This window comes from Paenibacillus sp. CCS19 (genome assembly GCF_033239625.1).
Classification (GTDB): domain Bacteria; phylum Bacillota; class Bacilli; order Paenibacillales; family Paenibacillaceae; genus Paenibacillus_T.
This window is the reverse complement of record NZ_BTCK01000035.1, coordinates 1-56,250: the sequence shown is the minus strand read 5'-3', so window position 1 is coordinate 56,250 and position 56,250 is coordinate 1. Positions and strand designations below refer to the sequence as shown.

At 52.0% G+C, this 56,250-nt stretch carries 60 protein-coding genes and 3 pseudogenes (1 of these 63 only partly in view); 16 read left to right on the top strand and 47 right to left on the bottom strand.

The genetic code is table 11. From position 1 onward, the window contains the following. Nucleotides 1–83, top strand: partial view of an MFS transporter gene (locus SBI19_RS21240; protein ID WP_317971521.1) — the 3' portion only. Its footprint begins 1,129 nt before the window's first position; only the last 83 of its 1,212 coding nucleotides appear in the window; its start codon lies beyond the left edge, outside the window; the stop codon is at nt 81–83. Between the two features lie 43 nt (nt 84–126). On the opposite strand, the gene SBI19_RS21235 is transcribed toward SBI19_RS21240, so the two are convergent. From SBI19_RS21235 to SBI19_RS21190, 10 genes are all read right to left on the bottom strand, one after another. Then, a complete protein-coding gene (locus SBI19_RS21235) occupies nt 127–618 on the bottom strand; it encodes a GyrI-like domain-containing protein (RefSeq protein WP_317971520.1) in 492 nt (163 codons plus the stop codon). A gap of 94 nt (nt 619–712) precedes the next feature. After that, the gene (locus SBI19_RS21230; RefSeq protein WP_317971519.1) at nt 713–1,636 is read right to left on the bottom strand and encodes a sensor histidine kinase; all 924 of its coding nucleotides are present in this window, start codon (nt 1,634–1,636) and stop codon (nt 713–715) included. A 23-nt stretch (nt 1,637–1,659) separates the two neighbouring features. Beyond that, nucleotides 1,660–2,400 carry an ABC transporter permease gene (locus tag SBI19_RS21225; RefSeq protein ID WP_317971518.1) on the bottom strand — a complete coding sequence of 247 codons (741 nt, stop codon included), beginning with the start codon at nt 2,398–2,400 and terminating at the stop codon, nt 1,660–1,662. Then, nucleotides 2,393–3,316 (bottom strand): ATP-binding cassette domain-containing protein, encoded by a 924-nt coding sequence (locus tag SBI19_RS21220; RefSeq protein WP_317971517.1) that lies wholly within the window; start codon nt 3,314–3,316, stop codon nt 2,393–2,395. Before SBI19_RS21220 ends, SBI19_RS21225 begins: the two co-directional genes overlap by 8 nt. 79 nt (nt 3,317–3,395) lie before the next feature. After that, nucleotides 3,396–4,091 (bottom strand): response regulator transcription factor, encoded by a 696-nt coding sequence (locus tag SBI19_RS21215; protein WP_317971528.1) that lies wholly within the window; start codon nt 4,089–4,091, stop codon nt 3,396–3,398. A 219-nt stretch (nt 4,092–4,310) separates the two neighbouring features. After that, on the bottom strand, nt 4,311–4,568 hold the full coding sequence (locus SBI19_RS21210; protein WP_317971516.1) for a hypothetical protein: 258 nt from the start codon (nt 4,566–4,568) through the stop codon (nt 4,311–4,313). A gap of 115 nt (nt 4,569–4,683) precedes the next feature. Then, complete coding sequence (locus SBI19_RS21205) at nt 4,684–5,250, bottom strand: GNAT family N-acetyltransferase (RefSeq protein ID WP_317971515.1); 567 nt, start codon at nt 5,248–5,250, stop codon at nt 4,684–4,686. Nucleotides 5,251–5,382: 132 nt separating this feature from the next. Further along, nucleotides 5,383–6,297: an NAD(P)/FAD-dependent oxidoreductase gene (locus tag SBI19_RS21200; RefSeq protein WP_317971514.1), complete on the bottom strand. Its 915-nt coding sequence runs from the start codon at nt 6,295–6,297 to the stop codon at nt 5,383–5,385. Between the two features lie 77 nt (nt 6,298–6,374). Continuing rightward, nucleotides 6,375–6,779, bottom strand: a complete 405-nt coding sequence (locus tag SBI19_RS21195; protein WP_317971513.1) for an RrF2 family transcriptional regulator — start codon at nt 6,777–6,779, stop codon at nt 6,375–6,377. 211 nt (nt 6,780–6,990) lie between these two features. Next, on the bottom strand, nt 6,991–7,473 hold the full coding sequence (locus SBI19_RS21190; RefSeq protein WP_317971512.1) for a GyrI-like domain-containing protein: 483 nt from the start codon (nt 7,471–7,473) through the stop codon (nt 6,991–6,993). Between the two features lie 104 nt (nt 7,474–7,577). Between SBI19_RS21190 and SBI19_RS21185 the strand changes: the two genes are divergently transcribed. Continuing rightward, complete coding sequence (locus SBI19_RS21185; protein ID WP_317971511.1) at nt 7,578–8,267, top strand: HTH domain-containing protein; 690 nt, start codon at nt 7,578–7,580, stop codon at nt 8,265–8,267. A gap of 4 nt (nt 8,268–8,271) precedes the next feature. Here the strand turns inward: SBI19_RS21185 and SBI19_RS21180 are convergent, their stop codons facing one another. From SBI19_RS21180 to SBI19_RS21155, 6 genes and pseudogenes are all read right to left on the bottom strand, one after another. Continuing rightward, nucleotides 8,272–9,033, bottom strand: a complete 762-nt coding sequence (locus SBI19_RS21180; RefSeq protein ID WP_317971510.1) for a glycosyltransferase family 2 protein — start codon at nt 9,031–9,033, stop codon at nt 8,272–8,274. Nucleotides 9,034–9,045: 12 nt separating this feature from the next. Next, entirely contained in the window at nt 9,046–9,627 is a 582-nt protein-coding gene (locus SBI19_RS21175) for a TetR/AcrR family transcriptional regulator (protein ID WP_317971509.1), read from the bottom strand. Nucleotides 9,628–9,799: 172 nt separating this feature from the next. Beyond that, complete coding sequence (locus SBI19_RS21170) at nt 9,800–10,699, bottom strand: AraC family transcriptional regulator (protein ID WP_317971508.1); 900 nt, start codon at nt 10,697–10,699, stop codon at nt 9,800–9,802. Nucleotides 10,700–10,860: 161 nt separating this feature from the next. After that, nucleotides 10,861–11,652: pseudogene (gene lgt, locus SBI19_RS21165) on the bottom strand (prolipoprotein diacylglyceryl transferase). A gap of 60 nt (nt 11,653–11,712) precedes the next feature. Next, nucleotides 11,713–12,513, bottom strand: coding sequence for a M56 family metallopeptidase (locus SBI19_RS21160; protein ID WP_317971507.1), 801 nt, complete (start codon nt 12,511–12,513; stop codon nt 11,713–11,715). Beyond that, nucleotides 12,510–12,941, bottom strand: coding sequence for a BlaI/MecI/CopY family transcriptional regulator (locus SBI19_RS21155; protein WP_317971506.1), 432 nt, complete (start codon nt 12,939–12,941; stop codon nt 12,510–12,512). Before SBI19_RS21155 ends, SBI19_RS21160 begins: the two co-directional genes overlap by 4 nt. A gap of 156 nt (nt 12,942–13,097) precedes the next feature. On the opposite strand from SBI19_RS21155, the gene SBI19_RS21150 reads away from it, so the two are divergent. Further along, the gene (locus SBI19_RS21150) at nt 13,098–13,688 is read left to right on the top strand and encodes a TetR/AcrR family transcriptional regulator (RefSeq protein WP_317971505.1); all 591 of its coding nucleotides are present in this window, start codon (nt 13,098–13,100) and stop codon (nt 13,686–13,688) included. Between the two features lie 102 nt (nt 13,689–13,790). Here SBI19_RS21150 and SBI19_RS21145 read toward each other — a convergent pair whose 3' ends face one another. After that, nucleotides 13,791–14,729, bottom strand: coding sequence for an aldo/keto reductase (locus SBI19_RS21145; RefSeq protein ID WP_317971504.1), 939 nt, complete (start codon nt 14,727–14,729; stop codon nt 13,791–13,793). Between the two features lie 19 nt (nt 14,730–14,748). Further along, the gene (locus SBI19_RS21140) at nt 14,749–15,747 is read right to left on the bottom strand and encodes a Gfo/Idh/MocA family protein (protein ID WP_317971503.1); all 999 of its coding nucleotides are present in this window, start codon (nt 15,745–15,747) and stop codon (nt 14,749–14,751) included. Between the two features lie 123 nt (nt 15,748–15,870). On the opposite strand from SBI19_RS21140, the gene SBI19_RS21135 reads away from it, so the two are divergent. After that, complete coding sequence (locus SBI19_RS21135; protein WP_317971502.1) at nt 15,871–16,710, top strand: AraC family transcriptional regulator; 840 nt, start codon at nt 15,871–15,873, stop codon at nt 16,708–16,710. A 56-nt stretch (nt 16,711–16,766) separates the two neighbouring features. Here the strand turns inward: SBI19_RS21135 and SBI19_RS21130 are convergent, their stop codons facing one another. After that, complete coding sequence (locus tag SBI19_RS21130; protein ID WP_317971501.1) at nt 16,767–17,411, bottom strand: DUF2306 domain-containing protein; 645 nt, start codon at nt 17,409–17,411, stop codon at nt 16,767–16,769. A gap of 268 nt (nt 17,412–17,679) precedes the next feature. On the opposite strand from SBI19_RS21130, the gene SBI19_RS21125 reads away from it, so the two are divergent. Continuing rightward, nucleotides 17,680–18,471, top strand: coding sequence for an AraC family transcriptional regulator (locus SBI19_RS21125; protein ID WP_317971500.1), 792 nt, complete (start codon nt 17,680–17,682; stop codon nt 18,469–18,471). A 66-nt stretch (nt 18,472–18,537) separates the two neighbouring features. Here the strand turns inward: SBI19_RS21125 and SBI19_RS21120 are convergent, their stop codons facing one another. From SBI19_RS21120 to SBI19_RS21090, 7 genes are all read right to left on the bottom strand, one after another. Next, nucleotides 18,538–20,070, bottom strand: a complete 1,533-nt coding sequence (locus SBI19_RS21120) for a carboxylesterase/lipase family protein (protein ID WP_317971499.1) — start codon at nt 20,068–20,070, stop codon at nt 18,538–18,540. A gap of 84 nt (nt 20,071–20,154) precedes the next feature. After that, on the bottom strand, nt 20,155–21,945 hold the full coding sequence (locus SBI19_RS21115; protein WP_317971498.1) for a type 2 periplasmic-binding domain-containing protein: 1,791 nt from the start codon (nt 21,943–21,945) through the stop codon (nt 20,155–20,157). Nucleotides 21,946–22,002: 57 nt separating this feature from the next. Continuing rightward, nucleotides 22,003–22,971, bottom strand: a complete 969-nt coding sequence (locus SBI19_RS21110; RefSeq protein ID WP_317971497.1) for a carbohydrate ABC transporter permease — start codon at nt 22,969–22,971, stop codon at nt 22,003–22,005. Continuing rightward, the gene (locus SBI19_RS21105) at nt 22,968–23,888 is read right to left on the bottom strand and encodes an ABC transporter permease subunit (protein WP_317971496.1); all 921 of its coding nucleotides are present in this window, start codon (nt 23,886–23,888) and stop codon (nt 22,968–22,970) included. Before SBI19_RS21105 ends, SBI19_RS21110 begins: the two co-directional genes overlap by 4 nt. 631 nt (nt 23,889–24,519) lie before the next feature. After that, complete coding sequence (locus SBI19_RS21100; RefSeq protein WP_317971495.1) at nt 24,520–24,921, bottom strand: VOC family protein; 402 nt, start codon at nt 24,919–24,921, stop codon at nt 24,520–24,522. Between the two features lie 70 nt (nt 24,922–24,991). Further along, nucleotides 24,992–25,681 carry a sigma-70 family RNA polymerase sigma factor gene (locus SBI19_RS21095; protein WP_317971527.1) on the bottom strand — a complete coding sequence of 230 codons (690 nt, stop codon included), beginning with the start codon at nt 25,679–25,681 and terminating at the stop codon, nt 24,992–24,994. Nucleotides 25,682–25,905: 224 nt separating this feature from the next. Beyond that, nucleotides 25,906–26,370 (bottom strand): VOC family protein, encoded by a 465-nt coding sequence (locus tag SBI19_RS21090; protein WP_317971494.1) that lies wholly within the window; start codon nt 26,368–26,370, stop codon nt 25,906–25,908. Between the two features lie 57 nt (nt 26,371–26,427). Here SBI19_RS21090 and SBI19_RS21085 point away from each other — a divergent pair, with 57 nt between their 5' ends. Continuing rightward, on the top strand, nt 26,428–27,261 hold the full coding sequence (locus SBI19_RS21085; protein ID WP_317971493.1) for a helix-turn-helix domain-containing protein: 834 nt from the start codon (nt 26,428–26,430) through the stop codon (nt 27,259–27,261). Here the strand turns inward: SBI19_RS21085 and SBI19_RS21080 are convergent. Next, nucleotides 27,258–27,836 carry a YdeI/OmpD-associated family protein gene (locus SBI19_RS21080; RefSeq protein WP_317971492.1) on the bottom strand — a complete coding sequence of 193 codons (579 nt, stop codon included), beginning with the start codon at nt 27,834–27,836 and terminating at the stop codon, nt 27,258–27,260. The genes SBI19_RS21085 and SBI19_RS21080 overlap by 4 nt on opposite strands. A gap of 304 nt (nt 27,837–28,140) precedes the next feature. Here SBI19_RS21080 and SBI19_RS21075 point away from each other — a divergent pair. Further along, nucleotides 28,141–28,536 (top strand): annotated as a pseudogene (locus SBI19_RS21075) (GrpB family protein); the annotation flags it as partial. Nucleotides 28,537–28,599: 63 nt separating this feature from the next. Here SBI19_RS21075 and SBI19_RS21070 read toward each other — a convergent pair. From SBI19_RS21070 to pnuC, 5 genes are all read right to left on the bottom strand, one after another. Further along, nucleotides 28,600–29,166: a hypothetical protein gene (locus tag SBI19_RS21070; RefSeq protein ID WP_317971491.1), complete on the bottom strand. Its 567-nt coding sequence runs from the start codon at nt 29,164–29,166 to the stop codon at nt 28,600–28,602. Between the two features lie 27 nt (nt 29,167–29,193). Then, nucleotides 29,194–30,954: an adenine deaminase gene (gene ade, locus SBI19_RS21065; RefSeq protein WP_317971490.1), complete on the bottom strand. Its 1,761-nt coding sequence runs from the start codon at nt 30,952–30,954 to the stop codon at nt 29,194–29,196. 431 nt (nt 30,955–31,385) lie between these two features. Then, nucleotides 31,386–32,282 (bottom strand): ADP-ribosylglycohydrolase family protein, encoded by an 897-nt coding sequence (locus SBI19_RS21060; RefSeq protein WP_317971489.1) that lies wholly within the window; start codon nt 32,280–32,282, stop codon nt 31,386–31,388. Nucleotides 32,283–32,317: 35 nt separating this feature from the next. Then, nucleotides 32,318–33,331 (bottom strand): AAA family ATPase, encoded by a 1,014-nt coding sequence (locus tag SBI19_RS21055; RefSeq protein WP_317971488.1) that lies wholly within the window; start codon nt 33,329–33,331, stop codon nt 32,318–32,320. Beyond that, nucleotides 33,321–34,013, bottom strand: coding sequence for a nicotinamide riboside transporter PnuC (gene pnuC / locus SBI19_RS21050; RefSeq protein ID WP_317971487.1), 693 nt, complete (start codon nt 34,011–34,013; stop codon nt 33,321–33,323). The genes SBI19_RS21055 and pnuC overlap by 11 nt, the downstream gene beginning before the upstream one ends. A gap of 603 nt (nt 34,014–34,616) precedes the next feature. On the opposite strand from pnuC, the pseudogene SBI19_RS21045 reads away from it, so the two are divergent. Both SBI19_RS21045 and SBI19_RS29525 read left to right on the top strand, forming a co-directional pair. Continuing rightward, nucleotides 34,617–35,513, top strand: a pseudogene (locus tag SBI19_RS21045) (endo-1,4-beta-xylanase); the annotation flags it as partial. Beyond that, a complete protein-coding gene (locus SBI19_RS29525; protein ID WP_348538018.1) occupies nt 35,499–36,002 on the top strand; it encodes a hypothetical protein in 504 nt (167 codons plus the stop codon). The pseudogene SBI19_RS21045 and the gene SBI19_RS29525, both read left to right, overlap by 15 nt. Nucleotides 36,003–36,134: 132 nt before the next feature. On the opposite strand, the gene SBI19_RS21040 is transcribed toward SBI19_RS29525, so the two are convergent. The 3 genes from SBI19_RS21040 to SBI19_RS21030 all read right to left on the bottom strand — a co-directional run bounded on the left by SBI19_RS21040 (nt 36,135) and on the right by SBI19_RS21030 (nt 38,578). Continuing rightward, on the bottom strand, nt 36,135–36,788 hold the full coding sequence (locus tag SBI19_RS21040; RefSeq protein ID WP_317971486.1) for a FusB/FusC family EF-G-binding protein: 654 nt from the start codon (nt 36,786–36,788) through the stop codon (nt 36,135–36,137). Nucleotides 36,789–37,086: 298 nt separating this feature from the next. Further along, nucleotides 37,087–37,635 carry a hypothetical protein gene (locus SBI19_RS21035; protein WP_317971485.1) on the bottom strand — a complete coding sequence of 183 codons (549 nt, stop codon included), beginning with the start codon at nt 37,633–37,635 and terminating at the stop codon, nt 37,087–37,089. Between the two features lie 127 nt (nt 37,636–37,762). Then, nucleotides 37,763–38,578, bottom strand: a complete 816-nt coding sequence (locus SBI19_RS21030) for a GNAT family N-acetyltransferase (RefSeq protein WP_317971484.1) — start codon at nt 38,576–38,578, stop codon at nt 37,763–37,765. 434 nt (nt 38,579–39,012) lie between these two features. Between SBI19_RS21030 and SBI19_RS21025 the strand changes: the two genes are divergently transcribed. Then, entirely contained in the window at nt 39,013–40,647 is a 1,635-nt protein-coding gene (locus SBI19_RS21025; RefSeq protein ID WP_317971483.1) for an RNA polymerase sigma factor, read from the top strand. A 42-nt stretch (nt 40,648–40,689) separates the two neighbouring features. Here SBI19_RS21025 and SBI19_RS21020 read toward each other — a convergent pair whose 3' ends face one another. Both SBI19_RS21020 and SBI19_RS21015 read right to left on the bottom strand, forming a co-directional pair. Continuing rightward, nucleotides 40,690–41,313, bottom strand: a complete 624-nt coding sequence (locus tag SBI19_RS21020; protein WP_317971482.1) for a nitroreductase family protein — start codon at nt 41,311–41,313, stop codon at nt 40,690–40,692. A gap of 64 nt (nt 41,314–41,377) precedes the next feature. Beyond that, nucleotides 41,378–42,589, bottom strand: coding sequence for an MFS transporter (locus tag SBI19_RS21015; protein WP_317971481.1), 1,212 nt, complete (start codon nt 42,587–42,589; stop codon nt 41,378–41,380). 163 nt (nt 42,590–42,752) lie between these two features. Between SBI19_RS21015 and SBI19_RS21010 the strand changes: the two genes are divergently transcribed. The 3 genes from SBI19_RS21010 (at nt 42,753) to SBI19_RS21000 (ending at nt 44,580) form a co-directional block, all read left to right on the top strand. Next, complete coding sequence (locus SBI19_RS21010) at nt 42,753–43,199, top strand: MarR family winged helix-turn-helix transcriptional regulator (protein ID WP_317971480.1); 447 nt, start codon at nt 42,753–42,755, stop codon at nt 43,197–43,199. A gap of 192 nt (nt 43,200–43,391) precedes the next feature. Then, nucleotides 43,392–43,868 (top strand): RNA polymerase sigma factor, encoded by a 477-nt coding sequence (locus tag SBI19_RS21005; RefSeq protein ID WP_317971479.1) that lies wholly within the window; start codon nt 43,392–43,394, stop codon nt 43,866–43,868. Further along, nucleotides 43,849–44,580, top strand: coding sequence for a hypothetical protein (locus SBI19_RS21000; RefSeq protein WP_317971478.1), 732 nt, complete (start codon nt 43,849–43,851; stop codon nt 44,578–44,580). The genes SBI19_RS21005 and SBI19_RS21000 overlap by 20 nt, the downstream gene beginning before the upstream one ends. Before the next feature lie 62 nt (nt 44,581–44,642). On the opposite strand, the gene SBI19_RS20995 is transcribed toward SBI19_RS21000, so the two are convergent. Further along, entirely contained in the window at nt 44,643–45,911 is a 1,269-nt protein-coding gene (locus SBI19_RS20995; protein ID WP_317971477.1) for a helix-turn-helix domain-containing protein, read from the bottom strand. A gap of 150 nt (nt 45,912–46,061) precedes the next feature. Here SBI19_RS20995 and SBI19_RS20990 point away from each other — a divergent pair, with 150 nt between their 5' ends. Together SBI19_RS20990 and SBI19_RS20985 are read left to right on the top strand one after the other, a co-directional pair. Next, nucleotides 46,062–46,817 carry an SDR family NAD(P)-dependent oxidoreductase gene (locus tag SBI19_RS20990; RefSeq protein WP_317971476.1) on the top strand — a complete coding sequence of 252 codons (756 nt, stop codon included), beginning with the start codon at nt 46,062–46,064 and terminating at the stop codon, nt 46,815–46,817. Nucleotides 46,818–46,866: 49 nt separating this feature from the next. Continuing rightward, a complete protein-coding gene (locus SBI19_RS20985; protein WP_317971475.1) occupies nt 46,867–47,616 on the top strand; it encodes an SDR family NAD(P)-dependent oxidoreductase in 750 nt (249 codons plus the stop codon). 91 nt (nt 47,617–47,707) lie between these two features. On the opposite strand, the gene SBI19_RS20980 is transcribed toward SBI19_RS20985, so the two are convergent. The 3 genes from SBI19_RS20980 to SBI19_RS20970 form a co-directional block, all read right to left on the bottom strand. Continuing rightward, a complete protein-coding gene (locus SBI19_RS20980; RefSeq protein ID WP_317971474.1) occupies nt 47,708–48,298 on the bottom strand; it encodes a TetR/AcrR family transcriptional regulator in 591 nt (196 codons plus the stop codon). A 39-nt stretch (nt 48,299–48,337) separates the two neighbouring features. Beyond that, complete coding sequence (locus tag SBI19_RS20975) at nt 48,338–49,276, bottom strand: SDR family oxidoreductase (protein WP_317971473.1); 939 nt, start codon at nt 49,274–49,276, stop codon at nt 48,338–48,340. A 164-nt stretch (nt 49,277–49,440) separates the two neighbouring features. Next, nucleotides 49,441–49,908: an SRPBCC family protein gene (locus SBI19_RS20970; protein WP_317971472.1), complete on the bottom strand. Its 468-nt coding sequence runs from the start codon at nt 49,906–49,908 to the stop codon at nt 49,441–49,443. 211 nt (nt 49,909–50,119) lie between these two features. Between SBI19_RS20970 and SBI19_RS20965 the strand changes: the two genes are divergently transcribed. Then, nucleotides 50,120–51,034, top strand: coding sequence for an alpha/beta hydrolase (locus tag SBI19_RS20965; protein ID WP_317971471.1), 915 nt, complete (start codon nt 50,120–50,122; stop codon nt 51,032–51,034). Between the two features lie 6 nt (nt 51,035–51,040). Here SBI19_RS20965 and SBI19_RS20960 read toward each other — a convergent pair whose 3' ends face one another. The 6 genes from SBI19_RS20960 to SBI19_RS20935 all read right to left on the bottom strand — a co-directional run bounded on the left by SBI19_RS20960 (nt 51,041) and on the right by SBI19_RS20935 (nt 56,215). Further along, a complete protein-coding gene (locus SBI19_RS20960; protein WP_317971470.1) occupies nt 51,041–51,412 on the bottom strand; it encodes a winged helix-turn-helix transcriptional regulator in 372 nt (123 codons plus the stop codon). Nucleotides 51,413–51,549: 137 nt separating this feature from the next. Further along, nucleotides 51,550–52,311: an SDR family NAD(P)-dependent oxidoreductase gene (locus SBI19_RS20955; RefSeq protein WP_317971469.1), complete on the bottom strand. Its 762-nt coding sequence runs from the start codon at nt 52,309–52,311 to the stop codon at nt 51,550–51,552. Nucleotides 52,312–52,486: 175 nt separating this feature from the next. After that, the gene (locus SBI19_RS20950; RefSeq protein ID WP_317971468.1) at nt 52,487–53,095 is read right to left on the bottom strand and encodes a TetR/AcrR family transcriptional regulator; all 609 of its coding nucleotides are present in this window, start codon (nt 53,093–53,095) and stop codon (nt 52,487–52,489) included. Nucleotides 53,096–53,230: 135 nt separating this feature from the next. Continuing rightward, nucleotides 53,231–53,968, bottom strand: coding sequence for an MBL fold metallo-hydrolase (locus tag SBI19_RS20945; protein ID WP_317971467.1), 738 nt, complete (start codon nt 53,966–53,968; stop codon nt 53,231–53,233). A 185-nt stretch (nt 53,969–54,153) separates the two neighbouring features. After that, nucleotides 54,154–55,143 carry a phosphotransferase enzyme family protein gene (locus SBI19_RS20940; protein ID WP_317971466.1) on the bottom strand — a complete coding sequence of 330 codons (990 nt, stop codon included), beginning with the start codon at nt 55,141–55,143 and terminating at the stop codon, nt 54,154–54,156. Nucleotides 55,144–55,516: 373 nt separating this feature from the next. Further along, nucleotides 55,517–56,215, bottom strand: a complete 699-nt coding sequence (locus SBI19_RS20935; RefSeq protein WP_317971465.1) for a 3-hydroxyacyl-CoA dehydrogenase — start codon at nt 56,213–56,215, stop codon at nt 55,517–55,519. Between the last annotated feature and the right edge of the window lie 35 nt (nt 56,216–56,250).

Sequence of the window (56,250 nt, the reverse complement as noted above, 5' to 3'; positions counted from 1 at the left end):
TTAGCGGCGTTCTTCGCCGGGAGGCTAGTGCGCCAAACGGAGAGAAAGCACTACCTGGACAGGAGGTCAGCCCTTCACCCTAACAATAAAGCCCTCTGGCGGCTATTACCGCTAGAGGGCTTCTGCTTATTCAATCGGACCGAATATATCGATCGTAATGCGGCCTTCCCGACCTTCGTCCGCGAAGGCGTACTTCTCGATAACCATCGCATTCGGGCGCTCCTTGAGCCCATGCTCTTCCCGGTAGCGATGCAGCTCGCCGTATGGATCAGGCTCCCATGGCGATACGCCATCGTACTCCGCCTTCAAGTACGTGTGCGCAGGCACCGAGAAGCCCATCATTCCTTCTGGTACATGTTCCAGACTGCTTACCTGCATGCAGTAAAAGTACGTAAACATGACTTCACAGCTGTACCAGGGGGCATAGAAGTAATCCGGGTCGACGACATGCTGGATTTCTGCCCGCCTGCGCATGAAGGCTTCCTTGACCTCGCCGATTCGGCTGAAGTCACCGTGCTTGAACGATACGTTCACGATCATCCCGACAAACAGCAGCTCCGGCAGGTCCTGACGGCTGACCGCAATCGCTTGCTGAAGGATTTCCGACTGGTTCGGCATCTTACTCGTCCCCTCTTCACGTTCGATTAGTTAGCGATTCGCCTCATGTGGAGCATACCTTCACCTTTTCAATATTTTGTTTAAAATTCTTCGTTCACCCTGCGCTATCCTGCTCAATCTCCCGCCATTCGCAATGCATGAATAACGCGCCGCCCTTCAGCTCCGCGGTCAGACTGCCATTCATCTTCTGCATCAAGCTCTTCGCAATCGATAAGCCAAGTCCCGTCCCTTTCTCCGTCCGCTGCTGATCCGCTTTGTAGAATCTGTCGAACAAATACGCAAGATCTGACTGCTGCAGCCGTGGCGCGGAGTTATGAATCGTAAGCCGTGCTGATGCTTCATCCGCTGTCCGCACCAGCTCAATCGAGACGTCGCCATCCGAATATCGGAGCGCGTTCGTCAATAGGTTCTCGATGACCCGCTTCACCGCAGAGGGATCGGCGATCATGCTAATCTCATCCTCTGGAAGACCGAGAATCGGCTCGATATGCCGCTGGTTGAACGCCTCGTAATAACCGACCAGGCTCTCCAGCACCAGCTCGTTCAGCACAACCTTCTCCATACTCAACGCATAATCCGGCGACTCGATGACCGACAGCTCGAAGAAATCTTCGAGCAGCGCTTTGAGCCGGAGTGCGCTTTTGCGAACGACTGCCGTATACTCCCGCTTCTGTGCCTCGGGCATCTCCTCGCTCTCGATCAACTGCACATAACCAAGAATCGACGTCATAGGCGTTCGAATGTCATGTGAAATATGCGAGATCGCCTGCTTGAGCTCGTTCTCCGTCCGCGTCTTCTCCGCATTCGCCTGCCGGGTCCGATCGATCTGCCGATTGATCTGCTCAGCCAGCGCCTCCATGTCCCGATCCTGCACGATGACATCAAGCTTCTTCGCGGTGGCACCCTCATTCCACTGCTGCAGCTGCCTTGTCGCTCGCCGGATTTCACGTTTCAGCCGATACAACGCAACGAGCGCCAGCACGCCCGTCATCACACCTAACCCTGCGATCCAGAACATGCTTAACGCTCACCGCCCATTGTCTATTTGATTTCTTTTCTCTGAAAAATACGGCAGCCCAACCACCCGAAAACAACGATCGTAGCGATCGGAACGGCAAGCTGCGTAAACCATTGGCCCCCGTCCAGCGACTTCGCATCCGCAATGTTGAATAACAGCTTGAACACGGAGTAATCCCATAGCGGCTCAAGGAAAGTCAGCTTCGCGCTAAGCGCTTGGAGCAGCGAACCGAAGAACATAAAGAATACGAGCAGAAAACCGATCGACTTGCCGCTCTCTGTGAACAATGTCGCGAACACCGTCATGATCGAGCCGAATGCGGCTGCATACAGCAACGTCAGCCCGATTGTCTCGAAGAAGAAGCCCGCATCGGGCAGATCGGCAAATCCGACGTAAATGCCCACTCCGCCTGTCATCAACAGCAAAGGCAGTATAGATAGAATAGCCGCCCCTATCGTGAATACAAGAAGCTTCGCTGCATAAACCCGCATGCGACTGTTTCCGGACGATACAATGCTCTTCATCGTGCCGGCGGCATATTCCCCGGAGATGAAGAACCCGGCCAGAATGCAAGGCACGAGCTGCATGAACTGAAAATTAACGCCGAGCATGTCATTCGCATACAACGAGTCGAGTTGAAAATCGCCATCATAGATGCTGTCAACGATGTACAGCAGCGAGATGGCTGTCAGAATCCAAATAAGCGTCCAGAACGACCGATCCTTCCGCAGCTTAAACCATTCCGCCTTAATGAGATTATTCATGCGCGGCACCTCCGATCCGGCTGGCGAAATATGCCTCAAGATCGACGCCCATCGGCATGAACTGCTCAATGACAAGCCCGCCGCCCACCAGCGCAGTCGATACTTTGCCCGGCGTGTGTACGAATTGGAACAGCTTGATTGTCCCGTCCGGACTTACCTCGTAATCGGTCGTGTTCAAGGCTGTCTCCATGACAACCGCCGCTCGATGCGGATCGTTCACCCTAATATGCAAATATTGCTGGCAATTCGCGTTAAGCTCGGCTGCCGTTAACTGCTCCAACAGACGTCCGTGATGAATGATGCCATAGTGGGTAGCCAGCAGATGAAGCTCGCTTAGAATGTGGCTCGAGATTAGAATCGTAATGCCATATTCGCGATTCAGCTTCATCAAGAGCTGGCGAATCTCGACGACCCCCATCGGGTCGAGTCCGTTGATCGGCTCATCGAGAATGAGAAACTCGGGGTCGCCGAGCAGCGCAATGCCTAGTCCAAGCCGCTGCTTCATGCCGAGCGAGAAGTTCTTCGCTTTCTTCTTCCCTGTACCCTCCAAGCCGACAAGCTCGAGCGTCCGCTTCACGCACTCGCGCCCCGGGATGCCTTTCAGCAGCCGGTGTGCCTCTAGATTATCTGCCGCGCTCATCTGCGGATAGAGCGCGGGCCCTTCAATAATCGAGCCGATCCGGCGTCTTGCCTCGGTCAGCGCCTGTCCGCCCGTCGCGCCGAACAGCTCAAGCTCCCCGGATGTCGGGAACGCGAGACCGGCGGCAAGACGGATCATCGTCGATTTGCCGGCGCCATTTTGCCCAATGAATCCGTAGATCGCGCCTTTCGGAATGGCTAGATTCACTTGGCGAAGCGCCCATTGCTGCTTATATTGTTTGGAGATCTGGTTCGTTCTCATTACGTATTCGCTCATGGTTCTCCTCCTTCTGATGATGTTTCCCAGTATAGAGAGGAAAACATAAGCAGCGCTTAAGACAACTCTTAAGAAAAGCTTAAGTTCGAAGCCGGTATCCCATGCCCCAGATCGTCTCGATGTATTCCTCGCTCGGATTCGCACGGGACAGCTTGTTCCTTAGATTGCTCATATGTACGTTAATCGTATTATCGTCGCCGTGGAAGTCTTCTTCCCACACGCTCTTGTAGACGTTCGCTTTGGTGAACACCTTCTTCGGCGAAGAAAGGAAGAGCTCCAGGATACGGTATTCTCTCGCGGTGAGTAAGACGGACTGACCTCCGACACTGACGGTTCCGGCCTCGGTATCGATTACGATGTCCTTATGGCGAAGCTGTGGAGAAGCTAATGGCTCTATGGCATGGCGAGATCTTCTTAAATGGGAATCAATCCGCGCCGACACCTCCTCGATGTCGAACGGCTTCGTAATGTAATCGTCTGCCCCTGTTCGCAGCATGTCCACCTTCGTACGCTGATCGAGTTTGGCTGAGATGATGAGCACCGGCACGTGACTTGTCTCGCGAATCCTGCGCATGACGTCTTCCCCGTTCATGCCGGGAAGCATGAGATCAAGCAGCACCATGTCCCATAAGCCGCCGTTGTCCAAATGCAGCAGCGCCTCCGTACCGGAATAGGCTGGCTGCGGCTCGTAGCCGCTCTTCCGAATGATGCTGCATAGCAGCGCATTAATATCGTTATCATCCTCGACGACGAGGATGCGGATGGAAGCTGTCATCGTCATACGTGTGCGCGAGCTCCTCTCGAATATGTTCGTTCGCTCAGGTTATACCGACTATTGTAGAGGAAGGGTGATGCCCAATTCAATTAGCCGATATGAGCAAAAAAAGGCTGCCCCCTCGCGATCGGAAGCAGCCGCCTGCAGACGGTTGATCACATTTATTCCCCAGCGTCTATTCATAGGCATGATGCGAAAGCCATCAATCAGACAGCGATGCTAGTCATTCCCTTTGTTCGTCCCTTGCTGCTTCTCCTTCAGCGCGCCGGAACCGATTCCCCCGATCACCATCAGCGCGAGCGGCCCGATATTCCAGATGAACTTATCGTTGAATACATGGATATCCAGATCCCCTAGTTTGTTCAGAACAAGAAAGACCAGCTTAATAAGCGTAAGCACAAGGCCAACGACGAAGATAATATCAAACGTCATCTTCCATCTGGCATTAACCAACGGCTTGCTATTATCTTGTCTCAATACGTCCACCCCTCATAAATTAACGGTATATACATAGCTTAAACTTTTTATCTTCTTTTCTATCCTTCCAAATAGAAAGTCCACCCTAAGGATGGACCTTCCGTTTGTTATAGAATTACCGTTGATCGTACTTCTCTCTCGTCAGCACATACATCCGTTCACCGTTGCAGTCTGCATGATCGCCCGTGAGCCCTTCTAATACGCGGTCAAAACTGAAGCCAAGCTTCTCGATAATACGCACGGACGCAGCGTTCCGCGGATCGGCTTTCGCGTACAGCTTGTCGATCCCGATGACTTCGAATGCGTAATCGATCAGTGCCGAAGCGGCTTCCGCTGCATACCCGTTGCCCCAATACTCGCGGCCGATCAGATAGTACAGCTCTTTGTCAGGCGCGCTGAAGTCCAACGTGCCTACCCCGCACCAGCCTACGAAGGCGCCTGTTGTCTTGCTGCGAATCGCAAATGAATATTTGAATGGTTCGTCGAACGGCGTATCATAGCTGCTCATTAACCAGTCGAACACGCCTTGATACTCTTCAAGCGAGAATATGTCCATGTGCATATACGTCAGTACTTCCGGGTTCTGCATGAGCTCGAATGATTCTATTCGGTCGCTCTCGATATAGGGACGGATAATGAGTCGTTCCGTTTCTAATTGTATGGCAGATAATGCTGCGTTCATTGCTGCTAACCTCCAAGTCTGTTCCGAAAAATGTTCAGACTAGAGTATGCGTTCTGGCATTGCGATCCCTCGCTTCTGTCATGTATAACTGTTCCTATTCTATTGGCAGACCCAGAATTTGCATAGTCCAGTTTATTGCATCGATCGGTTCCAGCTCTCCATAAGCAGCTCGCCGTTAATACTCATAGCCGCCATCGCGCCAGTCGATGCGGCTGCGATCGCTTGATACATCTCCGTTCCGGCATCGCCTGCGCAATAGACGCCCGGCACATTGGTTCTGCCGAGCATATCGGTGACGACAGATCCCGTCTCCTTCATCTCGCACCCGATTGAAGCCGGCAGTTCAGATCCGATCGTAAGCTGCGGTGCGAAGAAGATGCCCGTGCACGATACCGTTGTGCCGTCCTCTAACTCCACACGCTCCACCATGCCTTCGGTTGATACGATCGAACGAATCGGCGCATCGAATACGGGCACGCCATGCTGGCGCAGCTCGTCGCGTTCCTCTTCCGTCAGCTCATCCGGCCCGTTGGTGCAAATGGCGTAACGGCTGGACCATCCGGGAATCATTTTGGCCAAATGAACCGCGCCTGCGCCCTTAGCGATGATGACGAGCTCTTGGTCCTGCAGCTCCCAGCCGTCGCAATACGGGCATACGAACGCGCTCGTCCCGTATACATCGAGTAGTCCTGGAATCGGCAGCGGCAGATCCTTCTTCCCGATTGTGAACAGCACCTTCTTGCTCTCGTAGGTGTGCCCTTGTTCCGTTGTGATGCGGAACCGGCCGTCGCATCCTTCGATTGACTCAGCCGTCTCAGCGGCGAACGTGACCGATGGGTACTCGCTAATCTGCTCCTTGGCAATGCGCCGGAATTCGCTTGGTTTGATCCGATCCCGCGACAAGAAGCCGTGCATCTCGTGCGTGACCGCATTGCGCGGCCGGGAATCATCGAGCACAAGGACGTCCTTCCTCGCTCTGCCAAGCGCAAGCGCGCCGCTCAGCCCCGCTGGTCCGCCGCCGATAATGATGCAATCATACTGTTTCATTGATAGTCCTCCTCAAGTTTAATTAGAGACATTAAAGACTCTTTATATCTGTAATATAAGCAAGAAAAAAACGGAACTTAATCCGTTGTTGCAGGCAGACGTCTTGCGACATCAACCAGTTTCTTGCTCGCGAGCAGCTGCTCCATCTGACGCTCTGCGTCCAGCACAACTTGTTGGATCATGCACTCATCCCCATGGTCCAGACTGCATTCGAGCAAACTTGCTGTTCCTTCGATCGCCTGAATAACATGGAGAAAAGAAATTTCGTCTTGTGCCTTCCGCAGCCTATAACCGCCGTTCGCACCTGGTGTCGAGACGATTAGTCCCGCTTTGACGAGCTTCGTCATCAGCTTCGAGAGGTAGGTCGGCGATACGCCCAGCTTCTCCGCTAGCTGCTGCACGCCAACCGGCTTATCCGGCGCAGATGCTACGAGATACAGCATCGCATGGAGCGCATAGTCGGTTGCTTGGGAATATTTCATGATGGTTCGACCTCCATTAAGGACTATATGTATCTATAATAGCTTTAATATATCTGGTAAGCAAGCCCGTATATTTACAGGGCGGGTGAAAATAAAAAAAGAAGCTGGTCAATTGCTTCACAGCAGCAGCCTCTTCGTCGTAACCTTTACCTTTATATAACAGCAGCAATCTGCCAGAACACTAACGGATGCCACAGTTCTGCGGTAACCGTTACCTGACCTCGACAGGGATTAAGATATCGAATTCAGGCTCGCTTGTATACGGGTCCTGATCCATCGGCATGATCTCGAAGTGCGTTACGTCGCCAGCATGCTGCTTATATCCATTCCTTTCAATCCATGAATAGATGTTGTTATAGGAGGCGTCGATTGTCTGCCCTTTGCGATGCTCGCACTTCGCATAAGTCAGGGTTGGAAGCTCGATCGTGATCATGCCTTCCGGAATATCCTCAACCTGCGACACTTCGACGACCCCGTAATGCGTGAACCCATCTTCGCCGTTGATATGATTGGACAAGCCCAGAAGCTTATCTGGGTTAATAACGTGTTTGATCTCGTGTACACGATTGATAATCTCCGTATGCAGCGCCCGAATCTCGCCTGCTGCCGCTCCAGCGAATGTGCCTACCCACTTCAATCCCACCGCTACAAAAGCTTCCTTCGTCACCAGCATCGTTTCTTTCACCTGTTCCATCGTATCGCCCCCGAATAAGTTAGAATATGACAATTCCATAAGTCCACTATACAATAGAATGGTGACAGAAACTGACAGATTATCAAGCGGAGCAGGTGAGATTTATGACCAAAACACAGCGGCTGCATGAAGTCATCGCTCGAATTTATGAGAGACAGCAGTTTACGGTAGATGAGTTAGCGGAGGAGTTCAGCGTTTCCTATCGGACGATGCTGCGCTATCTGCAAGAGCTCAGCGGAATGGGCGTACCCCTGTATGCGGAGCCCGGCCGCAATGGCGGGTACAGTCTTCTTAAGCAGGCTTCGTCGCGCCGTGTGCAGCAGCAACAACAGCCCAGCTTGTTCAGTCGATGCATCAAGCCTATGACGCATATTGTAGGCGTTGAGTTCAAGGCGCCATTCACAGCGGTCTACATGGCCCGCGTGCATATGCCCGCAGTATGGGAATCATTGATGAACCGTGAGCATGAGATCATGAATGCCGTAGATCGAACCAGCTATGTCGGGGTTGCGCTGAGCAGAAGCCATGTCTACCATTACATCGCAGGCATGGAGGTCACGCATCCGCGCGCTGTTCCTGACGGAATGCTCAGCATTTCGCTGCCCCCGCGCGAATATGCCGTTTACAACCACGCTGGTCCTGCCGGCCGTTCCGAAGTGGACGACACTTACTTCTATTTGCTCGATAAACTGCGTAAGCAAGGGTTGGACCATGATCCGGATGCCTATACATTGGAGGTTTTCAACCGATCGAATCTAAAGGAGCTATCGGTTTACATACCGCTGAAGATGTAAGAGGTTATCTAGCTTGGTTCTCGTAGTATGCCTTATCGGCCGCCCGTTTGCTTCTCCCTTTGCCGCCGGTCCAGTAGCCTAATATGATGCCAGGGTTCTTGAACAACCCCCAGTCTCCATGCGTATCGAACTTCCGGGTCGATGTGAACAGCTTCGCCGTGCGAATCGTACCGAACTTCTGTCCTTTCTTCTGACCGTGCTTCTTCAGCCGTTTAGCGAAGTCTGCATCCTCCGTCATCAGCATCTGCTCGTTAAAGCCGCCGATCGCGAGGAAGTCTTCCCTGCGACACCAGAACATCCCGACAGATATATTGCCGTACTTGAGCATCAGAGGTAACAGCACGACGAGCAGGGAACAAATAATGCCAAGCGATACCCTCTCCATCCGGATTGCCCCTACGCCGCCGCCAATCATCTGCCCGCCGGACAGCAGTCTCTCCACCTCGGATAACATGTTCGCAGCCATGCGGCTGTCGGCGTCGATCGATACGATCCATTCCCCTCTTGCCGCCTTAACGCCGGCATTGCGGATGACCGACAGGTTCTTCGTATCCTCGCGAACGATCACACAGTTGTAAGAACGAGCAATTTCCTCCGTACGGTCTTCGCATCGATTCAGAACAACGACAACCTCAATCGTCCCCGTGAATGTCTTAGCCGCCTCTTGAATCGAATCCAGACAGCCTGCAATATACTTTTCTTCGTTATGCACCGGAATAATGACGGACAACTTAATCATCTCGCTGGAATCTGTACCAATGAACATACTTACTCCTCCTTATGAACGTCGAATGCCGGATAACAACAGCTCGGTCGACTTGCGGAACAACACCTTCATCTCGTCCTTGGACAAGAAAGCGTGACTATCGCTTAGACCGGAGTAGAAGCTTAGCACGATGAATGCTAATGTCTTCGGATCCTCTTCCTTTAAGAAGCCTGAAGCAATGACCCTGCCGATAAAATCTTCAAAATTCCGCATATACGCATTCATAATTCCTACAAAACGAACGGTGTTCTCACTGCCCGCTGCGACCCGCATAAATTCTTCCGCCGCCTTGGATAACGGCCGCTGCAGCGTATCGACGAAATAGTCCGCAAACACATAGAACAGCTCTTCCATATCATCGATATCCGCAGTCCGCTTCGACCATTCATCCCATGAGCCCGTGAAGGCGGTATCCGCAATGTAGACGAACAGATCCTCCTTGTTCACAAAATGGTGGTATACACCGCCCTTGCTGCAGCCGGCTGCCTTGCAAATATCTTGAATCGAGGTGGCGGCATAACCCTTCTGCGAGAATAACGCCTTCGCACAATCAACAATGCGCTGCTTCGTGACCTTGTCTGACTCTTGATTCAACGGAACTCTTCCTTTCGTCGATAAGCATACCGACCGTTCGGTATGTGGTTAATATTACCTTTTATCTAATTTCATGTAAATGATGTTCGACCCGATAAATTCAAACAATTTGTGTAAACTTGTGGAAAATAAAACAGCCACCCATGGGATGGCTGCTTGTTGTGCAATTATCCTATCCGATTCTACGTACCGCAAACCACAACTCCACGAATTGCAGACCTTCTTTCGTTCCGTACATTTCGAACTCCATTCCATCCGCCTGCTCATAACCTGAAGTCGGCAGCCACTCGGTGTAGAAGCGGCGATACAGTGATTCCATGACCCCGTCGAATGCGTTCCAATCAAATAACTCGGACGGGAAAATAGCCCAAGTATGCGCCGGAATCGTCACAACCTCATACCCATCCACCCGACTATTACCGCTCTTAAAAGCAAACAACATATAAGGAAATGTATCCGTCCCCGTATTCCGATACGTACATACTGCATGCACCTTATTGAAATCTTGGCTCACAAAAGAAGGCAAATCACCGGCGTTGGCAGCAAGCTTCTCCACTCCGCCATTGGCAAGGTTTTGCTGCCAGAAATGAGCAGGCGTGCTCGTTTCAACACCCTCTCCATCGCTGCGAAAAACACCTTCCATGCCGAATACCTCGAATGACTCCCTCGTCTCTATGCGATAGTTCATCGCTTCCGCTCCCTTGATTGTGATGAGGAAGGACAAGCGAGGGTAGGCTTTGAGCATGATGCCATCTTGTCGAGCCATTGCCGGCGTGATGCCGTGAAGCGCTTGAAACGCGCGGGCAAAAGAAACCGGTGATTCATATCCATATTTCATCGCCACATCAATTACTTTCGCAGCCTCATTGTTCTGTAACTCCAGCGCAGCAAGCGTCAGTCTTCTGCGCCGAATATATTCGGCCAGCGTAACGTCTGTAATGAACGAGAACATTCGCTGAAACTGATGGGACGAGCAGCAAGCTCTGCGAGATACCTCACTGAGCATAATCTCGTCATTCAGATTGGCCTCAATGTAGTCCATTGCACGGTTCATCCGCTCAAGCCATTCCATCCTATCCCCTCCTCTCAATCAAAGTATAAAAAAGCTGCTCTTTCGCCTCGCAACTATTTGTGCACAAGAAAGTTGTTTTGAGAAGTGATTACTATATTGCAGTATAACATGGCGGCCGACGTCCTATTGCCTGCCTCCAATAACCTCGTGAAACAAAGAAGCTAAACAGCCGGAGCTTGCTGTATTCCCCGCCGAGTATAGGCGTACAGCACCGCCATCATGCACACACTAATGACGATTACCACGAAGCTGGTCCATTGACCAGCCGTCCAATCAAGAGCATATCGCGGCGAATCCCCGCGAAGGAATTCGAGATTGAACCGGCCGATCGAATACAGGATGTTATAAGCGAGGAACAACATACCTCTTGTCATCCATTTCCGACCCTTGATCGTCAGCAGCACGGCGAAAATAATAAGATCCCACTAGCTCTCGAACAGCTCCGCCGGCCACAAGGGCACAGCACCGTATTTCTCGTAGGCTAATGTGCCTTCTCGATAGATCATGCCGAAGCCGAGTCCCGTCGGCGAACCATAAGCGTCACCGTTCATGAAACATCCGATACGGCCAATCGACTGGCCTAAGACGATCGCCGGCGCAAGCACATCCGCAAGCCCCCAGAAGGACAACCGATGCTTCCTTGCATATACGATCATCGCGGCGAAGCCGCCAATGAGAGAGCCTTGCACCGAGATGCCGCCATTCCAGATCGCAATGATCTCGGACAGATGCTTCGAATAGTACCCCCACTGGAAGAAGAATACGTGCCAGATTCGCGCGCCTGCGATCGCCCCGACGAACAGATAAGGCACCATATTCGTAATATGATCCCGGTACGGCGTCCCCGCAGCCAAATAATGCGCCACCCCAAGCGCCAGCATCGCGGCCAGCGCCGTAATCACGCCATGTGTATACAGCGTAAATCCGCCTATTGAAAACAACTCCACGCTCATTGTTAAGCCTCCTCAATTGCACTACATTATGTAGTATAATAGTTCAAAAAATAAGGGATTTTAGGAATCCCCGCTAATCATCATTAACAGCAAGAAAGATAAGGAGATCAGCATAGGCCGCACAATCGCGATCTTCACCTTAACGGCTTGATCCGGCTCCAGCACCTGCGCGATCCGATAATCCATCGTCGCCGAGGCAAAATGCACGGCAGCCGCATGCTGCCTCATATTCCCCAGCTTCGACAGCTTCAACAGCACGCTTGCCAGCGGCAGCTCTGTCTCCATCCGCTCGATAGCGAACCGGTCCGCAAGCAGCTCCATCCACGTGTGAACGTAACGATAGATCGGACGCATGATCGGCAAGTACCCGAAGCTTTCCGTCAGCAGCTTCGTGAAGAACAGCTTCGCATTGTCGCGATTGCGGCAGTGATGCCATTCATGCAGGATAATCGCCTTGAGCTCCGCATCGCTGAACATGTCCAGCACCGTATCGGAGATGACAATCGTCGGCTTCCGCATGCCAATCGCCATTGCAACGAAAGTATCGTCTCTAACGACGAGCATTCGTATGCCGAGATCACGATACTGGAAGCGCAAACGCTTCGTCAGCTTCTCCTGCTGGATGGAGCGAAAATGCTTCATCCATTTGCGAGACAGATACACCTGTGCTCCGATCCGCCATAGCGCCCTCGCAATCGTATAACCCGCAAGCAAGCCGATTTCGATATACGCCACGAGCAGGCATTGCGTACTGTCGCTGTGCAGGGAATGATACGTAAACAACACAAGCTGTAAGCCGACCATAACGACGAAGAAGATCGCAAGACCGTACACCCATCTCAGCCTCGGCGCCGCGTTCATTGCTTGTTCCTCTTCTTAATCTCATTCAGCTTGCGCTCCAGCTTGGCGATCATCTCTTGATCCACATCCTCCAGCGCATCGATCATATGGCTGACGACGAGACTGCCGTACTCCTGAATAAGCCCTTGCGACACGACTTTCGTCTGCTCGGACAGAAACTGCTCTTTCGATTGCACGGTGCTGAACCGCGCCGCTTGCGTACGTCCCTTACCTACCAGCACTTTGGTCAAATGCCCCTTCTCGAGCAGCCGATTCATGACGGTCGTCACCGCATTGATCGAGATTGGGCTTTCCGGGTTCAAGATGGACTGCACTTCCTTGATGCTCATCCCTTCGGATGACCAGAGCAGATCCATAATCTTCGCTTCCAGCGGCCCGAAGAACCGGTTCAATCCTTCTCCGCCGACGTTCAGCTTCTTAATCTTCATGCTCTCACATCCTTATGCACTACACATTGTAGTATGATGGCTCGCGAACTGTCAATAACAGGGGAATGCACTAGATAAGATAAGGCAATGTCTATTGGACAACGACCGTTATGCTATAATCAGCTAATAGTATGTATACGGAGAGGACCTCGAATCATGCGTAAAGGCGAACTTACGAAACTCCGAATTATCGAGCGAGCCGCCTACCTGTTCAACGAGAAGGGATACGCGGCGACGACGATGCAGGATATTATGGACGCTACCGGCCTTACCAAAGGCGCCATCTATCGCAGCTTCACTAACAAAGACGAGATCGCCATCGAAGCGTTTCAATATGCGGGACAAGTGCTGTGCCAGCATTTCTCCGCGGCGGTAGACAGTCAGAACACCATCATTGGCAAAATAGTAGCAATGTGCGGCATCTATCGAGACACCGCCTATAATCCGCCTATCCAAGGGGGCTGCCCCTTCCTTAATACAGCCGTCGAGAGCGATCATTCCTTCCCTGTGCTGCGCGACCACGCGGTCCTAGCCTATAAGCAAATGCTCGGCTTCATTCAATCGCTGCTCCTTCAAGGCATCCAGAGCGGAGAGCTTCGCAGCGACATGGATACCGAATCAACAGCATCGTTCCTCTTCTCATCCATTGAGGGGGCCATTATGGCAAGCCGACTGACAAGAGACAATCGCCACGTCAGCTATGCGATGGACAACATCAAGCAGCTGCTTGGCGCCTACAAGGCGTAATCGCAGCCGATCTTCTGGAGCACGCACTTATCATTGGTCGTACACAATTTCGATATAATACAGCAAAGCACGCTCCTCGGATAAGGAGCGTGCTTTGTGCGTTTATTTCTGATCCGAGCCGAGGTCAAGCCAGTTCATCTCTTCACGGGTCAGCTTGACTCGCGAACCCTCGTCGCAAGAGCCGAGCTCTTCAAGCGATTGGGCGCCAATCAGGGCACAGGTCGGGAACGACTGGTTAAGGACATAAGCGAGCGCAATTTGGATTTGCGTCACTTGCTTCTCCTCGGCCAGCTGCTTCGCGCGCTCATAACGCTCCCAGTTATCATCGCTGTAGAAGACGCGCACCAGATCAGCGTTGCTGCGGTCTTCCTTCGAGAAGCGGCCCGTGAAGAAGCCGCGCGCTTGCGATGACCAAGAGAACAGCGGCAGCTGATTCGCTTCATGCCAACGAATCGTCTCTTCGTCTGCCGATACGCAGCCTGCCCAGAACGGCTCATTGGCCTTTGCAAGGCTTAAGTTCGGGCTGCTGAACGAGAAGCCGACGAGACCCTTGGCCGCGGCATAGTCATTCGCCTCCTGAATCCGCCGCCACTTCCAGTTGGATACGCCGATCGTTTGCACGGCGCCTGACTTGATATGCTCGTTCAGTATTTCAATGACTTCGCCCGCAGGAACATTGGGATCGTCGCGGTGCAGGCCGTACATATCGATCGTGTCGACCTGAAGACGTTCAAGACTCGTCATCAGGTCGCTGCGAATCGCTTCGCGGCTGACGCGCGGACCATTCTGATCATGATGGGCGCCTTTGGTCAGGATAACCCACTGATCGCGTGTGCCGCGCTCTCGCAGATAACGTCCGATCACTTCTTCGCTTTGTCCGCCGCAATAAATATGAGCAGTGTCCAGGCTGTTGCCCCCGATAGCGAAGTACGCGTCCAGGTTGGCAGAAGCTTTCTCATAGGCGTCATGGGCGAAATAATCCGTGCCTTTCATTAAGCGCGCTACAGGTTTGTCCAGTCCTTCAACCTTCAAATATTCCATCCTCGGCAGCCTCCTTGATTTATAAAGTAACTCTCGTCCGTTCACGAGCGGACGACAAGCATGCATCAATGACCTTCATATTGCGGATTGCATCCGAGGTAGGGAAAGCGAGGCTCGTACCGTTCATAATCGAACGGGCCATGGAATCCGCCTGCTCCGTATAGGCATTCACATAAGGGACTTCAATCTTACGGCGTTCGCCGCCGGTTGTCAGATAGATATGACCGCTTTCCTCTGTAGGCGTTATGAATGCCGACGGAACTTCAATAATACCGTCCGTGCCCAGCACCTCGAGCGGGTTACGGAACGCCGCCCACATGCCGCAGTCGAAGGTGAGTGAAACATTTCCTCCGAATTCAATCAATCCGGAAGCCATCATATCGACATCATCATGCTGCGGGGAGAAGAACGCGCTCACCGTTACGGCTTCCGGCTCTTGGCCAAGCAGCAGCCGCGCTGCGTTAATCGGATAACAGCCCACATCATAGATGGAGCCGCCGCCCCAATCTTTCCGGAACCGGACGTTCGCCGAGTCATTCGGGTTATTGAATGTAAAGGCGCTTCGAATGCCGCGAATGTCGCCGATCGCGCCGGATGCGATCAAATCTCGGATCTGCGCATAGCGAGGATGATATCGGTACATGAACGCCTCGGATAACAAAACGCCGGCCTTGTCCGCCGCTTCAGCCATCTCAGCCGCCTCATGAGCATTCAGAGCGAGAGGCTTCTCGCACAAAATATGTTTGCCTGCTTCGGCTGCACGGATTGCCCATTCCTTGTGCAAGTGGTTGGGCAGCGGTATATAAATAACGTCAATCGAGGGATCGCCGAGGAGCGCCTCATAACTGTCATAGACGGTTCCGATATTCAGTTCCTTTGCCGTGCGTTTTGCTTTGTCCCCATCACGGCTTGCAATAGCGGCCGCCTCGTTCAGTTCTGATAAGTGGAGGCCTGGAATGACTGCCCGCTGCGCGATATTAGCGCATCCCATAATGCCCCATTTGAGCTTCTTACTCATGCTTCACCCTCGCTTTGTTCGTAAGTTTTATGACTATATTGCGATTATAGGAGATGGTATTTAAAATTAAAATGATATTATTTTGCATTCGGTTATAACAATATTGTTCAGGAGGACCTTGCCATGAAACGACAAAGTCTGCTGCTTACGCTCCCGAATATGCCGTACTTCTGTTTCCCGGAATCGGTAGGCCAATACCGTCATGATCCGGAGCATAGTGTAGAACGCGAGGCCGGCGCCCTTAACAATTTCAATATCCATTACTGCGTTTCGGGCAAGGGCTATGCCGAGATCGATGGGATTGTGCATGAGCTTCGGGCAGGGGAGGCCGTGCTTTATTTTCCTCTGCAGAAGCAGCGCTATTACAGCAACAAAGACGACCCTTGGGATGTGCGATGGTTTCATTTCTACGGTGGAACCGGGCTGGGCGATTATCTCATCCAACATGGCTTTCACAGAAACCCGCTGTGGAAGCTGGGCCAGCCCAAGGTGTGGGAGCAGGCTCATGAGGAGCTGCTCGACGAGGCGGAGACGAACCGGATGCTGCGCCCCGCTCATCTGTCCATGCTCACCTATATGCTGCTGACGATCTTCGTCGAGCAGGCGGTTGCGCTTGCGGGAAGCAAGGCGGGAACATCGGGCGAGCGAATTATGGAGCTTCTGCCCCTTATGCAGCAGGATGCGGTGAAGCCTTTTGTTCTAGAAGAGTGGGCGGATAAGGCAGGCGTGACTCCCTATTATTTCTGTAAGCTGTTCAAGAGCGCTACGCGCATGACGCCGATGGATTTCATTACCCGCTGCCGCCTGCAGGCGGCCAAGCAGTGGCTGCTGGAGCGGAAGGATGACAACATCGGGCAAATTGCAGAGGAAGCAGGCTACCCAAGCGTCAGCTATTTCAACAAACGGTTCATGGCGCATGAAGGAATGACGCCTACTGCTTACCGGAGATTGTATGGGGTATAAAGCAAATAACCGGCTTGCCATGTGAGGGCGAGCCGGTTTTTTCTCAACAATCTGCCTTATGCCGTTCTGTTTGATCGTCTTAACACGATACGAATGACCATCTCTGATGATAGAAGCAGCAGTACGATCGTTGCATAAATCGAAATGACATAGCTATTGGCGTAATCCATACCGAATCCATTATTCAGCAGCGAATGCAGCGCATGAATCAGTAAGTTCGTGAACACAAAAGCATAACTCCGTATCATCCACTCTCGATGTTGGGGAAGCTTTTTCTTACGGATTTGTACGATAGCAATGACCGTGAAGATCGGCCAAATGATATTAATAAGGTTGAAGGCCATGCTGGCCGCTTTGCCCCCCGTCGCGTACGGCGCCATGTAGCCGGACGTAAGCGTGACGATGAGTACGGATACGGCATATAGATAGCCATTCCACTTATGAAACTTGCGCTGACTCTTTCTCAAAATCGCTGACGAGAAGTTGACTGCCCCTGCTATCATCGCCAGACAAGCGAACACAACGTGAATCTTCATCACCGTCAGCCATGCGCTGACAGGCAGAGCACGCTTCAGATCTGTTTTGTGATCCAGGAAGGCAGCCGCCTTCGGATCGCCAATGAAGTTGGTGTACACGGCATGCACGATGAGGACCGCTGCAATCAACACCATCAGCCAATAGGCTTTTTTACTTCCAGTCATAGTCATCATCCACTCTGTTTTTTACTTATGGATACTCCATAAAAAATACCGAACCGTACGGTCTCTTTTTCTAATTATAAAGATAATGCGCCATCTGACGAGTCCAGTTTTGCATGATTCGCTGCCCTTTCGCGACCGCTCGGGTCAGACGTCACCAAATCAACACAAAAAGGCACCTCATCGGCGCCGTTCCTATTCTAAATTTTTCAGGTCAACCTTTATTAATATGAAGTATCATAGGGATGGAGATACTAGGGGGGGAGAGCAAATGAACCATATTTACTATGTGGAATGCGACGCTGCGCACGCAAGCAATTTTTCCTTTGATATTCCTCAAGGACATAGCTGCTGGCTCCTTGTCATCACCAAGACCCCCGCTCAATTTTGGGTCGATGGGGAACTCAAAGAGTACCCTGCTCATAGCGCCGTTGTTTATCGTGCGCACCAGAAAATTTATTACAAGGCTTGCGCTGAGAAATACGTTAATAACTGGATCCGATTTGCATCCGACGAAGCTTTTATTACCAAAACATCGCTTCCGTTCGGCGTTCCATTCTCTTTGGATGATCCTGACTACTGCCACAAGCTATTCGAGCTATTAGTCATCGAGCACAACTTTAACCGAGACTACAAAAATTCATCCATCAATCATTTGCTCCAGATGATGTTTAACAAGCTTTTGGAATCCTATTTTCATGATGGCTTTACACCGCAATACTATCATTTATTAAAACTTCGCTCGGCCATTCAGAACAACCCCGGCGACCAATGGACCGTTCCCAAAATGGCGGATTTTCTCGGAATCAGCCCAGGCTATTTGCAGACTATTTACAAAAAAGCCTTCGGCATCTCCTGCATAGAAGATGTCATCAACAGCCGAATTCGGCTGGCCAAAGAATATTTGTTCCATGGCAGCCAAAGCGTTGCCGAAATCGCTTTTCAATGCGGGTATCATAATGTGGAACACTTCTGCCGGCAGTTCAAACGAATAACCGGCTATACCCCAAGAACCTACCAAATACATGACGACTTCGCGGCCGCCCCGGTCATTTCATCATAGCTAAAAAAGCCAGTAAAGCCTTCCATGCTCTCATGGATCGGCTTCATCTGGCCTATCGGTCCATACTCACTTTACAACGGATTGTTTCTTGAAAAATTGCTCCGTAAGGAATTTCATCATATCGCTAGGCTGCTCTCTGACAAATTCGGCTTGTTCCGCGAAACGCATGCCATATGGCGCCTTCGGCGCGTAGGGCTCCCACCGCGGCAAGTCATCTCCCGTAGCATCTTTGCCGTTCGGGTCTCCGCAGCGGATGAAGTTCGCCCAGTAATGGCACATCTGTCTTGCAAGATCGTAATGTTTGCCGACGAACGGTCTCCAGCATTTGGCGAGGGTCTCGAAGAAGAACCAGAGATCCACCGAATGGAACGTGCCAGGGTCATCCCATCCCGGGATCTCGGCATCGAAATTGTAATAGTACATAGGGAGGTTGATGCCGGTGTCTGCATTGGCCTGCCCAGCGATCCTTATCGCGTATTCAATGCTGCTCACGGATGCTTGTCTCAAGACCTCATCGAAGTTTCCTGACGAGAATCCGCAAAGCGCCAGAAAATCTTCGGCATCATCGCCGAACAGGTCGACTGCCAAGGTTTTGAACTCGTCCGGCGTAGTAACCTGAGGGACATTGAAGAACTCGGATGACGTATGGCCGAACATTATCGGTACCGGCCAGCGCTTGTTCTGAAGAAGCCGTTCGAACGGGTCGCCTAGGTTGAACTTGTTATCGATAACGGTGCCCCAGAACGCTTTGGACGCCAGATACTCATCGCGGACGTAGACCGCATCAAGCTTACGAGCCTCCGCAAGCGAGGATACGCCGAGAGATTCAAAGAAGCGAACGCCATCTTGTTCGGCTTCTTCCAAGGTACGCAGAAACTTTGGCGTGCGGCCCCCCGGGTAGAGTCTCGTGATTAACCCGCTCTGAATGATCGCTCTTTGGAAGAGTCCTTCGTTCTGGGGCGAAGCGAGCTGGTTCATGACACTGCCGCCCCCTGCCGACTGCCCGCCGATGGTGACGTTGTCCGGATCGCCGCCGAAAGCCGCAATATTGCGTTTGACCCAGCGCGTAGCGAATTGTTGGTCGAGGTGACCGAAGTTCGCCGGAGTTTCCGGCGATTCCGCGGTAATCTCCGGATGGCATAGGAATCCGAACGCGTTCAAACGATAGCTGATCGTCACCACGACGACGCCTCTTCGGGCAATGCGTTCGCCGTCGAACTCCATTTCCGCAGTATGACCTACCTGCAGCCCTCCTCCAAAATACCATACGAATACCGGCAACTTCTCTTCGGAACAGTTGGCCGGGGTCCACACGTTAAGGTAGAGACAATCCTCGTTCATGGCAATATCTGGTTCCACGGCCCATTCCCTGGTGTAGATATTATTAACGTCGATTTCCTGTCTGACCTGCATCGGGATCGGCGCGAATTCGTAAGCTTTAAGAACGCCCTCCCACTCTCTGACAGGCTGCGGAGCGCGCCAGCGGTTGTCGGCTACAGGCGGCGCGGCAAACGGAATCCCTTTGAAACTTGTAATTCGAGGGTCGGCTGCCGGCAACCCTTGAACCATCCCGCCTTCAACACTTACGACTCTAAGCATATTTGATTTCCCCCTTTGAGTAGGAAGGCAGGGGATATATATGTTGATCATATATATCCCCCGCCTTAATAAGAAATAAAGATATTACTTGGTGGCCGTTGCATCTGCACGCATTTTTACAATCTTCTGAGCCCTTTCCGTATCCACGGCAACGACATCATTCCAACCGAGACCTACTGCATCTTTTTGCATCTTTGTCCACAGCTGGTCGAACTCGGCTTGATTTTTCGCGAATACCATTTTCCAGGATGTGTTCTTCACATAGTCCGAGATTTGGCTGCGTTTGTTCTTAATGTCCGATGAATCGCTTCCGAGGCTTGTGTTAATGTTCGGCACGATATCGATCATATTATTTTTCAGGTAGTAGTCCGTTGCATTCGTTGCGTTGTAGGTTTTCTGCCAATCCGTCTTTAGAGCTGTTTTGTTCGCTTCAATGGTACTGCTCCAATAATTTGTGTTATAAAATTCCTTGGTGTCCGGATCTACGACAAAATCGCTCATGATCATGGTGTTAAGCTTGCTCTGTCCGTCCTGGTATCCGCCTCCGCCGTATTCATCTGGAACAGGCGTATTGTTCTGGAAGGCAGTCTGTCCGACTTCGGTAAGCTTAAACTTGCCATCCGTTGTCTTTTCATAGTTAAAGCCTTCAAAACCAGCGGTATAATAGCGCAGTCCTTCAGGTGAATTGAGCCAATCCAGGAATTCCATGATCCGATCAGGATCCTTCGCTTTTGATCCGATCGCAAATACTCTTCCGCTGCCGTAATAAGCATCGCTGTTCTGAATGATGTGCGTATCCGCGATCGGAACCGAAACATTGCCGTCCCCGTTCTTGCCTCTCTCAATCGTATTGTAGAAGCCTGTCTGCCAAGAGTACCACAAGAGAAGAACCTGCTTGTTGGTCAGCTTCTCGGCTACTTTGTTCCAATCCTGGGAAGGAGAGTCGGGATCGACCAGCCCCTGTTGATTGGCGTCAAAATAGAATTGAAGAATCTTCTTGTACATGCTGTTGTCGTCGATGAGCGGAACGATGTCGCCCTTCGCATTTAACTGGATGGTCGAAGTGCCATCCGGCTGTTGGTAACCATACCAGCCGCTCAGCCAGCGCACGTTCTCCATGCCGCCTCCATCCCAATCCTTCCACAGGGTGATCGGAACGATCGGCTTACCGTCCGGCGTCTTCGGATACTTCTCTTGCATTTGCTTCAAGACGTTCAGAAGGTCGTTCAGATTGTTGAGCTTGGGAGCCCCAACACCCTTGTAATAATCCCAAGGCATGATCGGGCTCGAGTAAGGGAGCTCTTCCGAGAAGGTCGTAGGAGACGTATCGGCTTCAAACGTCGGCAAAGCGTATATCTTGCCTTCCGGATTGATTTTATCGAAAGCCGCGTTGAATGGCTTAAAATGATTGTCCACGTACTGAGACAAGTACTTCGTATTTTTGAGCTTATCCGTGAGATCCATGACAAGACCGGCCGGAATCAGTTCTTCCAACTGGCTGTTATCGACGATCACAAGATCTCCCAGGTCGCCCGCCGCCGTTCTCGTCTTGTATAATTGGTCGCCTGCCACCTGAGGGGCAAGTATGTTCAAAGTGATATTGAATTTATCTTTGATAATCTTGCCATACCAACCGGTCTGCTCTCCTTGGTAATTGGCCGCATTGTCGAATACGGTGATCGTAAGCGGCTTGCTGTGATCGATCGTGCCGGCAGCTTGAGTTGCGCTTGTGCTCGTGCCTGTGTCAGACGACTTGTCGGTTGAAGACGTATCGTCGGATCCGCTGCTGCACCCGGTCAATGCGACCGACGCCACTAACAGACCAGCCAACGATACTACCACCGATTCCCTTGCGGATTTCTTGATTTTACTCACGTTCATCCCCCGCTTTTGTCAATGTTTTTTGGTCAAATTGTATTATAATAGCGCAGGTCAACCTTTGACGGCGCCGATCATAATTCCCTTCACGAAGAACCTTTGGAAGATCGGATAAACCAACAGGATAGGCGCCACGACGATAATGGTCACCGTCATTCGGATGGAAGTCGTCGTCTGCTTGGTCGTCAGACTGGCCATAGCCGTCGATCCGGCGTTCTGCAGATTGACCATGGTCGATAATGAACTCGCCTGATTAATGTAGTTGTATAGAATAAACTGCAAGCTGTAGAGCTTGCTGTCCGTCACCAACAGCAGCGTGTCCTGAAAAGAATTCCACTGGTCTACCGCCGCGAAGATCGCGACCGTCGCCAATATGGGCTTGCATATAGGCAGCATGATCCTGAAGAAGATGGTCATGACTCCGGCCCCGTCGATGCTGGCTGCCTGCTGCAGCTCTTTCGGCGTTGACTCCACGAACGTCTTGACCAGAATGATGAAGAAAGGCGCGACGATCGTCGGCAGAATATAAGCAAGAAAGTTGTTAGTCAGATGCAGCGATCTCATGGTCAAATACCACGGAATAATCCCGGCGCTGAAGAACATCGTAATGACCGTGTAGCGATACCAGAATTTCCGCCCCCACATATCCTCTTGGCTAAACATGAAGCCCAGGAATGCAGAAGCCCCTACCGTCAAAGAGGTTCCGATGACCGTTCTTCCTATCGACACTAGCGCCGCGTGCCCCAGCCCCGGGATCTTAAACACGTCTACGTAGTTCTGGAAATGGATATGCTTCGGAAAGAATACGACATCGCCTCTGGCGCTGATATCATTGGCGCTGATGGTGTTAATGATGAGCGAGTAAAAAGGATAGATGCAGACGAAAGCGAACAGGGAAAACAAGGTATAGATCACAACGGAAATCAACCGATCCGTCGCGCTGACCTGATATCTCACTTTTTTATCGAATCGGCTTTGATGTACCTGTTCTTGTGATGTTAGATTGACTGTGCTGTCGCTCATACAATGCCCTCTCCTCTTAACAATTTGGATAGTCCGTTCACCGAGAAGAGAAGCACGACGCTGATCAAGCTCTTCAGCATGCTGATCGCGACGGACACCGAATAGCTGCCGCCACCCATGGCCAGGTTGTATACGTACAGATCCAATGCCTGTATGCTGTCCTTATTAAAAGCATTCTGGAAGACGAAGTATTGCTCCAGGCCGTTATTTAAGAAGCTCGCGATTTGCAGCATCAGCAGCACGAAATACGTCGGCAGCATGCTTGGCAGGACAACATATCGAATCACCTGCATTCTTGTCGCGCCGTCCACGTGGGCCGCTTCATAAAGGGAATCGTCGATTCCCATGATCGCCGCGATATACAGGATGGCTGACCACCCCAGCGCTTTCCAAGTCGTCCACAACCACATCATAAGCCACACATGATGCGAGCTTTGAAGGGGCAATATCGGAGAATCAATACCCAATTGCCTCAGAAGACCATTGACGATACCATCGCTTGAGAACATGGAGAACGCCAGCGAATAGACCAATACCCAGCTGATGAAGTTCGGAAGGGTCGTAACCGTCTGGATGAACTTGCGAAAGCGGACAGCCTTGATCTCGCACAGAAAGATGGCAAAAACCATGGGAAGCCAGGAGAAGAGAAGGTTTAAGCCGCTCAATCCGAACGTGTTCTTAATGATCTGCAGCAGTTGATCGACCTTCACTTGGTTCTCAACCAAGGAATGAAACCACTGGAAACCGACAAACGGCGATTTCGATAACGGAATCGGCGGCGAATAGTCGAAGAAAGCATAGACCCATCCATATAACGGGTAGTAAGCAAAGATAGCAAGCAGAGCCATGAAGGGCAGTACATAGAGAAACTTCCTTATCGACATACTTCTTATACCGTGTTTTTGTACGTGCATCATGTCACTCCTCACTGTTATGGTACTGCGTCTGTACACTTCACTATTGCCCACGGGACAGTTCCTATGAATTTACTTCCCAAATTTATGAAGTTTTCTAGTGATGACAGCGTTTTCATAGCATAAGACATCGATTTCTTCAAAACAATGACCAATTCTCATCGTTTATTGATCTATCCTCATGTCGGTTATAAGAACCTTAAGCTGGTAAGACTTATGTCCTATGCAAAATGACAACAGTCCCGATTATGATGAAATAGAGGATGACTTATGATTCTGTGGACATCCCCACAATCTCCGCCACCCCCCGACTACTGACACTAGTATTGATAGATCCTAATATCTACCTCTAGTCGAGTATGCTCCAAATGTTACATCCTAGACGCTCAACCTAAAAAAGCAACTCCCTGATGGGAGTTGCTTTTTGTTTCATCAATACGACAAGTCAGGACAGGCTGCACGAGAATATTGCCATACGAGTATCCAATCCTGAGAGCGATATTCTCGAATATGTAATTTACTGCTTTGCCGGCCGCACCTGCTGCGTATACCATTCGCCGGATCGGCTAACGTCCGACACCGGGAGATAGATGTAGCTTGTCACAATAGCTGCTGTCTCAACATGGCCCATCCTCTACTCGTCCCCTTCCTGCGGCCAGCCGCCCCATAGATTGCCTACATGACCATCCGGATCGCGGAAAATAAAGCTGTATCCGCCAGACGGCTTGTACACCAGCTCATCGATATCGGCGCCCTTCCTCTTCAGCTCTTCGTAGGCTTCATGAATGTTATCCACTTGGAGCGAAATAAGCGGTTGAAGCTGACCTCGGCTGTTCGTGAAGTCCATCTTCGGAACATCAGGGCACAGAACCAGTCCTAGGCCGACACCCGCTACATTGAGCCAAGCCTCGGTATCGCCTTCCGTGTAATCGAACGAGAACGGTATACCGAGCAGCTCCTTGTACCACTTGAGCGATACGGTCAGATCGCGGACGGGCAGCGAGATGACGGCATAATTTTTCACCTGAATAGACATTGCATTACTCCTCCTCGGTTGTTATTCGGTATCTATAACGAAGATTGTGGTCGTGTAGAAACGGGTATGATCAAATAATTTGAAACAATTCGATGAGATGTCCATTCGGGTCCCGTACCGTAAACGAGTAACGACCTGCCTCCCGCGACACCTTCTGAATCGTCACGCCCTGAGCGGCGAGGCTGAAGTAGGCTCGACAGATCATGCCTGCGTCGCCTTCGCGGAAGCCTTGCAGGAATGTCTCGAACAACGAAGCCGTCATAACCGGGTCATTCTGTTTCTTGGACCGACCATAGTTCCGCCCAATGTTATGTCGATCCCCGTCCGTGAATGATTGCAGCCGCCGGCGCGCCCGCTTCAGCCCTTCCTTCACCGCACCTTCCGTCATGCGGAGCAGTTCAGCGGACTCCGCTGCAGTGAATGCGAAAGCATCGATCAGAATAACAAGCACCATCTGTCTCGGGTTCAGTGATTCTGCCAGCTGCTCGAGCAGTTCGCGAGCCAATCCACTGTCCACGGTGAATGGCACAACCTTAAGATGAGCCTCGTCGAATGAGCTATCGCCATGCCTCTTGCGTTCCCTCCGATACCGATCGATCCAAGCGTTCTTGGCAATGCGGAACAGGAATGATCGGTTAAGCTGCCGCCGGGGGTCCTGCTCCAAGGCGACAACCGCCTTCGTCAGGGCATCCTGCATCAGGTCCTCTGCATCCCAATCGTTATTAGTAAGGGAACGGCAGTAAAGCTTCAATCCCGGTATGTATGACTCCAGCTTCGTGAATACGTCCAGTAGGGTCAGCTCCTCGATCAGCTCTTGTATCTATTCCAAATAAAACAGAGACAAGGCCATCCCGCGCGGATGACCTTTCTCGGTATATATGCAGCTTGCTCAGAAGCCCCCAATCGGCAGATCGGCATATTCGCATGAACCAGCTGTTCGACTTCAGTCTGCCGTGACATCTCAACGACTCTCCCAGATTCAATTTATACAGAGCCACTCGCTTCCTGAGCGCTATGAATGGCGTTCCATATCTCCTTGTAATGCGGACTGTGGATCAAGCCAATGATGTTGCCGAATGGATCCTCTACCGATGCGGTGAACCAGTTCACGCCGCGCTCCGTCAAGGGTTCGTACTCGGTTGCTCCAAGATCTTTCAGCCGCTCCAGCATGCCCGCGACATCATCGACATGCCAGTACAGCGTCGCTCCTCCTGCACCATTCAAGCTGGCCGTCTTAGGCGCATACTTCTTATCGATAATGCCCAGCTCGTTCTGATAATCCCCGATCCGATATTCCAGATATGCTGGATTGTCGGCATTTGGGCTTTGAAAATACGGCTCGATCCCTAGCAGTCTCGTATACCATTGTCTAGCCGCTTGAAGATCGTCCGCCCAGAAGCTAACATTCGCCATTCCGCGCAGGGATGGCTGGTTTGGTTGATTTGTCATATTATTCTATCTCCATTCTATGGTAAATTAAATTATATCTCAATTGTAGGTGATGCTATGCGCGGTGTATTACAGAAATCCGCATCGATTTATACGCCTCTCGGCCGTTTGAATCCTGACGGGGATGAACAGCATGTTGTATTCCAGACCTATCTGCCGCCAGACGAGCTAACCCCGTTCGTCGATCACTTCTGGACGATTGCATGGAACCGATCAGCAGACGAGCCCTATGTCTCGGAGCAGGTCATGCACCGACCTTACGTAGACGTTTTCTTATCGGAGCAGCAATCGGGCATTCAATGTACGTTCCGCGACAAGCGCGACTATACCGCGGTGGATAAAGGCCGAATTATCGGCGCACGATTGCATCCGGGTGCATTTCACGCGTTCTGGGGCGGATCGATGGACGGCTTGCACAATGGGACGATCCCCTTGCAGGATGTATTCGCCGCGGCCGATCCTGCGTTCATTGCGCATGTCCTGACATTGGGTGATGATGAAGGTGTGACTGTACTAGCCGAGTTAATTGAAGCGAATCATCCGCAGATGGATCCGAACATCGAGGTCATAAACAATATCATTGCGGCGATTGAACGTGAAGACTTGCAGACTGTGAAGGAAGTGGCGCAATGGTCGGGTCGAAGCGAGCGATGGCTGCAGCAGCTATTTCAGTCGTACGTCGGCATCGGCGTCAAATGGCAGTTGCAGCGCAACAAGCTGCTTGCGGCAGCGAGGTCCATTCGGGACAGCGATGCGCACGATTGGGCGGATCTCGCCTATTCGCATGGTTACAGCAGCCAGCAGCATTTTATTACCGACTTCAAACGGGTCACGGGTAGAACGCCTCTGCAATATAAGAAAGCATTGGATGCCGATCGTCAAACGGATTAGTGTGGCTGCCCCGCCGCCTCCAGCTTCGCAATCGCCTTCTGCAGCTGGGTGATACGGCTTCGTTCTGTTGCTGCTTTCAGAATAGGCAGGAAAATCATATACTGCGCGGTCTTATCGAGCCGATCGAATGCCTGTCGAGCCTGTTCATGATGCTCCAGTGCGCTTACCAGATCTGGCGGTACGATGGCGGTCTTCTGTGATTCATAAGCGGAGTCCCATCTCCCATCCTTACGCGCGAGGTCGATTTCGGCATAGCCAGGATCCTTCATCCGCCCCGTCTCGATTAACTGCTCCGCCTTCTTCACATTGACCAATGACCACGGACTCTTTGTACGCCTTGGAGAATACCGCTGTAGATAATACTGCTGGTCGAACGACTTCCGATGGCTGTCGATCCAGCCATAACAGAGCGCAATGTCCAGTGCTTCCGCGATCGTGATGGACTGGACACCGGAGCCCTTCTTAGCAATCCGCAGCCAAGCGTCCTCCTGTTTATTATGGTGATTGCCAAGCCAGCTTTCCCACTCTGCGGCATTGTTGAAGTCGATATAGCGGATAGAATTCGATGCTGCCATCTTCCACATGCTCCTCTCCTATTGGCCTCGTCATGAACAGCCTTCTTGAGTTTTACTATACACGCAGCCGGAATCGCCGTATTACAAAAAAGCGCAGTCCTAACAGGTTTCCCCGTCCGACTGCGCCCCACACTCGTGCTTATGGGCTAACTTATAGCTCGTGACTATATATCCTTCGCCAGCCCGCAGCTGCACCTCTTCTTCCCGAACAGCACCTGATAGCTTGCCGGGAATGCTTGATTAATGCGCTGCACCTCTTTGATGAACTGCTTCTTATCCTGCGGCGTCAGGCACTTCGGTTCCTGGACTTAGTGCCAAGCCGATTATCGATATGATGCCAGTTGTTCGGGACATCAGCAACATGGATGCCTATAATGCGGAGATGACTGCGCTTGGGTACGAATGTATGGGCGAATTCGGCATGCGGGGCCGGCGATATTATCGCAAAGGCGGCGACTATCGCACGCATCAGGTGCATGTGTTCCAAGCGGACAACCTCAAGGATACGATCCGCCATCTGGCTGTACGCGACTATCTGCGGGCGCATCCTTGGGATGCACAGCAGTACGGAGAGCTTAAAGCAGGCCTCGTCGCTCAGTTCCCCACCGATATTGAAGCCTATTCGGACGGCAAAGATGCGTTCCTGAAGGATCTAGAGCGCAGGGCGTTAGAGTGGTATCGGGCGAACTGCGGGAGCTAAGATGGGTCTGTGCCAAAAAAGCATTCCGCTTTGCTGCAGCGGAATGCTTTCCCGTCGTTACTATCATCTAACCGAGTTTGCTATCGCGACGAGCGCCTCCGCGGGCACCTGTTTCTGAATGCGGCAATCGATGGCCAGATAATACTGCCATCCCTCATGCTCGGATACAAGCGCATTGAAGCCTCTCTCATGCTTCGACAGCTTCTTGGGTGACCGATACTCTAGGAATAGGGCTTCGCTGCCGTCTTTGAGTTTGTAAACATGCTTCGCCCTCGTTTTCCTAAAGCTTAGCTTCCTCTCTATTGGCCTTATATCCATAATGTAATGGATCTTACCATGCTTCTCATTCAAATATTCAATCCGCAGATTGTCATTGAGACCTTCACTGCATCCACGAAATTGAGCCAACTGAAACGTGAACGGCACAGGCGGCAGCTTATAAGGCAGCGACAGCTCTCGATGGGCATCTGCCTCGCACTTCTTCAAGGCCGATTCGACTGGCTCAAAGCCATTGTCGAGCAGAACCTGATCGAATGGCGGCGGCTTATCGCTGGACGGTGCCGCGGCGGCAGTTGTTTGCATCGTGAATATGCCGACTAACAGAAGACAGATCAGGATGAAGGATCGCATCGGGTTTGCTCCTTTTTCTAGAGAGGCTCACGCCTTAATCGGACTAACCGAAACGTCAATATGCGAGTTGGACGAGAACTCGAACAAGCCCCGATCCGTCAGCTTCAGCTCCGGGATCACGGGCAGCGTCAGGAAAGACAGCATGAGGCACGGATTGAAGGCCGTCGTCGCACCAATACGTGCAATAGCTTCATTCAATCCCTTCAGCGATTCGTACACTTCCTCATAGGGGCGGTCCGACATGAGACCCGCGACTGGAAGCGGAAGTACGGCTCTAACGTCCTGACTGTCGACGACGACGATCCCGCCATTGCTTGCCTGCAGCTCCTGAATCGCGATCATCATCGCATCATCCGACGTGCCGACCACAACAATATTATGCGAATCATGCGCGATCGTGGTCGCAATCGCACCTTCCTTCAACTGAAACCCCTTAACGATCCCCAGACCGATATTGCCGGTCGCTTTATGCCGTTCAACAACAGCCAGCTTCAACTGATCGTTCTCGGTATCGCTGATGAACAACCCGTCCTTCACCTTGACCGTCTCGACTCGATGACGGGTAACGAGTGAGTTCGGAATAATCTCGATGACATTGCACTCGTTCGATTGCACCGGGAGGTTCAAATCGTCCTGCGTCATTCCCTTCACATGCAGCTTAGGAAGCGGATGGCGCTGAGATGTCGTCGGTTGACTGCTGCCGAATGCCGCATCGATGATCTTCTGATCGCGAGCGACAAGCTGTCCCTTTTTGTACACCTGATCAATCGATAAGCTATTTAAGTCATCCAACAGCAGGAAGTCTGCCTGATAGCCTGCTGCAATTGCCCCTAGATGACGAAGTCCGAAGCATTCGGCCGTGTTGATCGTCACCATTTGTACAGCAATAATCGGGTCCAAGCCCTTCTGAATGGCAAGACGTACGATGTGGTCGACGCTGCCTTCTTCTATTAGATCGTCCGGCAGCTTATCGTCGGTGACGAACACGCATCTCCTCGCATTACGCTCGGTGATGACCGGCAGCATGGCCTCCATATCCTTCGCTACTGTGCCTTCGCGTATCATCAAGTACATCCCTAGATCCAGCCGGTCCTGTGCCTCCTGGCTGTTGATGCCTTCGTGATCGGTTCGAATGCCCGCTGCCATGTAGATGTTAAGATCGTCTCTGCCGATACCCGCTGCATGCCCATCAATTAAGCCATTATGGCGCTGGGTTGTCACGAGCTTGTCCATCATGCGATCATCCCCGCGTGCCACCGAGGGGAAATCCATTACTTCCGCAAGCCCCAGCACTTGAGGGTCCGAGAGGAAAGGCGCCAGTTGGTCCGCATTCAGCGTTGCCCCATTGCTCTCGAATTCAGTCGCGGGTACGCAGGATGGCAGCATGACATACGCGTCCAGAGGCAAGCCCTCTGCGTCATCGAGCATATACTGAATGCCGTCCGCTCCCGCTACGTTCGCAATTTCATGCGGATCGGTAACGACAGTTGTAACGCCATGCGGCAATACGACCTTCGCGAACTCCCGTGGAAGCAGCATCGAGCTCTCGATATGGACATGGCCGTCGATTAGGCCGGGAACGATGATTTTGCCACTCGCATCAATCGTTTCGCGCCCTTCATATGTACCGATCCCCGCAATGACGCCATCCACAATCGCGATGTCGCCCTCCATCATCCGTCCCGTGAATACGTTGACGATCGTTCCGTTCTTCACGACTGTATCGGCTGGCTCTCGCCTGGCCGCGACGGCAACTCTCTTCTTCAATACGGCTGCATTTATTTTCATTTATAAGGGCTCCTTTGCGAACAAGCTGGAACTAGACCAACTTTTATTGTTCGGTTGATTGCTGGGAATTATCCGCAGACGACCAGAAAAGGCCTCCCGAGGGAAGGCCTTCGTTGAAAGTATATACGATTTTATTACAGGTGCGGCTGCCCGCACAACTAGGCCGTTACAGCGTTACTAAAGGTTGCCGTATGAGCCTATTTAGGCTGAAACGTGCCATTTTGATTTCTAAAGGGTGTTTTCGAGCTTATTAGCTCTACACGGGCCCCTATAGCCTCATTTTTCTACAATAGCCACTCTCACAACCGTTACACGCGTAATCCCGACGTATTGGCCGTAATAATCACTGTGGTATCCGTTAGAGGAATGGCATCCGGGCAATTGCAGCCTGTTCTCCGCTTCCTGTGCGTGAGTGCTTTGATTTGTCCACGCTATCGGCCGAGCCGCAGCGCATTCAATTGCTCACTCAACATATCCAACTTCTCTTTGATCAAAATCCGCTCCGCATAACGCTGCGGAATGCCCGTATACCCATAGTGAATACCAGCCAAGCCACCGGCTATTGCCCCGATCGTGTCCGAGTCGCCGCCCTCGTTGGCTGCTCGCTGAACGACCTCTTCGAAGCTGTTCGAGGTTAGCAGCAGATGGAGCACCCAGCGCAGCGTATCAACGACATAGCCCGTTGGCTCGCAACCCGGATGCGCACCGGGCTGGAGCAGGTCAGCATATTCGGTGTCAGCGATCTCGACCGCAATAGTCTCTCTCAGCTCTGCTCTCTCTGCCAGCATCCGATACGCAATCCGATTGTACATCGCACAGGTTGCAGCGCAGCGCTCGTCGTAATGCGTCATCTTCGCCTGCTGCCGGGAGACCCGCTCCATTTCCTCCAAATTGTCGTATGCCAGCGCTACTGGCAAGCAGCGCATCAACGCCCCGTTACCAGCGCTCTGTCCCAAGTCCATATGCGCTACAAATGCAGCTTCCATCCAATCGCCGTCATACCTGCCGAATACTCGCCGAATAATGTTGCCGATATCCTTGGGATCGGACCGATACCATGCTAGAAAATGCTCCCCGATCGCCGCCATCGGCGCATCGGGCTGCTCCATAATGCCATTCGCCACGCACAGCGTCATCATCGTGTCGTCCGTCACTTCGCCTGGCTCCAGGCCCCACACACCGCCGCCGATGATTTCCGTCAGATAACCATGCGTCTTCTGTATCCCCGTCCTCGACATGAATTCCGTCGTTCCTCCGAGTGCATCTCCCACGGCGACACCGTATAGGCCGCCCCGAATGCGTTCCAACAAACTTAATGACTCTACCATCTCCACCGCTCCTCTCCCTTCAGTTCACCTGTAAGCTACAACCGCTCGCCCAAACTCCGATATTTCGCAAACAGCTTCATTACCTCGTCAACTCGGTCAGCCCGCTCTTCCAGGCTGCCTCGCAGCGGGATAAACGGGATACGCCGCGTGAGCAGGTCCGCCTTGATCTGTTTATGGAACTTCCCGCGATGAACGGCACCAGACCGATCCCACGTATCATCGTAAGGAATGTCGTCCTCGCACAAGAAGACGAGGTCGTATCGCTTCGACGCTTCCTCTGCCAGCGCCGCCAGATTCGGATGCGCAGCCCCGTGATAATCGAGCGAGAACATATACGTCGTAATTGCATTCGTATCCACGAACAAGTAACGACGTGCCTGAAGCGCTAGCGCATCCTCCCGATCTCGATGACCTTCCGCAATTTCCACCAACTGATCCTGTGTCAGCCTGCGGTCGGATTGATGGAGCTCCCAATATTCACGACCATACTCCGGCATCCATACGGTGTTGTGCCGATCCGCCATATAGGCGGCGAGCGTCGTTTTGCCCGTCGACGGCGCGCCAAGGAATACGACCTTCGCGATCAGATCGCGGTAGACAACGGGATGCACGAATGCGCGCTCCTCATAGGGCATCTCACGGACACGCGTGCCTGAGATCGGCACCTCTCTACGTTCAGGATCCACCAACCGGTTCACCGCATGCAGCGCTTCGCTCATATGCTCGCCATAGAACTCACTGCTGTAGAAATGGGTAATCCGCTGCCCTTGCAGCAATCCCAGCACATACTGCTCCTGGCTTCGCTTAATCTCCGGCGTATCTCCAGTCTCTGTCGGACCATCCCATGCCTCGATCACCCGTACGTCGGGATATAGGCGCCGAATCCACCCCGCCCGCACAGACAGCGGAACATCGATCGTCTCTGGACAGTCGTATATGATAACGATGACCTCATCCATCTCCATCAGCGCCGTATCAATAACATGCTGATGCCCGCGATGGAACGGCGCGTATTTGCCAAGCGTCAGTCCGATCTTCTTACCGCTCATAGCCGATCTCTCCCCTATGCCTTGCCTCGCTGTCGCCATACCCAACATTCGCACTGTTCGCTGCCCGCCACTGTTTGTGCCACGAATACAGCCCTGTTGCAGTGATAGCCAAGAAAATGACGTATAAGAAAGCGACCGCATACAGCTCTTTGTACGCGTACATCCCGACCGACAGCACGTCGACGAGCAGCCAGCAGTACCAGTTCTCTAAGATTTTGTATGAAAGAAGATACTGAGCGATCAAACTTAAAGTTGCGATGAAAGCATCCGCATAAGGAATCGATGCGTCCGTGTAGGCTGCCAGCCAGGCTCCCCAGCCCCAAGTGACGAGCGGCAGCAGCAGGAGCAGACCAATTGCCAGCCCTCTGCCTATGCGGCGTGTCGGTCTTACGCGGCCCGAACCCCTTTTGGTCAGCCAGACAATCCAGCCGTAGATGCTCAGCGCGAAGAAAAATACTTGCAGCGTCATATCGGCATACAGCTTAACGTCCCAGAACATGTAGAAGAAACATGCCACATTTATTAGCCCGATCGGCCAGGCCCAAATATTCTCGCGAGCGGTCAGCCAGACGCTTAACAGTCCCGTGATCGTCGCCACCATCTCGAGCGTCGTCGATGAAGTGAAATAAGCGACAGCCAACATCGCCAAGCAAAGCGCCGCCATTGTGATTGTTTTGTTCATTGCGCGTACCTCCCTTGTTGGTTGAAACGTAGATGAAGCATTTTACATTGTCATATCGACCTTATTAATTTATATAGTCATTATGACATAAACAAATAGGATGTCAACAGCTTTTTCCATTTCGGGTTGTTCGTTTCGTCCTGCCGATCGTCGCTTACGCGGTCGGCAGGCTTACGGAACGGTGCCGATTAAGGCGTACAGAATATATAAACAACTAAATCGGATGTTCTTTTGGTGACCAAATTTATGTTCTTAATGATACATTCACGAATGGCCCTATCTAGGTTTGAATGAAACCTAACCTTCGATGTTAAGGCTGCTTGCGCCGTGCTGCTCACATCTAGATTTTGAAGGGTAAACCCCTATATTTCCCCCTGTATATTGCGGTGATTTCATTCGCTATAATCCCTTTGTAAGTGCTTACATTTACAGACGAGGGAGGTGGTAGAACTTTCTGCATAACTATTTCTGTTGTTTATTGGTAAGGAACGAAGCATCCCTGACTGCATGAGCAAACAGAGAGAAATTGAACTTATTAAAGGAGGAATTGTTCTGTTCGCAAACAAACTTGCAAAGCTTGTTGGTACGATTGCTTTAGCCGGAATGCTTATTACATCCCTCTCGGTCGATTATGCGCAAGCCAGTCTTGTAAGCGGTAGCAAATTTTTGGGGAATATCATAGCAGGCAGCGTTCCATCTAGCTTCGGCACGTATTGGAATCAGGTAACGCCGGAGAACGGGACGAAGTGGGGCTCCGTCGAAGGCGCGCGCAACTCGATGAACTGGGGGCAAGCGGATACCTCTTATAACTATGCCAAGAGCAATGGCATGCCTTTCAAGTTCCATACGCTCGTCTGGGGCAGTCAAGAGCCGAGCTGGGTCGGCAGCCTGTCGGCCGCCGATCAGAAGGCGGAAGTTACGCAGTGGATCCAATTAGCCGGACAGCGATATGGCGGCTCCGAATTTGTTGACGTCGTCAACGAACCTTTGCACGCGAAGCCGGATTACCGCAACGCAATCGGCGGCGACGGCGCAACCGGATGGGATTGGATCATCTGGTCGTTCCAACAAGCCCGGGCAGCATTCCCGAACTCCAAGCTGCTCATTAATGAGTATGGCATCATTAACGATCCTAACTTAGCGGATCAGTACGTCAATATCATTAACATTCTAAAGAGCCGCGGATTGGTCGACGGCATCGGCATCCAATGTCACCAATTCAGTATGGACACCGTATCCGTCAGCACGATGAATACGGTCTTGGGCAAACTGTCGGCAACTGGTTTGCCGATTTATGTATCCGAGCTCGACATGACAGGCGATGACGCGACCCAGCTCGCCCGGTATCAGCAGAAGTTCCCTGTGCTGTGGGAGAATCCGAACGTGAAAGGCATTACGCTGTGGGGCTATATTCAAGGCCAAACATGGATCAACGGCACGCATCTCCTCAACTCCAACGGTACGGAGCGTCCTTCGCTCCAGTGGCTGAAATCTTATCTGAGCGGAAACACCGGAGGCTCTGGAGGTACAACCGCGAGCATTTATCATGACTTCGAATCGGGCACGGAAGGCTGGGCTGGCGGAACGATTAGCGGCGGACCATGGTCCACAACGGCATGGGCCTCCAAGAATACCCACTCCCTGCAAGTAGACATCCCGATGGCGAGCGGTTCGGCGCACTACATGTACAAAACCGGCACCTTCAACGTGACGGGCTTCAATCAGCTCCGAGCAACCGTGCACGGCTCCACATGGGGCGGCTATGGATCTGGCTTGGGCGTTAAGCTGTATGTCAAATACGGCAGCAACTACGCCTGGAAAGACAGCGGCTGGGCAACAATCGGCGCGAACGGCACGATCAACCTCACGCTTGATCTGACGGGCGTCGATAAAACCAATATCAAGGAATACGGCATTCAGTTCATTGACGCAAGCAATTCGTCCGGCACAGCATCGGTTTACGTCGATAACGTGTATCTGTGGAATTAAACATTCCATTCGCGCAAAAAAGAGCGGGTTATCCTTGCGATAACCTGCTCTTTTTGTTGATTTCGGGCCCTAAGCCTTAATTTAATGCCAGCGGCCCTTGGACTGCTCTGTCATTCTATTGCTATTCAAGTGCTACTCCAGCACGGCGTCGATGAACCTCTCAAGCTGCGCAATGTCGGTCACGTTCTTGTTGCAGATATGACCGTCCGTGCAAATGTAATTGCCGACCGATTTGTAGTAATCGGAGGATACATTCGCAGGTCTCTTGCGGGAAATCGCCGAGAACAAAGCCAGCTTCTCAAACCGGTTGCAGACGAAGCAGTAGCTTTTCTTGTTCGTCTCCGTGAATCGACCTTCTACGCCTACGAATTTGCCGTCCTTGTGGTAGACGATGAACATTTTGTTCGTCGAGATATCAACCCAGCTCAGGTAAGACACATAGCGGAAGTCGATCTGCGCCAGATCAGGCAGCTTCAGCTTCTTGTTCTTCGGGAACAGCTTCCGAATCTGCTGCTCCGTAATGGGCGGGAACGCGATCAGATAAGACTCGAGCCCCTGCACATACTTCTGCAGATCTTCGCCTGTTCGCAGACCCGCGATCGATTCGAGCATCGTCATCCGGCTGTCCGTCACATCCGGGAACAACTCGGCTACCTTCGCCTGCGCGCTGGAACGGACGCCTTCTACGACCTTGGGATCACCAACCGTTCGGAGGGTGTGAAGGACGTAATCGGCTTGATTTCTCACGAAATTATATTGATATCCTCTAATGAATGGTTCGCACATTGGCAATTCAGCCCCTTATTGTTAGTTGAATAGTCGTCAGTCAATAAGGTGCAAAGCCATCACTAGAAACGATAAATGCGTTATTATGGGCGAAGCCGTGGCCTTCCCATGCAAAGATCGCCTCCCTCTCAGGCTTTGCATGAGGCTGTGCCAGTCCGGCAATCTCGAGCCATTGCCATCGGTATCTAACCCCCTAAGTTCGAATTGGATATATTATAATGCAGCTTCCGAGCAAAAGAAAGACTGCCCACGTCCCAAAATGTTGGACCGAGCAGCCTTCGAAGGTTAGTGTACAAGCTTATATGTCCAGAACGTAATACCAAGCCAAATAACGAGCCAAGCCTATAATGGCATAGATCAGCAGCACCGTACCCGCTCCGATTCCTGTAATCGCGCTGGTGGCTACGTTCAACCGAGGCCCTATCACAATCGCAGCAATAGAGACGGCAACGAGAAGCGCAGCAAGTACATACAGACCTGGGTCTTTGAAGACACTGACTAAGCCAGTAAAGTGGACACCGACGACCAGTGCGATCCACGGCGCAACATACTCTTTCTTATTCCTCCGGAGGAATAAGAAAGCCCCTACACCTGCGACTATGAATTCCGTATACACAGTGACCGAATACGCGGTTAACGACGTATTGTCGTTCAAAGCCGACGGCTTGCTCCAGTTGTTAATGCTCAAGTAAACGCCAACGAGACAGACAAGCAGCGCCAGCCCGGAGGCGATGCCGAGATATTTGCGCCAGCTCGCCCTTGGCCGTTCCTGCGCCCAACCGAACCAACTGAAGCTGAACATGCCGAACACCGCCGCATACATCGTATAGTCACGGATATAGTCCACGCTGTCACTCCTCTATTGTGTGATAGAATACAGGCCTGCAGAAAGCATGCCTCTCGATCAAGGCATGGGAATATATAGGTGCTATACGTTGCTGAAGACTCGCGGTTACAGCCGCCAGGCAATGGAACTAAACGCGATAAACATACTTGTGAATAGTGCTGTACACCTCGAAGCCCAGCTTGCGATAAATGTTAAAGCCATCCTCGGAGGCCGTCAGGATCGCAATGCGGTAGCCTGCGCGCTTCGCCTCTGTCAATGCGTGAGCTGTAACAGCAGTTCCAATGCCCCGGTTTCTCGCTTCAGGCAGTGTCACTACATGGTGAACGGCCGCAACGCCGGCAGCCAGGAACAGCATGACAGTCGCAACAGGTCGCCCCTCCAAGTAACCGACATAATAGCGATAACTTGCTTCTTGATACCCCAATTGCGCGTACATCTGCTGCAGAAGCGGAATGTGATCCGATGCACCGAACGCCCATACGTTCACCCAGTCCTTCAACATATCTCCGCTAACGACTTGCCGTACAGTAAATTCGACGGGATACTGCACTTCCGATGGGTGAAAATAGTGAAGATCGAGCGCCATGCCGGGCTCCGACTCGTCATGCTCGAACCCCGCGGCGAGCAGATGCTGCGCAAGATCGGAAGGCTGCGAGGTAGGCCCGAGCTGCCAGATGAAAGACTGTTTGGCAGCGCGAAAGCTTTGTATAATCGCGTCAATCCGCTTTCTCTTATCGCCTGCGGCTATCGCGCTTCTGAATACGCCATTGAAGAAATAGATCGGTACGCCCGAGCTGATCCATAGAAGATCATCATCTTCATGGATCTCCGCGTGAGGCAGGCGAGCAAGATAGTAGGGATAGCAAGACAGGCTGTTATCGATCGAGCGGATCATGGATTCTTTCGAAATATCAGTAATAATCGGGCTGTTTAAGTTTGTCATTGTCATAGCTCCTTCATCGTATTGGACGCAAAAAAAAGGCATGGATTTCGGACGACAACACATCCTCATTCCATGCCTCTAAGGGACACTGACTGATATACGCTGCGCTTAACGTTTGAGCCAGAAGCGTCCGGGCTGCAGCATGAAATAAACGTCTCACGAAGACGCTTTTTCAGGCAAGCATGCTGAGCCGCAGGCCTAGCTCCTATGCAATTCAAACGTTAAGTAAAGTCACAAACACTAAACGACCACCTTGTCATTATTACCCATAATTGTATAGAAACAATTACTGCCCGTCAATAGATGATGAACGGCAGTTTAAATCTCATATATAATTGAAATTATTTCTACCATCTACCTAACCAAATCTATTCTCAACCGACTATTAGGATGAAATCATTCGCGAATGAAATCACGCAAAGACAGGTGTAAAGATGCAGACAGAAGAAGCCCTTCAGCTCCTTGATGACCAAGCGTTTCTAGACACGTTGTTCGGCTATGCCTATAAGCGCTGCAGCAATTCATATGAAGCCGAGGATTTGTGCTCGGAAATCGTAGTGGCACTGCTCCACAGCATCCGCAAGCAGCCTGCCATTGAGCATTTCCACGGATTCGTATGGACCATCGCGCAGCGCGTATACGCTGACTTCTCCGAGAAGCGGAGGCAGCGGGCAGCCAGAGCCGCCTATACCGATGTCCGATTAAGCAGCACCATCGATGCGATCGACGAGTTGATTAACAGCGAATATGATGCCTTCATGCTTAATCGAATCAGACGGGAAATTGCCTTCCTATCGAAAATGTATCGAGACGTCATGGTGATGTATTACCTGGATGAACGGAAAACGTCGGACATCGCCCGCACGCTTGGCATTTCGGAGACAACCGTGAAGCAGCGCTTGTTCTCTGCCCGCAACGCCATTCGAAAAGAGGTTGAGAAGATGGACATTACGAGCTTAGCATTGAAGCCGATAAGGCTCATATTCGTAGGATCGGGCCGCCCTGTGGGCAATGACCCAAGAACGAAGGCAGAGAGACGGTTCTCGCAGAACCTCGTCTACCTGTGCAAGAACACGGCACGCAGCGCCAAGGAACTGTCCGAGCTGCTGCATGTGCCCATGCCTTTTATCGAGGATGAGCTTGAAATTCAATGCCGCGGGGAGAACGGACATTACGGACTGCTTAGGAAACTGGACAATAACCGCTACATCTCCAATATCATCATGCTGGATGCTGCTGATTATCGCAAGGTGCAGGCGGAATATAACCAATATACAACCAAAGTCGCACTGCAAATAAAGAACTACTTGGACCAGAACCAACAAGCCATTCTTGGCTTTCCTTTTCTCATTAAGCAATCGGACCTGTCATTCATCGCCTGGTCGCTCATCTCTCGCATGGTGTGGTCATTCGAGGGCAGGCTGCAGCAGTGGCTGACGGACAACTATTACGCTAGCATCGCGCGAACCGAGCGAGAATTCTATACGTTCGGGTTTGCTGTACGAGAAGACGAGGATATTGAGATCGGATTCTATGGCTGCGATGGCATTAGCGCCTCCAATATTTGCGGCTACCGTCAAGTATTTGCGTCAAACATCTACGGAAGGCGAATCCAGAAGCACTTCAGCTGCGGCCATAACATCTCGCAGGATCCTGCTATGATGATGGCCCTGAATGCTGTTGGCGGACTGGCAATTGAGACGCTTACCGAAGAGGATAAGGAAATCGCCTCGAAAGCGATCGAAGCTGGCTATTTGCGTAAAGAGGCTGGTCAGCTCTATCCGAAAATTCTGATGGTCGATGCAGCAGACGAGGTAGCCCTTCATGCCCTTGCCAGCGGCTTCGCCCAGACGGTCGACAGCCTCGTGGAACCGATGGCTGATGCGCTTCACGGCTTTATCCAGCAATATGTGCCGCAGCATCTCATCGGGGAATACCATCAATTCGTGCTTCAGGCCACCGCCGGGTTCATCGGTGCTGTCATCGAGCAGTGCATCGATAATGGCGCTCTGCATGTGCCGGAGACGCCATTCTGTGCAGAAGGCACATGGATGGTCGTTCATAAGTAAAAACATGAAACCCCAGTACGCCGGTACTGGGGTTTCGTCATTTTAGCCTATATAGGTGACATATTCTCCTGTTGGTTTGCGATAACCGCGAGGACGCATACTTTCTGGGGAAGCGTGTCCGATCGTGATCATCATGACAGGAATGAAGCCTTCAGGCACTTCAATCAATTCTTTGAGCGCTTGTTCCTCGATACTGTGCATCGGACAAGTATCCCAGCCTTTATCCTTAGCGATTAGCATGAGGTTCATGGCCGATAAGCTCGCATTGCGCACTGCGTCTTCCCGTTGAAAATCTTCTCCGCGGCTCTCGTAGAATTGGATCGTGTTGTCGACGACCGTCTGGTACTCCTGTTCACTAAGCAGCCCTAACGTCTTCAGGCCCTCGTTAATCTCCGGCGCGTTCAGATGCGCTTTCGTATTGCCAAGCACGAAGATGACGGCCGAAGCGGTTCTAATCTTGTACTGCTTATGAGCCGCTTCATAAATACGCTCAATCAGCCTGCGGTCCGTTACCGCTACGTAATGGGCATGCTGCAAGTTGTAGGCCGTCGGCGTATATTTCGTTAATGCGAATATCTCTTCTAACTCATGCCGGGCAATATCTACATGTTCAACGAATCGATTGGCGGATCGACGGTCGATAAGGACGGATTGGAATTCGCTCACTCGCACTACCTCCTAGTAGGTGAAGAAAATCATGATTGCCTACTATATTTCGGTAATGTACTTGTTATTTTAAAGAGCTCTCGCTTCTTCTCCACACATATGACACATATACGAGGCAGAAGAACACGACAACCAAGAACGAATAACGGTACATCGCAGCGTAGCTGGTCGCTTCCGCTAGTTGTCCGAGCAGCATCGCACCACCGCCAATGCCTAGATCGAACATGGAGTAAAAGGTTGCATTAGCCGGCCCCCGCTTGGCTGGCTCCACGCGGTTCAGGATCCACGCTTGCAGCGACGGCTGCACGGCACCGAAGCCTAGACCGAAAAGAACGGCGGAGATCGCCAGGGTCGTCAAGTCGTGTGCGTAGGACAGCACGATCAGCGCAGCAGCCATCAGTACGCTGCCCGGCAGGATGACCCATACATGGCCCTTACGATCGAACAACCGCCCGGAGATGAGACGCACAATCAGCAAGCACACGGCGTTAAGGGTGAAGAACAAGCCAACATTGCCGATATTCACTTCTTTGCCGAACAGCGTGATGAAGCTGACGATTCCGCCGTAGACGATCCCAATCAGCAGAGCAAGCAGCGAAGGGAACAGCGCTTTCGGCTCGAACAGCTGCGAACGGAAGGAAGGCTTCGCCTGCGGCTTCTCGACATTAGCGGTATGAACGTCCTTATTGCTGCGCTTCCGCTTAACACCCCATGCACATAGTAGAGATAAGATCGTGCTGCCCGCCGCAATGAAGATAACGCCCTGCATATGCCATGAGCCATCCAGAATCGCCAGGCCGATCGCAGGCGCCAGCGCCATCGCGAGCGTGCTTGCAAGACCGAAGTAGCCGATGCCTTCGCCGCGTCTTGCTGCTGGAATAACATCCGCTGCCAGCGTGCCGGACGTAACCGTGACTACGCCCCAGCCAACGCCATGAACACACCTCGCCAGCAGCAGCAATACGACCGAAGTCGTCCAATGGTAACCTGATATAATAACGAAGCAGAGAAGAAGACCAGCCATCAGCCAGCCTTTCTTACTATTGCCCATCACCGCTCCGACCAGGGGGCGCGTCACGAGCGCGAATACGGTAAAGATGCCGATAATAAGGCCGACAGCCGTGTTATCGCCGCCTAAGTCCTGCATATATACAGGCAGGGTAGGCAGCAGCATTTGAAACCCGAAGAACAAGAAGAAGCTGGCGAACGTAATCAGAATGAAATCGGCCGTCCACAATTTCTCGGCTCGCCGCTGTTGTTGTGCATTTTCCATCATGGTACCTCCATATGAACATAATTAGTGAGTAACCTCACTAATTTAATGATACTGTGAGTGTACCCACTTACAGATCGCGCGTCAATACGACCTTAGTTTGACGAAAAGCCGCGATGAAGTAAGATAAGAGTAGTAGAAATTGCGAAAGGAGGCCGTTCAACGTATGGACAAATCGCCGCACCATCAACCGGACGAAGAAGCTGCTGATATCTTCTACTTGTTCGTCACGACCGCCCGCATCTTGAAATTCGAATTCGAGAAACGGTTGGCGGCACTAAACCTGCCCATTCCAATCTCGGGTCCGCGTCTGCGTCTGTTAATGGAAGTCTGGAAGGCTGAACAGATTCGCATGAATGAGTTGGCGGCCACGCTCGACCTGAAGCCCCGTACCATAACCGATTTCATCAAGGCGCTGGAACAGAGCGGACTTATCCAGCGCACCGTAGACCCTACGGATCGACGAGCAGCCATCATCTCGTTGACGGACATGGCCAAGCCCCATATTCGGACCATTCGGTCCGTCAGTGCCGAAATATCCGAGAAGCTTATGGAGAAGCTGTCGAGCGAGCAGCGAAGGCAGATGAAGGATATGCTGTTGACGCTTGTATGAATAGGGTTTTATCAAGCACTTACGCAATTCGCGTGAGTGCTATTATTTTGCGCAAATAGCCTAAGGCCCTGATCATTCACTTATACCAAGTTGAAAATACTGATTCGAGAGGTTCAACCAATATATGTTTATTCAATCAAACAAGGATATTCGCACGTTCACAATCGTGTTCATCATATACGAGGTGAAAGCATGAATGAAGTGTACCAACGAAATGTAGATCGGGTTTACCGCATTTGCTTCATGTATCTGAAGAATCGAACGGATGCGGAGGACGCGGTTCAGTCGGTTTTTCTCAAGCTGTTCAAATCCGACATCGGTTTCAGGGATTTCGAGCACGAGAAGGCGTGGCTGATCGTTACCGCGCGCAATCACTGCAAGGATCAGTTGAAGAGCTGGTGGAGAACTCGGCAAGTCGATCTAGCCGTACTGCCGGAGGGCATCTGGCATGATGACCGCGAAGGCTCGGGCGCCGTACTGGAGAAGCTGCTGTCCCTGCCTGCCAAATATCGGATCATACTCTATCTGTATTATTACGAGGACTATTCCGTCAGAGAACTATCGAGCATGCTGGGCCGCAAAGAAAGCACCATCCAGACCCAACTGGCCAAAGGCCGCGCACTTATGAGAATTAGCTTAGGAGGCCATTATGACCAATCATCATATTAACGAGCTCTACGAAACGTTGACGCCGACCGACGAACAGAAAAACCGCATGTGGAACGCCATGGAACAGCAGCTTGGGACAAGCGAAGGAACCGCAGTCGTGAGGGTTCAACCCAAAAGAGTTCCACGCTATCGCAAACTGGTCATGTCCATCTCAGCCAGCGTGCTCGTGCTCCTATTGGCAGCCACCGCATACGCAGCCATCGTCGGGAACCACGAGAAACAGTACCAAGAAGTTTTCAACGGCAAAGGGACGACCGTTTACTTCGCTAACGGGACTAGCATGCACTATGTAACTGATGGAAAGAGTAAGCATGCTAAGGGTGCAATGGGCGGTGATGAGAAAGGCCCTTGGGTCGTAAAGGAATCGTGGTGGGGACGCCTAACGGTTAACGTTGATGGCAAGAAAATCAACATTACGAAGCAATTGAAGGAGAAGGGCTACTTCTACTACACCTATCGAGACAACGTTAACGTCCTTCACCGCTTATATATCGTGAAGAACGCTGGCGGGAAGAAGGATTATTCCGAGCGCTGGTACTCGCAGATGGAATGGCTGCCTGAAGTCGGTGTAGGGGGCGCTTTCCGAGGTCTAAGCGGACCCTTGTCGGATGCCATTGTATGGGCGGAAATAGATGCCGAGGAAGATGGCAAAGATCTAGAAGCCGCATTGCAGGATCGACTATCGAAATATTGGAGCGAGTACGGCGAGTAGGTTATGTAACAGAGACCAGTCACCGATCGGGAGACTGGTCTCTTCTTCTTATCCTCTTGGTTCTATTCCGTGCTGCTCGGTTCGGCACGCTTGCGACCCGGGCGCTGTTCGGACTGCCGATAGCTCTTCGGCGTGCTGCCCTGCCATCGCTTGAACACCTTATTGAAATAACTTTGGTCGCTGAAATTAAGCCACGTCGCGATGTCAGTGATCGGATAGTCGGTAAGAGCAAGCAGTCTCTTCGCCTCCTCGATCCGTTCGCGCTGGACATACTCCGATATCGTAAGCCCGACCTCTTTCTTAAATAAGCCAGACAAGTAATTCGGACTCAGATGCGTCAGCTCGGCGAGCCGATCAAGCGTAATCTCGCCGTACAATTGGTTGGCGATCTCATGCAGGCAATCCTGTACAGCAGGCGAATAATGGCCTCGACGCACGTCTGCCACCCGATCAACGAAATCGAACAACGCCTCCCGCATAATGCGGATGACCTCTTGCAGCTTGTCCTTCTCCTCCAACTGCTGGATATAGCTGTCGCTGAGCGTCAACGCATCTTCCTCGTGCAATCCGCCCTCGATCGCCGCTCGACAGATTAAGGCGATGCCGGTAATCATTAGATTCTTCTCGCTGCGAAGGCGGCTGCGCTTGGATAACAGACCGAATTCATCTTCCCCGACAATGGACTCCATGACGAATGTCCGAACTCGTTCCCTTTCCCCTGCGCGAACGTAATGCAGCAGTACGCGCTCATGCGACAGGTTCGTATGCAGCATGCCGCTGCGGCGGCTAAGGGACAGCTCCGCGTCCCGTTCCCGCTTATCTTCGACCAGCGTATGGAACAGCAAATCGGTTGAAAGCAGCGCCGCAGACGGATCGACAGCCTGCCTGCGAATGGCGAAGTGCACCATGAGGCTTAATGCTTGCGCCCGCTCCTCTGTCACGATGGAAATTTCCTCGTACAATTCCAACAACCATCCACGATTGCTTGCGTGCAGCTCCTCAACCGTCTCCAGCCATTGATCGTCCTCTTGTTTCTTGTGCAAATAGGGGCCAACGACAATCGTCCCGATTAGCCTATCCTCGTCGTTCGCATTGACGAAGAAATATTGCAGCCTTGCGCGAGAGAAATGAATGGGCTGCTCCGCAGCATACAGCGCATAAGCGTACCCGGCGATTTCCTCGCGCAGCAGAGCAAAAAACGGATTATCTGCAATAGCAGTATCAACATATGCCGATTCGATAGTCCGCCCCGGTTGTATAACAAATACGGGAAGCTGCAGCGCATGATGAAGCAGCCTGCCGAATGTATTGAGCTCGATCAGCGTATTCATACGAGCCTCCATCGATTGCATTTAAGGTTAACCATCTATGATGAAAAAAGTACAACAAATCATGAATAAATACAATTAACCATTATGAAAGCGCATTACACTGAGGGTGCAGTGAAACAACTGCTACCACGCTCGAAAGGGATGAACGAAATGTTGGATCATAAAATAGCAGTCGTTACGGGAGCAGGAAGCGGCATTGGCCGTGCAAGCAGTTTGAAAATGGCAAGCTACGGCGCCACGATCGTGGCCGTCGATTTCAACGAAGCATCCGGTCAGGAGACCGTTCGATTGATTCACGAGCAAGGCGGCGAGGCGATCTTCGTACAAGCCGACGTCTCGAAGACCGAGGATGTTCAGCGCTATGTACAAGCCGCGATGAATGCCTACGGCCGCATCGATATTTTCTTCAATAATGCCGGAGTCGTTCAGAAGTTTGCGAAGCTTGCCGACATCGAGGAGAACGAGTTCGACCGCGTCATCAACGTCAATGTTCGAGGGGTATTCCTCGGCATGAAATATGTACTGAAAGTCATGGAACAGCAGCAGAGCGGCACGATCATCAACACGGCTTCTACAGCTGGCGTAAAGAGCGAACACAGCGCATCCGCTTATTCTGCAAGTAAACATGCTGTTGTCGGTCTGACGAAAGGCGCTGCAATCGAATATGTGAAGAAGGGCATTCGGATCAACGGCATCTGTCCGGGTGGCGTAGAGACCGCGCTGACGAAGAGCGTCGAGCAGACGTTCATGACGGGCGGCTACGTGCCAGAGGAAATCGGCAATATGCGCATGGGACGGTACGCTCAGCCAGATGAGCTGGCGGAGATGGTTGCATTCCTCGCTTCTGACAAAGCGAGCTACATGACCGGTTCTATCGTTCTGGTTGATGGTGGTTTGACCCTGTAACTCGGAACCTTCACTCATGATTAATTTCTATAACAGGAGGGCATTTAACATGAAACTTCAAGACCGCGTAGCCATTATTACAGGCGGCGCCTCCGGCATCGGTCGCGGCATTGCGCACGCTATGGCCAAGGAGGGCGCTAAGGTCGTCATTGTAGATGTCAACAACGAGGGCGGACTGGCTGCGGAGAAGGAATTGAATGAGATCGGCCAAGGTAAATTCATCAAAGCGGATATTACAGACCGAGCCGAGCTCAAACGCATCGTGGATGAGACTGTGCAAGCGTTCGGAACTGTTCATGTGCTTGTCAATAACGCCCATGTCTCCAAGCAGGTCATGCTTACCGAGACAACGCCGGAGGATCTGGCGCTATCGTTTAATACAAGCTTCTACCCAACCTTCTTCCTGATGCAGCACTGTTATCCTTACTTGAAAGAAAACAAAGGCTCAGTGATCAACTTCGCCTCCGGCGCAGGGCTTAGCGGCATGCCGACGCAAGGCGCTTACGGTGCAGCGAAGGAAGCTATCCGCGGCCTGTCGCGCGTTGCTGCGAACGAATGGGGCATTGACGGCATCAACGTCAACTGCATCAGTCCGATCGCGAATTCGCCAGGCGTACAGAAGTGGAGCGAATACTTCCCTGCCGAATACGAAGCAATGGTCAATGGCGTTCCACTGAAGCGGATGGGAGATTGCGAGCGCGACATCGGACGCGTAGCTGTATTCCTAGCGAGCGATGATGCGAGCTATATGACAGGACAGACGCTTATGGTCGATGGCGGATCGATCATGCTGCGTTAACGCGACGACAAGACCTTCACTACGGAGTAACTGTGAAGGTCTTTTTTGTACGTATATATGGAGAATGATTCGTTGCGCAAAAACTCTCGCATTAGGTCAACACGCGCATCAACCGGTCCACTTCCTGCGTCCATTCAACCCCCAGCAACCTCGCATCCTGAAGCATAAGACCCGTCAGAATCGACAGGAACAGAATGATTCGATTGTGCGGATCGCCCTCCGCGAATTGTCCCGCTTCCTGCCCTCGAATGAAGATGGGGAATAACAGTTCGATCGTTGATTGAGGAGAATAGCGCTGTACAGCCTCCTTCGCCTTAAGAGGTACACCATCGGACTTGTGCGCTTGCTGAACGAGCAGAAAATAATCTCGATGACTCTCGTCCAGCAGCCGCAATGCGAATGCCCTTACCTGTTCCAACGGCGTCCCTGGCAGCTGCCCAATATTGCGAATCGCCTCTGCCGCCTCTTCGACCGCCTCCTCTACGAGCAGCACGAAGATCTCATCCTTCGAGCTGAAATAGCGATAGGTCAGCCCGTGGCTTATGCCTACCTCATCCGCGATCATGCTCATCTTCGTACCGGCAAGCCCCTTCTCTGCAAAAATCCGAAGCGCCGCCCGTTTGATCTGCTCTCTCCGCTCATCGAATGCCTGCTCTGCCTGCGCCTTAGCCACTCTTGCCATATATAGACTCCTTCCTCCCTATGCGAGTCATTCGATCCTTTATGGCTGGGATACGTAGGTTTGTTCCACGCTCACTTCCCACAGTCTCTTCGCCGCTTTCATATCGCGTGCTGCCGCAGACGGTGTCTTCGCCTGCTTATCTGCGTAGTAACCCCCATTGGCTAAATTCGCCGCATCCGTTTCTGCCAGCCAGACCAACGTTTCTGCCCCATGCTCAGCCGTACTCGAGAAACGTTTCATGACCGCCATCGTCATTCTTGCCAGCAAGCCGTTGTCCTGATTGAAGTTCGTGGAGACTAGCCCCGGATCGAAGCTATACGCCGTGATGCCCGTGCCCTTCAGATGCTCCGCCAGCTGAGATGAGAACAATATATTCGCCAGCTTGGTCTCGGCATAACGGAAATTAGGGCCGCCTGTCATTTTACCCAGCAGTCCGAACTGCCGTTTCCCGCTTAGATCGTCGAAGCTGATTCCTTTTCTAGCCATTTTGTGACCATGTGACGATGTCGTGATTATACGTGCATGCTCAGCCAGCATCCCCCGCTCTAGGAGAAGGGTAGTCAACAAGAATGGGGCCATATGGTTAACCGCCCACGTCATCTCGAGTCCATCCGCCGTCACCTTGCGTTCGACGAACATCGCGCCGGCGTTGTTGATTAGCCGATCGATCTTCGGACACTTAGCCGCAATCTGATCCGCCACGCTTCGAATGGATTGCTGCGAGGACAGGTCCGCGATATAAACATCCACATGAATAGGTTCGCTGCAAGCTGCCCGCAGCTGCGCCGCAGTTTCATTGGCTTTGGATTCATTGCGTGCAACAATGCCGATGTTCATCCCTCTTGCCGTCAGCGCATGTGCAGCCGCTAACCCGATCCCGCTGGTCGCGCCAGTAATAAGAGCGTATTGCCCTTTCACACCTATATGGCTCACTTGCTTGGCTTGCTTTGCTTGGTTCGCTTGATTCAGTCCGTTCATTGAAATCCCTCCAGTTATGAGTGAATGACTCATTCATTTATTTACAATGTATGAGTCGCAGCTTCACTTCATAACCGGTATACACGCCTATTTATGAGCCTATTTGACGAACACAGCCCCTCTTCCTATGGACAACTAGGATTCGGGGCTGATCCATTTTCACTTTAACGGTTCACATTCGCATACGGAGCTTTGTCCGCCACAAGATTGAGCGCGATGCCATGTTCCAGGTATGCTTTTGCACCGCAGAGCACGATCGTGTATCCCCCCATGTCGTCGACAGCTCGTCCAACGATCTCGTCTCCGCTGCCCGCATAACCTGTAGTTACGATCTCCACCATCGTTTCGCTGTCTGCTCGCGGCGTGAATGTCCACTCCGTCTCCGTACCACCCGACCACTGGATTCGAATACGCTTATTGGGCTCGACCGTTAACACGCTTAGCTCGTCCGAAACGCCGTACATCTCCCACTCCCAACGAACACGGCTGCCCGTCTCAAGCCGTCCGCTGCTCTTCGTGAACCAGAACCTCGTCGTAATGGCTGGATCAACGAAAGCTTCGAACACCTCCGCCACCGGCTTACGAATCATCATTTCGGCTTTCACGGCCGGTATTTCATTCAACGTCGTCATCATCATTGCCCCCTTCGCAGATCTTCCGTTTGTTCTCACTATACCATTTCTTGCCCAATTTCGAACCCGCGAATGCAGACACCGCTTATAAGGCACTTTTAAGTGGCCTCGCCACTATAAAGTGCCTTCTTACGCATGCTCAGACCGTGCTGTAAGGTTAAGTCATGGAACAGAACAGCCAATCACTAAGAAGAGAAAGAAGGAATCAATCATGAACAATCAAATGCCGGCAGCAACAAAACAGTTTCTAGCCGATATTGCAGGTTTCCCATCCCTGCACACCATGTCGCCAGAGGAGATTCGGCAAGTCGTCATTGCGAATGCCATCTCCGACAACTTCGATCTGGCAGCCATTGAAGATATGGAGCTGGACGGCCCACATGGTGCGCTCCCTATTCGAATTTACCGCCCGCGAACCGAGCAGCAGCCCTTGCCTGTCATCGTGTTCTTCCATGGCGGCGGCTTCGTCTTCAACCGAATGGCACATTACGATCCGATGAGCAGCAAGCTGGCAGCCGAGACCGGTCACGCCGTCGTCTCCGTCGATTACCGGCTAGCCCCCGAGCACAAATTCCCTGTACCCGTCGATGAAGCGATCTTCGCGACGCAGTGGGTGTACGATAACGCAGCCGCTCTTGGATTCGATCCGTCGCGCGTGTCGGTTGCCGGCGAGAGCGTTGGCGGCACCCTGGCCGCGATCGTCGCACAACAAGCCGTCCAACGCGGCAGATTCAAGATCGCACATCAAATTCTGCTCAGTCCAGTAACGGACTGGGCGGGAGATTACGAATCGAAGCGCACCTACGCCGCCGGATATTTTCTCGAGACGGCATTGCTCGAATACTGCGTGGGGCACTATCTGAATTCAGATGCGGAACGCACCAATTCACTTGCTTCTCCGATGTATGGCCAGGTGAAAGGTGCGGCGCCAGCGCTGATTGTAACGGCAGAGTATGATCCATTGCGCGACGAAGGCGAGCAGTATGGCCGGAAGCTTGCGGATTGCGGCGTTCAAGTCGTGATGAAACGATACGCAGGCATGATTCATACGTTCTACGCGATGACGGATGTGTTCGAGGAAGGTCATGATGTGTATGCACTTATTAATGAGGAGCTATGGAAATAACAACCGTTATGCATTCTGCCGGTCGAAGGACCGTCTTGCCTGCAGGACCGAATCGTAATGCGAGTCCGTCCATCGATGCAGCGTTCGCATCGGTTCGATCAACGTTTCACCGAGCGGCGTCAGCTCGTATTCAACGGTCGGCGGGACGGTCGGATAGACATACCGCACAACGAGTCCGTCCCGCTCCAGCTGACGCAGCGTCTGGGTGAGCATTTTCTGCGTAACGCCTTCCACCCGCTTCTTCAGATCGCTGTAACGCTTCTTGCCGGATTCCAGCTCGTAGAACACGAGAACCGTCCATTTGCTCGAGACGATCTCCAGCGCCCTGCGATAGTGGCATGGCGACTCGTTCTCGTCCGACATCGCAAATTCACTCATCGTTCCAGCTCCTATCTCGTTTCATTTGCCACCCATTATAATACGAATCACAATTGTCATGAAGCGGTAAATGGTATGGACGCCAAGAAGCCCTTCAACACCTCGGGGTTGAAGGACTTCTCTTGTCGATGCCGCTATTAGCCTTGCTTCGTCTTGAAGCTCAAATACCCGTCGTCAACCGGAATCGTCTGACCGTTAATGGCGCTTGCCGCGTCGCTGAACAAGAACGCGACGACGCTGGCCACTTGCTCGGGCTGAATGATTCTGCCCCGCATATGCAGGGAGCCGAGATGATTCTTAATCGAATCATCATTGCCGAGAATCGGCGTGTTGATGAAGCCAGGCGCTACGGCAACGACCCGAATATTGTGATCGGCGAGCTCCAGCGCACCGGACTTGGTCATCATGACAACCGCTGCTTTCGCTGCGTTGTAGTTGAAGCTGCCGACGGCCGCCATCGTGCCGTAGATCGACGCCGTGTTGACGATCGTGCCGGCTACGCCGAGCTCGACCATCTTTTTGGCCGCGTAATACATCCCGTAGTAAACGCTGTGCTGATCCACGTCAATGACGCGATGATATGAAGCAGGGTCCATCTCGAGGAATGGCTTCACCAAGCCGATACCCGCGTTGTTGAAAATACCGCTCAACGTTCCGTATTTCTGAACCGTCCAATCGATAAGTGCTTTGACCTCGTCCCCTTTGGAGACATCCACTTTATAGGCTGCCGCTGTCACATTCGACGATTCGAGCTCGGTCACCAACTGCTGCGCAGCCGCATCATTGTAGTCAGCAATGACGAGCGTTGCCCCTTGAACCGCCAGCTTCAACGCCGTTTCCTTGCCGATCCCGCTGGCACCGCCTGTAATGATAATGACTTTGCCATTCTGTTCGGTCATCCATAATCTCTCCCTTCAATTCGATCGCTAAGCGAACCAAAGGGTAGTATTCGCAGCATTTCTATTTTTAATCTCTGAAGGAAAACAATGCAATGTTTAACCCGCACTAAAAAAGACCCACCTGCAATGAGGTGAGTCCGCTAGTAGTTGATAAGTCCATTTCGATGCTTCGCGCTTACGTTCTCAGTCTGCCGATCCCATCTTCCAGCAGCCGCCACACCTGCTCCAGCCATTGGCCTGATGCCAGTTCCGACGGTTTGAATAACAAGCAGTAGAGATAGGATCCGCTGACCAGATCGACGAGCGTTTCTTCATTCGCATCCTCGCGGATCTGCCCGCTTCGCTTGCCTCGCAGGATAATAGCCTGATAAGCCTTGCGGCGAGGCTGAATGAAGTTCTGTTCATATTGCGCGATGAACTGCGGGGAGTCGAGCATCCCGGCAATCATTTTGTGAGCGGAATAGGACTTCCCTTCAAACCGCGAATTGAACGATGCAAGCATCTGCTCTAACAGCTGTCGCAGGTCAAGCAAGGCGTCTCCAGTATCAGGGACCACCGTCTGCTCCGAGGCATAACCGAATGCATCCGTCAGCAGTTCATCCTTCGTTCCCCATCTGCGATAGATTGTCGGCTTGCTGACGTTTGCCCGCTGCGCCAGCGTATCCATGCTGAAGCTTTGCACGCCATATTCCAACATGAGTTCGCGAGCTGCTCGTAAGATGGCTTCGTCCGCCTGCTCGCTGCGCGGTCTGCCTGGTCTGCGTGATGGAATGTCTGAACTCACTGTAGACTCTCCTCGATTCGAAATGGATTACGTTACGATACCGGTACGTAATTAAAATATAGCCATTTCGACATCCTCTTGCAAAGGGTGATGGCATCCTGATCCGTTCAGACTCGTTCAGATCGTTCCGATTCCTTACACAATAAGCGTCTCTTCGGATTGCAAAATAACGAGCTTCACTCGATCGCTCGCCGCCTTCTGCAGCCGCTCCACAATGTCAGGCGTCTGCGTATACAGCGGCGGATGGTGGATCGCACGGAAATGGATCGGCAGCAGAACCGCTGCCTCCAGCACGACAGCTGCAGCTACTGCCTGCTCCGGCGACATCGTGATCGGCAGGCCGCTCGGCGTTAAGCCCGGGAACTGCACCACTGCTGCATTGACTGGCAGGCAGACGACATCGAACGGACCGTGCTTATGGACGATCCGCCACCAATAACCATGCCACAACGTATCCCCGCTGTGAAACAGCTTCTTCCCGCCGTCTTCAACAATCCAAGAGATTTGCGGATCGCCGACCCCATCTACGGCGTACGAGGCTGTCGCCTTCAACGAGCCTATCTCAACGGTCTCGCCGAGCGCAACGCCGCGAATATTCGTCAGTTCGCTGTTCCCCGCGTACTTTAATGACCCTTCTGGCATATAGACTGGAGTATCGGATCCATAGAACGAGCTGATGGCGGCAGGGTCGAAATGATCGCCATGATGGTGCGTAATAAGAACGGCGTCTACGGGTCCGTACTGGTCCAGCGGCAGCATCGGCTCATGAGACTGCCCGAACTTCGCAGGGAAATTGTACAGCGGGTCGATCACGATTCGCGCATTGCCCGATTCAATGCGTATGCCTGCCCATTGAAGCTTCTGTACGATCATTTCGATCATCCTCTCGAACTCAATTAATTTACTATACGGTATCGTAATTATATTAGGTCTCATTGGATATTAATGTCAATATGATTCCGCCTGCCTAACAAAAAAAATACACACTCCGCGAACGGAGTGTGCTGCTGTCCACTAAAGCGGACTTGTGATTCTCTAAGTGTAGGTTTCTCTAGGCTCTACTGGATGACCGTATCGAAGCAGACCGCTTTTCTCTCCATCGCTTGCGCCAGCCTGTCTCTCAGCCCGACCAGCCATTCCGGCTCATTATCCCACTTCTCCGCGCTTGATCGAAGCACGCGCACATACCCGTATAGGTTCGCGAACCTCCGGCAAGCCGGCAGAATCGCCTCGAAATCCTCTGCGAGTTCATACTCCGATTGGTAGCCTTCAATGAAGAGCTGTTTCTTCTGCTCATAGCTCTCGCTTGGTATGCAGTCCCTCAAGCTGTCCAGCGCCTGCTCGATGTCCATCGCGTACCAATGGTACATCGCATCGTCGAAATCAATCGCGTTGCAGCTGCCCGCAGCCTCATCATAGAACACATTATCGAACTCAAAATCATAATGGATCAGTCCGTAGTTATGCATCGTCTTCGGAAGCGAGTCGAAGTACATCCGAAGCCGCTCCACCTCGCGCAGCGCAGCCGTCTCCTGCGGGTAATCCGCCAGCTCCTCTTTCATCCACGTCAGCGCTTCGTCATGACTCCACCGCTTACAACCTCCTGCAGGCTCGTATTGAGTGCTCAGCTTATGAAGCCGCCCTAAAGCTTGACCGTGCTTGAACGCAATCTCGTCGCGAAGATCCGTCTGGCCGATCTGCACCCCAGCGACGCGTTTGAATACAGACGCATAGTAGTCGCCCCACGGCGTCCGAATCTCTACGAGTTCTTCCCCGTGCTTCGATTTCACCGCCTCCAACACCCCGTACCCTTGGTCACGCAGGTAAGCGATGAATTCGAGTTCGGCTGCTATGTTCCCCTTACGCTTCTCCTTCACTGGAGCGAACCGCAATAGCCGAACGGCTCCCTCAAGTCGGAACGGATAGATGGCATTGGACGATATCCGGTAATACTGGAACAGCTCCAGCGAGTCCTCGTCGTAATGCCAGTTACCCAAGATCATTTTGGCCAAATCCTCGTTATGAAACAAATATTGTAACTTCAGCATCGGCATGCTCCTCGTCTATTCATCTATTGGTCTATAAAAGCGCGCAAAAAAAACCGCGAGGCTATACCTGCGGTCTTGTTTATCCTTATGGAAGGAGGGCAAATCAAATAACCCTCGCATGAAGTCAGGAAAAATGAGCAGTATGTCTCAAGAAAGTGGGGACTCGCGTCCACCAGCTATATTCAGTTCGCAATCACCATAATCGTCATCATTGTCGAATTAGCCCGGCTTTTCATGCCGCTCACTCCCTTCGGAACATCGTACACACATCTTATCCTATATCTAATTTATGTGGAAGTATTTTCTATGCAATATGCCCATGAGAAAAAGAGCCTCCCACAGCCGATCCTGCTGAGAGAAAGCCCGACTCGAATCAACTTTTCAGAAAATCAGGATCCAAGTAACGCGGGTTCGGATACTTATAGAAGCCTTCGCCCGTCGCCGCACCTAGCTTGCCCTTGTCGATATACTCCGTCTTCAGCAGCTCCGCGATCTTCTTCATCTCTTGATCGCCCGTTGCTTCCGCCTTCGCATTGCCGATATTGTACGCGGTCGTTATCCCGACAATGTCTAATATAGCAAACGGCCCTTTCGGCGCTCCTGTCGCAACCATCCACGTCTTGTCGATCGTCTCCGGATCCGCTATTCCTCTAACCAGCAGCTTCTGCCCCGCGTCGAGGAGCGGAACGAGCAGCGAGTTCAGAATGTAGCCTGGCTGCTCCTTCTGCAGCGGCAGCGCGACCATGCCGATCGCACGAGCGAATTCGATCACATCGTCGAACACCTTGGCGTCCGTACCCGGATGCTTCATGATCTCCGCCGTATTGTTCTTCCAGATCTCGTTGGCAAAATGGAGCGCAAGAAACTGGCTCGGACGGCCCGTCGCCTCGGCGAATTGGCTCGGCAGCAGCGTCGAAGAGTTCGTCGCGAACACCGTCTTGGCAGGCGCCAACGGTCCAAGTTTCTGATAGAAGTCGGTCTTGATCGGCACGACCTCAGGAATCGCCTCAATGATCAGATCCGCGTCGGCAACGGCCGCCGCAAGATCGCTGATATGAACGAAACTTGTCAACCCTACGCTATAACTGGTGTTTCAGAATACAAAAA

What these genes read in the sequence shown, in the direction of transcription:
- SBI19_RS21230 (WP_317971519.1), bottom strand. Translation starts at nt 1,636, where the DNA reads ATGTTCTGGATCGCAGGGTTAGGTGTGATGACGGGCGTGCTGGCGCTC.
- SBI19_RS21105 (WP_317971496.1), bottom strand. Translation starts at nt 23,888, where the DNA reads ATGATGCACGTACAAAAACACGGTATAAGAAGTATGTCGATAAGGAAG.
- SBI19_RS21015 (WP_317971481.1), bottom strand. Translation starts at nt 42,589, where the DNA reads ATGATGGAAAATGCACAACAACAGCGGCGAGCCGAGAAATTGTGGACG.
- SBI19_RS21225 (WP_317971518.1), bottom strand. Translation starts at nt 2,400, where the DNA reads ATGAATAATCTCATTAAGGCGGAATGGTTTAAGCTGCGGAAGGATCGG.
- SBI19_RS21150 (WP_317971505.1), top strand. Translation starts at nt 13,098, where the DNA reads ATGCGTAAAGGCGAACTTACGAAACTCCGAATTATCGAGCGAGCCGCC.
- SBI19_RS21155 (WP_317971506.1), bottom strand. Translation starts at nt 12,941, where the DNA reads ATGAAGATTAAGAAGCTGAACGTCGGCGGAGAAGGATTGAACCGGTTC.
- SBI19_RS21145 (WP_317971504.1), bottom strand. Translation starts at nt 14,729, where the DNA reads ATGGAATATTTGAAGGTTGAAGGACTGGACAAACCTGTAGCGCGCTTA.
- SBI19_RS21080 (WP_317971492.1), bottom strand. Translation starts at nt 27,836, where the DNA reads ATGGCAGCATCGAATTCTATCCGCTATATCGACTTCAACAATGCCGCA.
- SBI19_RS21190 (WP_317971512.1), bottom strand. Translation starts at nt 7,473, where the DNA reads ATGGAACAGGTGAAAGAAACGATGCTGGTGACGAAGGAAGCTTTTGTA.
- SBI19_RS21055 (WP_317971488.1), bottom strand. Translation starts at nt 33,331, where the DNA reads ATGAGCGGTAAGAAGATCGGACTGACGCTTGGCAAATACGCGCCGTTC.
- SBI19_RS21090 (WP_317971494.1), bottom strand. Translation starts at nt 26,370, where the DNA reads ATGACAAATCAACCAAACCAGCCATCCCTGCGCGGAATGGCGAATGTT.
- SBI19_RS20945 (WP_317971467.1), bottom strand. Translation starts at nt 53,968, where the DNA reads ATGATCGTACAGAAGCTTCAATGGGCAGGCATACGCATTGAATCGGGC.
- SBI19_RS20995 (WP_317971477.1), bottom strand. Translation starts at nt 45,911, where the DNA reads ATGAATACGCTGATCGAGCTCAATACATTCGGCAGGCTGCTTCATCAT.
- SBI19_RS21180 (WP_317971510.1), bottom strand. Translation starts at nt 9,033, where the DNA reads ATGTTCATTGGTACAGATTCCAGCGAGATGATTAAGTTGTCCGTCATT.
- SBI19_RS20980 (WP_317971474.1), bottom strand. Translation starts at nt 48,298, where the DNA reads ATGGCAAGAGTGGCTAAGGCGCAGGCAGAGCAGGCATTCGATGAGCGG.
- SBI19_RS21070 (WP_317971491.1), bottom strand. Translation starts at nt 29,166, where the DNA reads ATGCGATCCTTCATCCTGATCTGTCTTCTGTTAGTCGGCATATTCACG.
- SBI19_RS20975 (WP_317971473.1), bottom strand. Translation starts at nt 49,276, where the DNA reads ATGAACGGACTGAATCAAGCGAACCAAGCAAAGCAAGCCAAGCAAGTG.
- SBI19_RS21085 (WP_317971493.1), top strand. Translation starts at nt 26,428, where the DNA reads ATGCGCGGTGTATTACAGAAATCCGCATCGATTTATACGCCTCTCGGC.
- SBI19_RS21160 (WP_317971507.1), bottom strand. Translation starts at nt 12,513, where the DNA reads ATGAACGCGGCGCCGAGGCTGAGATGGGTGTACGGTCTTGCGATCTTC.
- SBI19_RS21205 (WP_317971515.1), bottom strand. Translation starts at nt 5,250, where the DNA reads ATGAACGCAGCATTATCTGCCATACAATTAGAAACGGAACGACTCATT.
- SBI19_RS21200 (WP_317971514.1), bottom strand. Translation starts at nt 6,297, where the DNA reads ATGAAACAGTATGATTGCATCATTATCGGCGGCGGACCAGCGGGGCTG.
- SBI19_RS21010 (WP_317971480.1), top strand. Translation starts at nt 42,753, where the DNA reads ATGGACAAATCGCCGCACCATCAACCGGACGAAGAAGCTGCTGATATC.
- SBI19_RS21185 (WP_317971511.1), top strand. Translation starts at nt 7,578, where the DNA reads ATGACCAAAACACAGCGGCTGCATGAAGTCATCGCTCGAATTTATGAG.
- SBI19_RS21235 (WP_317971520.1), bottom strand. Translation starts at nt 618, where the DNA reads ATGCCGAACCAGTCGGAAATCCTTCAGCAAGCGATTGCGGTCAGCCGT.
- SBI19_RS21170 (WP_317971508.1), bottom strand. Translation starts at nt 10,699, where the DNA reads ATGGAATGGCTTGAGCGGATGAACCGTGCAATGGACTACATTGAGGCC.
- SBI19_RS21060 (WP_317971489.1), bottom strand. Translation starts at nt 32,282, where the DNA reads ATGGTAGAGTCATTAAGTTTGTTGGAACGCATTCGGGGCGGCCTATAC.
- SBI19_RS20960 (WP_317971470.1), bottom strand. Translation starts at nt 51,412, where the DNA reads ATGAGTGAATTTGCGATGTCGGACGAGAACGAGTCGCCATGCCACTAT.
- SBI19_RS21195 (WP_317971513.1), bottom strand. Translation starts at nt 6,779, where the DNA reads ATGAAATATTCCCAAGCAACCGACTATGCGCTCCATGCGATGCTGTAT.
- SBI19_RS21125 (WP_317971500.1), top strand. Translation starts at nt 17,680, where the DNA reads ATGAACCATATTTACTATGTGGAATGCGACGCTGCGCACGCAAGCAAT.
- SBI19_RS21130 (WP_317971501.1), bottom strand. Translation starts at nt 17,411, where the DNA reads ATGACTGGAAGTAAAAAAGCCTATTGGCTGATGGTGTTGATTGCAGCG.
- SBI19_RS20990 (WP_317971476.1), top strand. Translation starts at nt 46,062, where the DNA reads ATGTTGGATCATAAAATAGCAGTCGTTACGGGAGCAGGAAGCGGCATT.
- SBI19_RS20985 (WP_317971475.1), top strand. Translation starts at nt 46,867, where the DNA reads ATGAAACTTCAAGACCGCGTAGCCATTATTACAGGCGGCGCCTCCGGC.
- SBI19_RS21220 (WP_317971517.1), bottom strand. Translation starts at nt 3,316, where the DNA reads ATGAGCGAATACGTAATGAGAACGAACCAGATCTCCAAACAATATAAG.
- SBI19_RS20940 (WP_317971466.1), bottom strand. Translation starts at nt 55,143, where the DNA reads ATGCTGAAGTTACAATATTTGTTTCATAACGAGGATTTGGCCAAAATG.
- SBI19_RS21030 (WP_317971484.1), bottom strand. Translation starts at nt 38,578, where the DNA reads ATGACAAACTTAAACAGCCCGATTATTACTGATATTTCGAAAGAATCC.
- pnuC (WP_317971487.1), bottom strand. Translation starts at nt 34,013, where the DNA reads ATGAACAAAACAATCACAATGGCGGCGCTTTGCTTGGCGATGTTGGCT.
- SBI19_RS20955 (WP_317971469.1), bottom strand. Translation starts at nt 52,311, where the DNA reads ATGACCGAACAGAATGGCAAAGTCATTATCATTACAGGCGGTGCCAGC.
- SBI19_RS21040 (WP_317971486.1), bottom strand. Translation starts at nt 36,788, where the DNA reads ATGTGCGAACCATTCATTAGAGGATATCAATATAATTTCGTGAGAAAT.
- SBI19_RS21135 (WP_317971502.1), top strand. Translation starts at nt 15,871, where the DNA reads ATGAAACGACAAAGTCTGCTGCTTACGCTCCCGAATATGCCGTACTTC.
- SBI19_RS21000 (WP_317971478.1), top strand. Translation starts at nt 43,849, where the DNA reads ATGACCAATCATCATATTAACGAGCTCTACGAAACGTTGACGCCGACC.
- SBI19_RS20970 (WP_317971472.1), bottom strand. Translation starts at nt 49,908, where the DNA reads ATGACGACGTTGAATGAAATACCGGCCGTGAAAGCCGAAATGATGATT.
- SBI19_RS20965 (WP_317971471.1), top strand. Translation starts at nt 50,120, where the DNA reads ATGAACAATCAAATGCCGGCAGCAACAAAACAGTTTCTAGCCGATATT.
- SBI19_RS21140 (WP_317971503.1), bottom strand. Translation starts at nt 15,747, where the DNA reads ATGAGTAAGAAGCTCAAATGGGGCATTATGGGATGCGCTAATATCGCG.
- SBI19_RS21025 (WP_317971483.1), top strand. Translation starts at nt 39,013, where the DNA reads ATGCAGACAGAAGAAGCCCTTCAGCTCCTTGATGACCAAGCGTTTCTA.
- ade (WP_317971490.1), bottom strand. Translation starts at nt 30,954, where the DNA reads ATGAAAATAAATGCAGCCGTATTGAAGAAGAGAGTTGCCGTCGCGGCC.
- SBI19_RS21120 (WP_317971499.1), bottom strand. Translation starts at nt 20,070, where the DNA reads ATGCTTAGAGTCGTAAGTGTTGAAGGCGGGATGGTTCAAGGGTTGCCG.
- SBI19_RS21100 (WP_317971495.1), bottom strand. Translation starts at nt 24,921, where the DNA reads ATGTCTATTCAGGTGAAAAATTATGCCGTCATCTCGCTGCCCGTCCGC.
- SBI19_RS21215 (WP_317971528.1), bottom strand. Translation starts at nt 4,091, where the DNA reads ATGACAGCTTCCATCCGCATCCTCGTCGTCGAGGATGATAACGATATT.
- SBI19_RS21005 (WP_317971479.1), top strand. Translation starts at nt 43,392, where the DNA reads ATGAATGAAGTGTACCAACGAAATGTAGATCGGGTTTACCGCATTTGC.
- SBI19_RS21110 (WP_317971497.1), bottom strand. Translation starts at nt 22,971, where the DNA reads ATGAGCGACAGCACAGTCAATCTAACATCACAAGAACAGGTACATCAA.